Raw genomic sequence first — 53,896 nt, forward strand, 5'->3', positions numbered from 1 at the left:
TCCGGTGTGGGCGCCTGCCTGGTGACGCCCGAGGTGGAGCACGGGCGGGCCGTGGAGTGGGGGCATCTGACGGTGCGGGTGCGCGGGCGCCGCTGCCGCTGCGGTGCGCCGGGCTGCCTGGAGGCCTACGCGGGCGCCGAGTCGCTGCTCGCCCGCTGGCGAGAGGAGGGCGGGCGGCCGCCCGAGGACACCGACGAGGAGACCGCGCTCACGGCGATGCTCGCCGCCGCCTATCCGGCCGAGGGCACCGCACCCGACCCGGTCGCGCTGGCCGTCCTGGAGGAGACCGCGGAGTACCTCGGCGCCGGCCTGTCCGACCTGATCAACCTCTTCCAGCCCGAGCGGATCCTGATCGGCGGCTGGGCCGGCCTCCAGCTCGGCACGCGGTTCCTGCCCGCCGTGCGCCGGCACGCGGCGACGTACGCCCTGCGGCACCCGGCCGACCGGGTGACCATCGAACTCGGCCGGCTCGGCCCCGACGCGGTCACCGTCGGCGCGGCGATCCTCCCGCTGGCCGAGTTCTTCGCCGACGGCGGCCGCCGCCCCGAACGCACCCCCGAGGAACGCCTGCCGGCCTGGCGCACCGCCCTCCAGGACCGCACCCCGCACTGACCCTCCCGGGACACAGACCGGCAACCGACCGGTCGCCCGGTTGGCGCGCCCGGCCCCGGGGCCGCGCCCCGAACTGAAGCGGGCATCACTCGCAGGACACAGTCCGCCAGTCACCCGGTCGCCCGCGGGGCGGGTCAGCCCGAGGGCCACCCGGTCGCCCGCTTGGCGTGCCCGGCCCCCCGGGGCTGTTCCCTCAATGCAGCGCGAAGCGCGCATGCCCCACCACATCCGGCACCCGGTCGCCCGCTCGGCGCCCAGCTCGGGAGCTGGGCGCCGAACCGGAACGGCACACCGGCTGCCCGCCTCCCCGGCACTCGGCAAGCCGTCGGGGACTCAGCCCGAAGGTTCCTGCGGAGCCGGGTGTTCCACCGTGCCCGTGCGGGGGGCGCCGCGTGGGCCGGTGCCGGCCTCGTCCGTGTCCGGGACGGTGTTCTCGTCCGGCTCGTCGTCCTGCGTGCCGCCCGGGGCGACGTCCCAGGGGTCCTCGTCCGACCGTACCTGCTGGTCGGGCATGTCCCGGGGGACCGGCCGCTGCTCGGCGCCGGGCCGGGGCTGCTGCTCAGCCATATTGTTCTCCGCTCCTCCGTCAGCTCGGGTGGGCAAGGTCAGCCGACCTTCCGCCCCCGCATCGGCTCGGTCTCCATCCCGCCGCCCTTCTGCAAGCCGTCCAGGAACTCCTGGAGCACCTCGGTCGCGGTGTGCCAGGGCTCCCATTCCAGCTCGGCGCGCGCCCGGGCGCAGTCCATCAGCGGCAGCCGCAGCACGGCGTCGAACAGGTGCGGGGACGCCGGCAGCAGACGCAGCCCCCAGGCCGCGGCGATCGCCGACCGGGCCGCCGTGCGCGGCAGCCGTACCGGCCGGGACCCGAGCAGCTCGGCGAGCACACCGGCGTCCAGCGGCGGATCGGCGGCCAGGTTGAAGGCGCCCCGGGCGCTGTCCGACCGCACCGCGAGCCGGTAGGCCTCGGCGGCGTCGTCCGTGTGCAGCGCCTGCACCCGCAGCCCCGGGATGTCCGGCAGGAACGGCAGCAGTTCCGGCCGGGCCAGCGGACCGGGCAGGAACCGCCCGCCGAAGATCCGCCGCTGCTCGCTCGCCGACTCCCACTTGAACAGGAACGCCGGGCGCATCCGGACCACCCGCACCTCGGGATGGTCGCGCTCGAACACGTCCAGCGTGCGCTCCAGATAGGCCTTCTCCCGGCAGTACGCGGCGTCCGGCCAGCCGTGCGTGGGCCAGGACTCGTCCACCGGGCGGTCCTTCGGCCCCGGTGAGTAGGCCCCGACGGAGGAGGCGTGCACCAGCACCGGCACCCGGGCCGCGGCGACCGCCTCGAACACCCGGATGGAACCGAGCACATTGGTCCGCCAGGTGGCGACCGGATCGTGCGTCGGCTGGAACGCCCAGGCCAGATGGATCACGGCGTCGGCGCCCTCGAACCGCTCGGCGAGGTTCGCCTCGTCCGAGCCCAGGTCGACGGCGGACCACTCGGTCTTCGGCGGCGACCAGTCGGGCGTCCGCCGGGCCAGCCCCCGCACCGACTTGATACCCGGATCCTCCGAGAGCAGACGCACCACACTCGTCCCGACATTGCCGGTGGCGCCTGTCACGACGACTCTGCTGCCCACTGAGCTGCTCACCTTCGGCTCCTCTCGTCGGCACGGCGGAGGCTGCGACGAGCGGCCGGGTACCCGGGCGCCGGGCCCGCACACGCGGCGCCGCGGCGGCGGTGGCAAGGGAAAGCCCCGGCCGTGACGGGGGAATCACGACCGGGGCGGTCGGGTGTGGGCGCGGATGGCGGTCGCCTCTCGGCGAAAGGCTCCACAGGGCTTCAGCCGAACGATCGTCCCTGTGGGCGAAAGGTGAGGCCCGGGGACACTGTCCCATCCACACCCACGGCTTGTTCAACGGGCAACCACTCTCGGGTGTTCCATCCCTGTCCGTGACCTGCGTCACCGCCGGCACCGCTCAGCCCAGCGGGCTCCCGGCCAGGCGCGCCAGCAGATCGGCGGGGTCGGCGTACACCGCCTGCGCGCCCGCCTCCTCCAGGTCGGCCCGCGCAATCCCGCCGCACAGCAGCCCCACGCAGCGCACCCCGGCCTTGCTGCCCGCCTGCATGTCCCACACGGTGTCCCCGACGAACACCGCCCGCGAGGCCGGCACCCCGGCCAGCTCCAGCGCGTGTTCCACGGGTTCCGGGGCCGGCTTGCCCTGCTGGACGTCCTCCGCGCTCGCCATGCCGGTGATGGCGTCGTCCGCGTCGATCGCCCGGCGCAGCGCGCCCAGCTCGGCACCGCTCGCCGAGGTGGCGAGGACCACCGTCCAGCCGTCCCCGTGCAGTCGGCGCAGCAGCTCCCCGGCCCCCGGCAGGGCGGGGAGCCGGTCGAAGTACTGGCCGTACAGTGCCGTGTGCGCCGCGCTCAGCCCGGCGTCCTGGTCGGGGTCCCGGTCGTCGCCGAGCAGATGGGCGATCAGATCCGTGGAGCCGAGGCCCACCGCCCGGTGCACGGCGTGCATGGGCACGTCGTGACCGGCCTGCCGGAACGCCTCCCACCAGGTGACGACATGCAGGTGATTGGTGTCGACGAGCGTCCCGTCGACGTCGAACACGGCGGCACGGTCCATCCGGGGGTCCTTTCTCTCAGCTCCCGGACCGGGTACCACGCCCGGACCCGGCCACGCGTGCCGGCAGCCGGCCCTCACGGGTCCAGCCCAGCAGCTCCTCGGCCGACCAGGTGGTCACCACCCGTTCGGGCGGCACCCCGCACTCCTCGGCCCGGGCGCAGCCGAGGATCTGCCAGTCCAGCTGGCCGGGCGCGTGCGCATCGGTGTCGACCGAGAACAGCACCCCCGCCTCGACCGCCCGGCGCAGCAGCCGCCGGGGCGGGTCCAGCCGTTCCGGGCGGCTGTTGATCTCCACGGCGGTGCCCGACTCGGCGCACGCGGCGAACACCTCGTCCGCGTCGAACTGCGACTCCGGCCGCCCCCGGCCCGTGACCAGGCGCCCGGTGCAGTGCCCGAGGACGTCGGCGTGCGGGCTGCGCACGGCGGCCACCATCCGGCGGGTCATGGACCGCGCGTCCATCCGCAGCTTGGAGTGCACCGACACCACGACCACGTCCAGCTGTTCCAGCAGCTCTTCCTCCTGGTCCAGCGAGCCGTCCTCGAGGATGTCGCACTCGATGCCGGTGAGCAGCCGGAACGGCCCCCAGCGGGCGTTCAGCTCCGCCACCACCGCCAGCTGCTCGCGCAGCCGCTCGGGCGACAGCCCGCGGGCCACGGTCAGCCGCGGGGAGTGGTCGGTGAGCACGGTCCACTCGTGCCCCAGCTCGGCCGCCGCCCGCCCCATCTCCTCGATCGGGCTGCCCCCGTCGGACCAGTCCGAGTGCGTGTGGCAGTCCCCGCGGATCAGCGCCCGCAGTCCCGCACCGGCCCCCTCGGCGCCGACCGGCGTCCCGGCCTCCTCCTCCAGCCTGCGCAGATAGCCGGGCACCTCACCGCCCAGCGCCTCCCGCACCACCTGCGCGGTCTTCGGCCCGACCCCCTTCAGCGACTCCAGCGTGCCGTCAGCGGCGCGCGCGGCCACCTCGCCCTCGGGCAGTGCGGCCAGCGTCCGCGAGGCGGTACGAAAGGCCCGTACCCGATAGGTGGGCGCGAGCGCCCGCTCCAGCAGAAAGGCGATCCGGTCGAGGGCGGCGACGGGGTCCATGAGAACCAAGGGTGCACCAGCCGCCCGAAAGGGGCGCGGGGAGCTGCGGGGGCAGCCGACCACGAGCCGCGGCCCGCGACGGCCGGTGACCCCTCTCGGCGAATCCCGTTTGCCCCCACCGCCCCCGGGTACTGCGGTGACTCGTCCGGACACCCACCGTGAGGAGGCGAGCCATGCCCGCACCAGCCGCGCAGCGAACGGCACTGATCACGGGCGCGGATTCCGGCATCGGCCGGGCCACCGCCGTACGCCTGGCCGAGGCCGGCCTGGACGTCGGCATCACCTGGCACACGGACGAGAAGGGCGCCGAGGAGACGGCGCGGGAGGTCCGCGCGCACGGCCGCCGGGCGGCCGTCGCCCGGTTGGACCTCACCCGGCTGCCCGAGGCCGCCGACGCCGTGGACGAGCTGTGCGAGGAGCTGGGCCGCGTCGACGTACTCGTCAACAACGCCGGTACGGGCACCATGACCCCCTTCCTCGACCTGACCCTGACCGATGTGCGCCGGGTCCTGGACGTCGACCTCGTCGGCCCGTTCCTGCTCGGTCAGCGGGCCGCGCGGCGCATGATCCGGCAGGGCGACGGCGGCCGGATCGTCAACGTCACCTCGGTGCACGAGCACCAGCCCCGGGTCGGCGCGGCCCCGTACTGCGCGGCCAAGGGCGGCCTCGGCCTGCTCACCCAGGTGATGGCCCTGGAGCTGGCCGAACACGGCATCACCGTGAACGCGGTCGCGCCGGGCGAGATCGCCACCCCGATGACCGGCCAGGAGGACACCGACGTGCACACCGAGCGCCGCCCCGGAGTGCCGCTCGGCCGGCCCGGCGACGCTCGCGAGGTCGCCGCGGTGATCGCGTTCCTCGCGAGCCCGGACGCCTCCTACGTCACCGGCGCCTCCTGGAGCGTCGACGGCGGCATGCTGCGCATGGGCCCGCAGGCCGGCTCCCATCTGACGAGCGACGACTGGCGCCGTCCGTGAGCCGCCGCTGACAGGCCAGGGAGGTCGAGGGTGCGGCTGCGCACCAGCTCGTGCGACGGCCCCGGCTACCGACCGCCAGTACCTGTACCACGGGCAGACCGCGCCGAGCAGGACAAGGCGCCCGCACCAGCGAGACGTACGGCGCGCCCTCGTCGACGAGCAGGTCCACGCGGTCGCCCAGGCCCTGCTGCGCCACCCGCGCGGCGGCGACCGCTTCCTCGCCTACCGGGACGGCGGCGCCTGGCACGGCCTGCACGGCGACGACCTCAACGAGGCCCTGCGCCGGCTGTCCGGCACCGATGTCACCGCCAAGGACTTCCGCACGGCACGCCACCGTGCCGGCCGCCGTGGCGGTCTCCGTGGCCGCAGGCGACGCCCGGGCGACCGAGGCCGCCCGGCGCCGGCAGATCGCCCGGGCCGTCCGCGAGGTCGGCCACTACCTGGGCAACACGCCCGAAGGTCTTCGAGCTGTTCGAGCAGGGCGTGACCTACTCGATCTTCTGGACGGCTCCGCCGGATGACCCGTCGGCGCGGGTTGCGTTCTACCCTCGATTGCATGACCGAACAAGCAGCTCCCCACATCTCCCGTCCGCGGATCCTGGTCCTCGGTGTGTGCCCGGGCAGGCACGGCGAGCCGCCCTTCCGGATCATGGAGATCGACGGTCAGGTGGTCGGTGAGGCCAGGACCATCACGGACGTGCTGGAGACGGCCGCCTCCTACGGCATCCCCATCCACGACCTGGACGACCCGGACGCGGTCCGCTGGGTCGGCGGTGACAAGTACACCTGGAGGCTGCACTGACCGGTCGGCGCGGTGGGCTCAGCCGACCGTCCACTTCTGGTTGGCGCCGCCCGTGCAGGTCCAGATCTGCAGCCGGGTCCCGTTGGCCGCGTTGTTGCCGGTGACGTCCAGGCACTTGTTCGCCTGCGGGTTGACGATGTCGTGCGCCCCGGTGACGGTCCACTTCTGGTTGGGGCCGCCGGTGCAGTCCCACAGCTGGACGGTCGAGCCGTCCGCGGTGCCGTTGCCCGTGACGTCCAGGCACTTGCCGAGCGCCCGGAGCGTGCCGTCCGAGCCGACGGTCCACGCCTGCGCGCCCGTGCCGTTGCAGTCGTAGAGCTGGACCGGGGTGCCGTTCGCGGGGTTCGCGCCGGCCACGTCCACGCACTTGCCCGCCAGGCCCCGGATCGGCACGCCTGCGGCGCTGTCGCTCGTCGTCACCGACACCGAGTCCACCACCAGCGCTTGCGGGAACTGCGTCGAGCCGTCCGGGTCGCCGGGCCAGTAGCCGCCGACCGCGAGGTTCAGGATCAGGAAGAACGGCTTGTTGAACACCCAGGTCTTCCCGCCCAGGTCGGCCGGTGTGCGGCGCTGGTAGACGTTCCCGTCCACCGACCAGGTGATCGAGTCGGGCGCCCAGTCGACGGCGAAGGTGTGGAAGGCGTCCGCGAAGGCCTGCCCGTTCGGCAGGGTGTAGCCCGCGCCGATGCCGCCCGAGCCGGAGTAGCCGGGGCCGTGGATGGTGCCGTGCACGGTGGAGGGTTCGAAGCCGACGTTCTCCATCACGTCGATCTCACCCGAGTCCGGCCAGTTGACCGGCGTGCCGAGCATCCAGAACGCGGGCCACATGCCCTGCCCGCGCGGGATCTTCATCCGGGCCTCGACATGGCCGTACTGGGCGTTGAACTTCCCGGCCGTGTTCAGCCGGGCCGAGGTGTACTGGCAGCTGCCGTACCAGCACTGGTAGCCGGCCGGGTTCTCCTTGCGGGCCGTGATCACCAGATGGCCCTGGCCGTCCAGGGCCGCGTTCTTCGTGCCCGAGGTGTAGTACTGCCGCTCGTGGTTGTTGACGTTGTCACCGGTCTCCAGGGTCCACTTCGAGGAGTCGGCCGCGGCGCCCGCGGGCCCGTCGAAGGTGTCGGAGAAGGTGGTGACGGCCGCGGCCGCCGGGGCGGCGGTCCGGGCGTGCGCCGGGCCGACGGCGACGGAGCCGACCAGCGCGGCGGACAGGGCGGCGAGGAGACATCTGCGGAGCAGGCGTGGGGAGGCCATGGCTCTCCGTTCGGTGGGGGGCGGGAGCGGTGCGCCTCTTGATTTAAGGAGTGAGATAAGGGGCCGTCAATAGTCTGGTACAGACCTCCTTCTGACGATCACTCGGCCGCCGGCCCGGGCACCCGCCGGTGCACACCCCGTCCGAGCCGCCGCCCCAGCAGCAGCCAACCCAGCAGCGCCCCGGCCGTGTTGAGGATCACGTCGTCGATGTCGAAGGCCCGCCCGGTGACCAGCGCCCCCTGGACCAGTTCCACCATCAGCATCACCAGGGCCGTCAGCGCCGTCACCCGCGCCGCTCCCCGGGCCCGTGGCGCGAGGACCGGCACCAGCACCCCGAACGGCACGCCGAGCAGCACGTTTCCGCCGACCTGCTTCAGCGCGTCCCGCAGCGGCGCCTGCTCCAGATAGGCCCTCAGCGAGCGGCCCGGGTGCAGGTTGCTGTGCGTCAGCGGCACCGAGGCGGGCGACGGCTGGAGCGTGATCCGGGCCAGGACGACGGCGAACGCCACCATCAACGCGAACGCCACCAGGACGGCGAGGAGCCGCAGGGGCAGCGGCAGCGCGTGCCGCGGGGGGCCCGGGGGCGGCGACGGCTGGTCCTTATCGGCGGGGCGTCGGTTCCTGGCGGCGCGCAGCACCTCCGGCAGCCGCGGGACGGTTCGGGCCATGCGGTCCTCCAGTCGTCAACGTCCTTGTTCGGAACGTCGGTTACCCGTACCGCGGCCCGGGATGCCACCGCTCGGCTCGGACCCGTGGTTTTCGTTCACGCCTCCGGGGCACTCCGGGTGCGGACCCGCGCGCCGCCGCTCCCGCCCGGGTCCGGCGGTGCTTGGATGCCCCCAGCGGCAGTCCGGACACATCGCCGCGTACCCGAGCACAGCGGACCGAGGAGGCGCTGCATGACCCGCGGTACGGCCCCCCGTGCGCTCCTGGTCGCCGCCGGCGAACTCCTCGCCTGGTGGGCGGCGCTGGCGCTGCTGTGGCTGGTGCTCATCACGACCGTCGACACGCTCGAACGGATCGTCGGCGCGAGCTGCGCCGCCGTGGGCGCGCTGCTGGCCCGGGCCGGCCGGCGGGCGGTGACCTGGCGGTGAACGGCTGGATCCTCGCGGCGACCGTCGACCTGGGCGGGGGAGGCGCGGCCGCCCTGTGGGGGGTGGCCACCGGGCCGCCGGCCCGCCGGATGATCGCCCAGAACCTGACCACCGCCGTCGTCTGCCCGGCCCTGCTGCTCCTCGCCCAGGGCTACGGCCGCCCGGCCTACGTCGACCTTGCCCTGCTGCTCGCCCTGCTCGGCCCGGTCGGCACCCTCGTCTTCGCCCGCCTGCTCTCCGACGAACTGGCCCGCCGCCCGAGCGCCTGGGGCCTGACTTGGGCCGCCGCCGGACTGGGTGCGGCCGTCGTCGTCGCGCTGTGCGTGGCCGGCGGACCGGGCCGGTCCATGGTGAAGCTGCTGCTGACCGGCACCCTGCTGATCGGCGGTAACCTCATCGCCTCACGAGCCCTGGCGGGCGGCTTCCGGGGAGTTCGGGGTGGCTGACGGCATGCCGGACCGTGGTGCGGCGGGCGGGCCGCGGGGAGAGGCCGAGGCGGCGGGGGCAGGTGGCGCGTGTCCGATGCGGTGATCGTCGTCGTCCTGCTGCTCGTGGCCGCCTCCGCCACCGCGGCCGTGGCCCAGCGTGACCCCGCCCGCCAGGCGCTGGTGCTGTCCGTCCTCGGGATGGTGCTGGCCGCGCTGTTCACCGTGCTCCAGGCCCCGGACGTCGGCCTTTCCCAGCTGGCCGTCGGCTCCGCCCTCACCCCGCTGCTGATCATGCTGTCGGTACGCAAGGTCAGACGCCGGGGCCGGACGAAGGAGGAGCCGAAGTGAAGCGGCTGCGGCTGTACCTGCTGGCCTTCGGCGGCGCCGGTCTCGCCGCCCTGCTCCTCGTCGCCTGCTTCCGCCTGCCGGACTTCGGCGGCCGCCGGCACCCGTACGGCGACCGCGCCGTTCACGCCTCCCTCGCCCGGCACACCGCGAACACCATCGCCTCCGTCAACTTCGACCAGCGCGCCTACGACACCCTCGGCGAGATGAGCATCCTGTTCGCCGCCGTGCTCGGCTGCGTGGTGCTGCTGCGCGAGACCCGCGACGAGCGCCGGGCGCGGCCGGAACCCGCCGAGGTGGTCCGCCCGGTCCGCCGCTACGCCCTGCTCGTGCTGCCCGTCGTCCTGGTCACCGGCCTGTACGTGATCGCCCACGGCCAGCTCAGCCCCGGCGGCGGCTTCCAGGGCGGGGTCGTCGCCGCGACCGCCCTGCACCTGCTCTACCTCGGCGCCGACTACGGCGCGCTGGAACGCGTCCGCCCGCTCGGCGTCTTCGAGACCACCGACTCCCTCGCGGTCTCCGCCTACCTCGTGCTGGGCACCGCCGGAGTCCTGGCCGGCACCGCGTTCCTGGCCAACACCCTGTTTCCGTACGGCACTTTCAACACGCTGTCCTCCGGCGGCACGGTCCCGCTGCTGAACGCGGCCATCGGCATGGAGGTGGCCAGTGCGGTCGTCGTCCTGCTCGCCCACTTCCTCGACCAGGCCGTCGAGATCGAGGAAGAGACCGGGAGGTGAACACCCCGATGCACGTCCTGCCGTACCTGGTCGCCGGCTACATCTTCCTGACGGGCTGCTACGGCCTCGCCACCAGCCGGAACCTGATCCATGCCGTCGGCTGTCTCGCGGTCTGCCAGTCCGCCACCTACGTCCTGCTGCTGGCGGTCGGCTACCGCGACGGCGCCACCGCGCCCGTCTTCTCCGACCTGAAGCCCGGCTCCCGGCCGGTCGTCGATCCGGTCGTGCAGGCCCTCACGCTCACCGACATCGTGGTCGGCGCCACCGTCACCGCGCTGCTGCTCGCCCTCGTGCTGCAGATCGCCAAACGGCACGGCACGATCGACCCCGACGAACTGCGGGAGCTGCGCGGCTGATGCACCACCTGATCCCGCTCCTGGTCGCGATCCCGCTGTTCGGCGCCGCCCTGCTGGTGGCCACGGGCCGTCATCTGCCCCGCATCGCGGCCGAGATCGTCGGGTTCGTCGTCTCCGGCGCCACGGCCGCCCTCGCGCTCGTGCTGCTGCTGAACTCGGCGCCGCCCATGGTCGAGTGGGTCGGCGGCTGGCTGCCCGTCGACGGCGAGAGCGTCGGCATCCTCGTCGTGGGGGACGGGCCGGCGCTCGGGATGGCCGCGCTGGCCTCGCTGCTGACCCTGGCCGCCCTCGCCTACTCCTGGCGCTACTTCGACGAACCGCCACGGGACCGCACCGGCTCCTTCACCGCGCTGATGCTGGTCTTCCAGGGCGCCATGTGCGGATTCGCCGTGGCCGGCGACCTGTTCAACGCGTTCGTGTTCTTCGAGCTGATGAGCGTGGTGGCGTACGCCCTGACCGGCTACCGCATCGACGAGGCGAAGGCCGTCCAGGGCGCCCTGACCTTCGGGGTCGTCAACTCCCTCGGCGCATACGCCATGCTGATGGGCATCGCCCTGCTGTACGCCCGTACCGGCGAGCTGGCCATGGCGAAGATCGGCCGCGGGCTCGACGCCGCCGCCGGGCGGGGCGGGCCCGACGCGCTGGTCCTCGCCTCCTTCGTGCTGGTGCTGACCGGACTGCTGGTGAAGGCGGCGGCCGTGCCCTTCCACTTCTGGCTCCCGGACGCGCACGCAGTCGCCCCCACCCCGGTCTGCATGCTCCTGTCCGGCGTCATGGTCGAACTCGGCGCCTACGGCGTGTGGCGGGTGTACGGCACCGTCTTCGCCGGACCCGGCGGCATCCCCGCCGCCGACCTGACCCGGGCCTTGGTGAGCCTCGGCGCCCTCACGGCCGCGACCGGCGCCGTCATGTGTTGGTACCAGCGGCACATCAAACGCCTCCTCGCCTACTCCACCGTCGCCCACACCGGCCTGTTCCTCGTCGGGCTCGGCGTCCTCACCCCCGAGGGCGACGACGGCGTCGCCCTGTACCTCCTGGGCCACGCCGGGGTGAAGGCCGCGCTGTTCGCCTGCGCGGGCGTCCTGCTGGACCGGTTCGGCAGCGTCGACGAGCACGCGCTGCACGGCCGGGCCCGGGGACAACTGCGCGCCACCGCGGTGATGTTCGCCGTCGGCGCCCTGGGCCTGGCCGGCCTGCCGCCGTTCGGTACGGCGCTGGGCAAGGCGGTCGCCGAGGAGGCGGCCGGCGGCCCGCTCACCGTGCTGTACGTGGCCGCCTCCGCGATCACCGCGGGCGCGGTCCTGCGGGTCACCGGCCGCGTCTTCCTGGGCCTCGGGCCGCGCCCGGAGGACGCGGAGTACGAGACCAGCGGCTCCGACGAGGCACCGGAGACGTCCGGCCTGCTGCGCCGGATCCCGGACACCATGACGACCGTGCCCGCCGCGCTGCTCGCCGCCGTCCTCGCCGTCGGGGTGGTTCCCGGCTTCGGCGCCCTGGTGGCCCGCTCCGTCAACGAGGCCGGCTCGGGCGGCGCCCACGCCTCGGTGCGCTGGACCGCGCACGGCGTGCTGCTGGGCATGGCCTCCACCGTGCTGGCCGTGGCGCTGGCCGGCCTCGCCGTCACCCGCCCCCGCTGGGTGGCCGCCCCCGACTGGGCCGTGCCCCTCAGGCGCCTGCAGTCCGGGCACGTCGGCGACTACGTGGCCTGGCTGCTGGTGGGCGCGACCGTACTGGGGGCGCTGGCCCTGCCGGGGGTGCTGGGCGGCTGATCAGGTCCCGTACGTGATGTGCACCTCCTTGAACCCGAGCGAGCGCAGCAGGCCCTGGAGCATGCCGGTGGTGTTGCTCTCCGCCCGGGCGGTCAGCCCGCTGCGCTTCGCCGCGTCGCCGATGTGCCGGACGGCGAGCTTCTGCACGGCCTGCTCGCTGTTGGGGTTGTCCGAGAACAGGTCGCCGAGCCGGTCCAGCAGGCCGCGCTGCTTGGATACGGCGTAGGAATGGTCGGGGTCCAGGGCCGGCCTGCCGAGCCGCGCGTGCGGCAGCCGGATCGTGGCCGACGTACGGTCCTTGTCGACCCGCACGTCCCGCTCGCCGACCCCGCCGAGGTCGACGTAGGCGTCCACGGTGCCCGCGCCGACGTACAGGGTGCGGGTGCCGTGCAGGGCGTCGGGCAGGAACTTGGCGTCCTTCTCGAGGTCCACGACGACCTGGAAGTTGCCCGAGGCCGCGTTGTAACGGCTCATGTCCTGGATGGACTTGAGCAGTGCGGGCCCGGAGCGGTCGTTGGTGTCGGTGCCGAACAGGTCCTTGATGCCCGGCAGTACGGCCAGCCGGATTCCGGCGAACAGTACGGCGAGTACCAGCACGAGTGCCGCCACGGCCTTGGCCCAGCCCGGCAGGCGTCTCACGGAAGTCGTCATCGCGACGGTCCTCCTTCCTGCCGACCGGATGCCCCCGAACTGCCCGCGCAGACAGGCGCGCGGAGCGAATCGCACCCTTGCTGCGTCTGAGCGACCGTCTGAAGAGAACGGCCCGTCGGTGCGACACCGACGGGCCGTCCGTCATCGTCCGGCCGGAGCCGGCCCGCTCACAGGGAGCCGGACGCGGCCTCCGAGCGGGCCAGGGCCTCCTCCAGGCTCGGGTGCGGGGGCAGCAGCCGGGCCAGGCCGGTGACCCGGAACACCCGCAGGGTCAGCGGGTGCGTGCACACCAGGTGCAGTTGCCCGCCGCGCTCCAGCACCCGGACCCGCGCCCGGTACAGCAGGCGCAGCCCCGAGCAGTCGAAGAACTCCACCGGCCGCAGGTCGATGACCAGCCGCACCCCGGGCCGGTCGGTGACCCGGTCGAGGAACGGGCCGATCTCCGCCGCCGAAAGGATGTCGATCTCGCCCCGCAGTTCCAGCACCGTGTGCCCGCGGTCCTCGTACACGCCCAGTTGCCGGGTGAGAGGTACGGGTTCGTGTCGCACCTCGGCACCACCTCCCACCCGCGCCCCGACGTCGCTTCCCGATCGCCAAGTTACCCTCGATGGAAGGAATTTGAGCATGTTCGATTGACATATGTCTTCGAGTTTGTCGCGTGTCGCGGGCGGGAGGCGAGCGCGGGTCGCTCAGTCGGCCAGCAGCACCAGCTTGCCGGTCGTCCGGCCGGTGTCGCCCAGCGCGTGCGCCTTCGCCGCCTCGGCCAGCGGGAACGTCCCGGCGATCGTCGCCTTCAGCCGCCCGGACTCCGCCAGTTCCGCGACCGCCCGCATCCCCGCCCGGTCGGCGTCGACCAGCATGCGCACCGCCCGCACGCCCAGCCGCTCGGCCTCCTCGTAGAAGTCCTCGGAGCCCACCGGCAGGATCGACACCACCACACCGCCCGGCCGGAGCATCCGCAGGGACCGCACGGAGGTCTCGCCGCCGAGCGTGTCCAGGACCACGTCGACGTCCCGCACCGCCTCCGTGACGTCCGTGGCCCGGTAGTCGACCGGCTCGTCCACGCCGATCTCCCGCAGGAAGTCGTGCTTGCCCGCGCTCGCCGTACCGATGACGTACGCCCCGCGCGCCTTGGCGATCTGCACCGCCACATGGCCCACCCCGCCGGCCGCCGCGTGGACCAGCACCCGCTGCCCCGGCTGGACGTCGGCGTGCTCGGTCAGCGCCTGCCAGGCGGTCAGGGACACCAGCGGCAGCGCACCCGCCTGCGCATGGTCGAGGGAGGCCGGCTTGTGTACCAGGGCCCGGGCCGGGACGGTGACGTACTCGGCGTGCGAGCCGTGGCCGAACGGGTACGGAAGCATCCCGAAGACCTCGTCGCCGGGCTGGAACGCGGCCACCCCGATCCCGGTCTCCGCGACCTCGCCGGAGACGTCCCAGCCGAGGACGAACGGGGGCTCGCCCAGGAATCCGCCGGTGGCCCGGTGCTTCCAGTCGGTGGGGTTCACTCCGGCGGCCCGCACCCGGACCAGCACCTCGTTCGGTCGCGGCTGCGGCCGCTCGACCTGTACTTCCTTCAATACCTCGGGACCGCCGAGGACGTCCTGGCTGATGGCTCGCATCGTGTTCACATCGCTCATGGTGCCCCAGCCTGCCCGAGCCCGCCCGGCCCGGGAAATGGCACGATTGCCAACCTTCGATAGAATCGTGCCATGTCTGATCTGGAGCTGCGCCCCCGGCGCCCGGAACGGGTGGTCGTCCTGGCCCTCGACGGCGTCTACCCCTTCGAGCTGGGCATCCCCAGCCGCATCTTCGGCGCGGCCGACGGCCACTACGAGGTGCTCACCTGCTCGGTCGACGGCCGGCCGGTTCGCACCAACGCCGACTTCACCATCGGTGTCGCCCACGGCCCGGAGATCCTTCAGACGGCCGACACGGTCGTCGTCACCTCCATGGCGCCCGCCCACATCCCCGCGGAACTGTCCGCCGACGTCACCGCTGCCCTCGCCCGGATCCGCCCGGACGCCCGGATCGTCTCGATCTGCACGGCCGCCTTCGTGCTCGCCGAGGCCGGCCTCCTCGACGGTCGCCGGGCCACCACCCACTGGCAGGTGGCCGACCTGTTCCGCCGGCGCTACCCACAGGTGGATCTCGACCCGGACGTCCTCTTCGTGGCCGACGGCCGCATCCTCACCTCGGCCGGCGCGGCCTCCGGCGTCGACATCTGCCTGCACATCGTCCGCACCGACCACGGCAGCGAACTGGCGAACGCCGTCGCCCGCCGCTGTGTCGTGCCCCCGTTCCGGGACGGCGGCCAGGCCCAGTACATCGAGCAGCCGGTCCCCGAGAGCGGGGCCGCCGGCACGGCCGCCACCCGCGCCTGGGCGCTGGAGCGCCTGCACGAGCCGCTCACCCTGGCGGACCTCGCCGGGCACGCCCGGATGAGCCTGCGCACCTTCGCCCGCCGCTTCGGCGACGAGGTCGGCCTCAGCCCCGGCCGCTGGCTCATCCAGCAGCGGGTGGCCCGCGCCCGGCATCTGCTGGAGGCCAGCGACCTGCCGGTGGACCGGATCGCCGCCGAGGTCGGCTTCGCCACCGGCGCGTCGCTGCGCCAGCACCTGCACGCGGCCATCGGGGTGTCCCCGCAGGCCTACCGGAGGACCTTCCAGCAGGCCCGCTGAACGTTCCGGCCCGCTCCGGCGTCGGAGGACCGCACGGACCGGACAGGCGCGCAGGAGAAAAGGGGCGGGGATGCGAAGAGGTCTCGCGGCGGTGGCGGTACTGACAGCGGTGGCGGTGGCGGGGTGCGACGACGGCCCCCGGCCGGACCTGGTGCTGAAGGGCACCCCGCCGGCGACCCCCTACAGCGGTCCGCTGTACGTCCCCACCAAGGAACTCGACGAGCAGAGCCCCCGGGCGATGCGCCTGGCCTCCGGGGCGGCCGGCCGGGCGCTGGAGTGCGACGGGGAGATCTTCGACGGCTCCGGACCCGACGGGTGGAGCAGGTCCGACGGCGGCGCCACGCCGGAGGAGGGCCTGGCCTTGTACTTCGACATGGTCCAGCCGGAGCTGCCCGACCACGGCTACCGGGTGGAGCGCGAGGAGCCGGACCGGGTGCTGTACTCCTACGACGTGGGCGGCCGTACGAAGGTGGCGGTCGTGGTGGCCAAGGACCAGAAGGACCGGCCCGGCTGGGGCCCGGAGACCGACGCCTCCTGCGATCCGGCCGAACTCCCCGAGAGCTTCACGGCCACCACGGGCTGGCAGATCTGGACCGATCGCGCGGGCCGGAGGGTGCCGGTGACCCGGCTGCACAGCGCACCGGGCCCGGAACACTGCGGCTGGCAGTCCGCCGGCTTCCTCACCCTGGACGACCGGACCTACGCCCGTGACCCCGACGGCGTGCTGGGCCGGGACGGGCTGCTCCGGGCGCCCTACCGCAAGGACGTCCGCATGCCCGCCGACGCCCGGGACACCGGATACCACCACCGCGGCCGCCGGCTGTGGCTGACGGCCGACAAGGCGACGGCGTACGTCCGCACGGACCACGGGGTGGAGGCGTGGCCGCAGGTCAAGGACGGCGTCGGCTGCGCTTGACCGGTGCCCGGGACCTACTCCGCGGCGTACACGCACTCGCCCCCGACGTAGGTGAGCGCCACGGCCGTCTCCGCGATCGCCTCCGGCGGCCCGGCGAACGGGTCGCGGTCCAGCACCACCAGGTCGGCGAGCGCACCTGCGGCCACCCGTCCGGTCTCGTCCAGGTGGTTCACGTACGCCGAGCCGGCCGTGTACGCCGACAAGGCGTCGGCGAGGCCCAGCCGTTCGTCCGGCAGGAACACCGGCCCGGTGCCGCCCGGCTCGACCCGGTTGACCGCGACATGGATGCCCTGGAGCGGATCGGGGCTGCTCACCGGCCAGTCGCTGCCCGCCGCGAGCCGCGCCCCGGAGCGCAGCAGCGCCCCGAACGGGTACTGCCGGGCGGCCCGTTCGGGCCCGAGGAACGGGATCGTCAGCTCGTCCATCTGCGGCTCGTGCGCGGCCCACAGCGGCTGGATGTTCGCGGTGGCGCCGAGCCGGGCGAACCGCGGCACGTCGTCCGGGTGGACGACCTGGAGATGCGCGAGATGCGGCCGGGTGTCGTTCGGCCCGTTCGCGGTGCGGGCCGCCTCCACCGCGTCCAGCGCGTCGCGCACGGCCCGGTCGCCCAGCGCGTGGAAGTGGCACTGGAAGCCGAGCGCATCCAGCTCCGTGACGTACCGGGGCAGTTCACCGGGATCGATGAAGCTCTTGCCGCGGTTGGCGGTCCGGCATCCGCACCGGTCCAGATAGGGGTCGAGCAGCGCCGCCGTGCCGTTCTCGGCGACGCCGTCCAGCATCAGCTTCACCGCGCCCGCCCGGAACCGCCCCCGGCTCGACGCGGCGCGCTTCTCGACGAGTTCGGGGATCTGCTCGGCCCCGCGCTCCCGGTCCCACCACAGCGCACCCACGACCCGGGCGGTCAGGGAACCGTCCTGCGCGGCGGTGAGATACGCCTGGGCCGGGTCGTCCATGCCGAGGAAGTCACCGACCAGCGCGTCCTGCCAGGCGGTGATGCCGAGCGCGTGCAGGTGCCGCTGGGCGCGCAGCAGCGCGGCCAGCCGGTCGGCGGGGGTGGCGGGCGGGGCCAGCCGGCCGACCAGCTGCATCGCGCCCTCCTGGAGGGTGCCGCTGGGCTCTCCGGAGGCGTCCCGCTCGATCCGCCCGTCGGCCGGGTCGGGCGTGTCCCGGCCGACACCGGCCAGCTCCAGCGCCCGGCTGTTCACCCAGGCGCCGTGGTGGTCGCGGTTGGGCAGGTACACCGGCCGGTCCGGGACGACCGCGTCCAGCAGCTCCTTCGTCGGCGTACCGCCCGCGAACGCCTCCATCGACCAGCCGCCGCCCAGGATCCACTCCCGCTCCGGGTGGGCGTCGGCGTAGGCGCGTACGGCGGCCACGGTCTCCTCGGCCGTCGTCGCCCTCGTCAGATCGCACTGGGACAGTTCGAGCCCGGCCGGCACCGGGTGGACGTGCGCGTCCTGGAAACCGGGCAGCAGCAGCCGCCCGGCCAGGTCCACCACCTCCGTGCGCGGTCCGGCGAGCGCACGCACCTCCGCGTGCCCGACGGCGGTGATGCGGTCGCCGGTGACGGCCACGGCGGTGGCGGTACGGCCCTCGGGGGTGAGGACGGGGCCGCCGGTGAAGAGCAGGTCAGCGTGCATGGTGCCTTTCCAGGTGGATCGGTCGGAGCGGGCGGGCGGTGTCGGTGAACCGGCATCGTCCCAGTCCAGGCCGTGGAGAGCATCCTCGGCGCGGAAGGGGGCTGGGGGAGACCGCCGCCCGGACACGCCCTGGGCGACTCCGTGCGCGGACCGGGGATCCACGGTCACACTGATCGTCACGATCACCCAGAGGAGGCCGTACGCCATGACCCCGCCCCCCGCCCGCAGTGCCGAGCAGCGCAAGAAGGACACCCTCCACCGGCTGGAGAACGATGTCGACGCGTGGGTCGCCACCGCCGGTCCCGACGGCGCCGCCCCGTATCTCGTGCCGCTGTCGTTCGTGTGGGACGGCACCTCACTGCTGTTCGCCACGCCGGCCGAGAGCCCCACCGGCCGCAACCTCGTGGCCACCGGCCGGGCCCGTCTCGGCATCGGTCCCACGCGGGACGTCGTCCTGATCGACGGCACCGTGCGGGCGGTGACGCCCGAGGACCTGCCCGAGGAGGACGCCGAGGTCTTCGCCGGCAAGACCGGCTTCGACCCGCGTCAACTGGTCGCGCGGTACCTGTACTTCAGGGTCCTCCCGCAGCGGATCCAGGCCTGGCGCGAGGAGAACGAGCTGAGCGGGCGGGAGCTGATGCGCGACGGGGAGTGGCTGCCCGCCGACTGAATCCGGGGGCCCGGGATATCCGCAGGGGAGAGGACACATCCCGGGAGGATCCATGGCACTGGTCAAAGCGGGCGTGGTCGTGCTGGACTGCGCGGAACCGGAGAAACTCGCGGAGTTCTACCGCGAGTTGCTGGACGGTGAGCGGACGGCCGCGTCCGCCAACCTGGTGGAGATCCGGGGCGCCGACGGCGTCCGGCTGGCCTTCCGGCGCGACGTCAACGCGACCCCGCCCAGCTGGCCGCGCCCCGAGAACTCGCTCCAGGCCCATCTCGACTTCCTCGTCGAGGACTTGGACGAGGCCGAACGCCGGGTCGTCGGCCTCGGCGGCCGTCCCGTCGAAACCAGGGGCGCGGCGGGCCCCTACGAGGAACGCGGCTACGCCGACCCCGCCGGCCACTCCTTCACCCTCCGCCTGGTACCGCCGACGGCCCCGAAACAGGGCTGACGCCGGAGACGGTTTCACGGCGCGAAACGCTGGTCGGTGCCGCCGGGGGTGACGGCGCTGGTAGCGACCCGAGGCGGACCGGCCGCCGGTGCTGAAGGCGGCTCGGCGGGTGCCGTCCAGGTGACCCACCCGGTGGCGTCGTAGCAGTTGGCGGCCCTGGTGGCGGCGGGGCTGCCCACCGGAGGGACCCGACACCGCGGAAGGGCCGCGAGGTCCCTTCGCACGAGGCGGCCGGGCTGCGCGGGTCCGCTGCAGGGAGGGCTGTCTGCCCGGTGGCGGAAGGCGGGCTGCCGGCGGCAGCGGACGGGGCTGGCCGGAACCGGCCGACGGTGCCGCGACGGGCTTGGCCCGGGACACCGGAGTCACGCTGACCGGGGCGTCGCACCGAACCCCCGGCGGCGCAGCAGCGGGCCGGCCGGAAGCACTGGGGCGGGATCGCGCCTGGCGCCGGTGCGATGGTGGCTGACGGTGCCGGAGTCGGGCTGGCCGGGGTGTCGTAGCGGAGCCTCCGGTGGCGTCGCAGCGGCCGGCCGGGTGTGCTTGGGCGCGGTCGTGCCTGGCGGCGCCGGGGTTATGTGGGCCGACGGAACCGCGACCGGGCTGCCCGGTGGCGCGGGGAGGGGCTTGCCCGGTGGTGCCCGGACCGGGGTGACCGGTGGTGCCGAGACGGGCCGGTCCGGGGTACCCGGGCCGGCCCGTTCGGTCGGGGGGAGGTGAGGCTGGGCGGGGTCAGTCGCGGCCGCCCTTGTCGGTTGCCGGCCATACGCCTGTCGAGCGGGCGATGGCCTTGGCGCCGGTGCGGTCCACGGCGCTGCGTACGACCGCGAAGATCGCGCCCTGGACCGCCGCGGCAAGCAGGATCTCGCCCCAGCTGCGGTCCGGGTCCAGGGCGTCGGGCGCGTCCTCCTCGTGCCGGATCGCCATCCATGCCTTGCGGAAGGCCATGCCGGCCAGCGCGCCACCCGCCCAGCTGAGCACGAACCCGACCGGCTGGTAGGCGAGAGGGAGCTTCTTCTTCTTGTTCTTGGCCATGTGTGACTACTTCCTCGTCAGCCGCCCCTCATGCGGGCCGTCCTTGCGGGGCCACCCGTTCGCCCGGGAGCACCGGCCCCGGCGGCGTCCCGTCCCCGAACGGCCGGCCGCCCAGCTCCGCTCGGCCGTGCGGGCTCAGCCAGCCGGCGAGATCCGGGCCGAGCGGCACGATGCCGGTGGGGTTGATGCCGGAGTGCACCTGGTAGTAGTGCCGCTTGACGTGGTCGAAGTCGACCGTGTCGCCGAACCCCGGTGTCTGGAACAGATCCCGGGCGTACGCCCACAGCACCGGATGCTCCGCCAGCTTCCAGCGGTTGCACTTGAAGTGGCCGTGGTAGACCGCGTCGAACCGGACCAGCGTGGTGAACAGCCGGATGTCCGCTTCCGTGAGGGTGCCGCCGACCAGATACCGCTGCCCCGACAGCCGCTCACCGAGCAGTTCCAGCCGCCGGAAGACGCCCGCGCACGCCTCCTCGTACTCCTTCTGGTGCGTGGCGAACCCGGCCCGGTACACCCCGTTGTTCACGTCCTCGTAGACCTCGGCCATCACCTGGTCGATCTCCTCGCGCCGCCCGTCCGGGTACAGGTCCGGCGCGCCGGCGCGGTGCAGGGCCGTCCACTCGGTGGCCAGGTCCAGGGTGAGCCGCTGGTAGTCGTTGGTGACCAGCCGCCCGCTGGGCACGTCCACTATCGCGGGCACGCTCACCCCGCCCGGATAACCGGTCTCCCGCTTGTCGTAGGCCTCGCTCAGGAACCGGATGCCGAGCACCGGGTCCCGGCCGCCGGGATCCAGGGTGAACCGCCAGCTGCGGTCGTCCTGGATCGGGTCGGCCACCGCCATCGGCAGCGCCTCCTCCAGCCCCAGCAGCCGGCGCGAGATCACCGCCCGGCTCGCCCACGGGCAGGCGCGGGAGACCACCAGCCGGTACCGGCCCGCCTCCACCGGCCAGCCGTCCCGGCCGTCGGCGGTGATCCGGTCCGTGAAGTGGCTCCTGGACCGGGTGAAGCTGCGGTGTCCGTAGCCGCGGTTGCCGTCGCCGCCCATGTCTCCTCCTCGCCGCCCGGATCCGCCCGGGCTCGCCCGGGCCGTCCGGGTGCTCCTCGCCCCGCGTTCCCCGTTTGGCGCGGACCGCACGGTGTGAGCCGTCCGGTCCCGGGCAGTCGGCGAAGGGTGAGTGGGACATCCTCGGAACGGGAGACGGCCGCACGGACGGCCGAGGACGGCACAACAGGACCGGCGCACGCCGCGGGCCCGGGAACGGCACCGGCGCACGACCCGGACGGCGGAGCCCGACCGGCCCGCGCCCCCGCCGGCGGCGACGCCGACGGCGAGCCCCGGGGCGAGCCCGGCGGCGGGGCGGAAGCCGGGGCCGACCGGCACACCAAGGTCACCGTCCTCGTGGCGCTCGCCGCCAACCTGGTGATCGCCGTCGCCAAGGCGGCCGGCGGTGTCCTCGCGGGCTCGCCCGCCCTGCTGTCGGAAGCCGCGCACTCGGTCGCGGACAGCCTCAACGAGGTCTTCCTGCTGGCCGCGCTGCGCCGCAGCCGCCGCCCCGCCGACACCCGGCACCCCTTCGGCTACGGCAAGGAACGCTTCTTCTGGTCGCTCCTCGCCGCCGTCGGCATCTTCGTCATGGGCGGCTGCTTCTCCTTCTTCCAGGGCGTCGAGGCCCTCCACAGCGGCGCCGAGGAGAAGTTCAGCGGCTATGTCGCGGGTCTGATCGTGCTGGGCGTGGCGCTGCTCGCCGAAGGCCTCTCGCTGCTGCGGGCCCTGCACCAGGTGCGCCGGCAGGGCGGCGGCCTCAGCGCGCTGCGCGATCCCGCGCTGCGCACGGTGGTCGCCGAGGACGGCACCGCGGTGCTCGGTGTGAGCCTCGCGCTGGCCGGTATGGCCCTGCACATGGTGACCGGGCAGGTCGTGTGGGAGGCGTCCGCCTCGCTGGCGATCGGCGCGCTGCTGGTCTACGTCGCCTTCCGGCTCGGCCGCGACGCCCGCGCCCAGCTGATCGGGGAGGCCGCGGATCCGGAGCTGAGCGGCAGGATCCGGGCCCAGCTGCGGGCCCAGCCGGAGATCGACAGTGTGGAGGCGCTGTTCACCATGAAGATGGGCCTCGACTCCATGCTGGTGGCCGCCCGCGTCGACCTGGTGCCGGGTCTGGACAGCGAACGCGTCGAGGAGGTCGCCGTACGCATCAAGCGGTCCCTCGCCCGGACGTTCCCGGACGCCGACCAGATCTTCCTGGATGTCACCGACCGCCCGGCGGGCGAGGCACGAGAGAGCCCCGCCGCGACGGGGGAACGCGGCGGGGCCTGACGCACCAGTGCCCGCCCTCAGGCCGGTTCACACGTCCCCGGAACAGATTTTTCTGAAACGGAGCCGTCTCCGGCCTGAATCAGCTCTCGTCGAGCGGCTCCAGCACGAAGACCGGGATCTCCCGGGAGGTCTTCTCCTGGTAGTCGGCGTACGGCGGGTACGCGGCCACCGCCCGCTCCCACCACGCGGCCTTCTCCGCCCCGGTGACCTCCCGGGCCCGCATGTCCCGCTTCACCGGGCCGTCCTGGAGCTCGACATGCGGGTCGGACTTCACGTTGAAGTACCAGACGGGGTGTTTGGGCGCACCGCCGAGGGAGGCGACCGCCGCGTACCGGCCCTCGTGCTCGACCCGCATCAGCGGCGTCTTGCGGATCTTCCCGCTCTTCGCACCCCGGGTGGTCAGCACGATCACCGGCATCCCGGTGTCGCGCAGCGTCGTCCCCTTCGTCCCGCCGGAACTCTCGTACAGCTCGACCTGCTCGCGCACCCACTGCGTCGGGCTGGGCTCGTACTCGCCCTCAAGAGGCATGGGCTCCGCTTCCTTTCGTCGGTCCACGGTCTGTCCGCCACCGGTGTCGCCACCGATGGCCGCCGAACACATCCGTACCGCGCACGGCACAGTGGTCCGCGTCCCGATCACTGCCCACCCGTGGAGGGAACGACCCATGTCCGCGGACCGCACCGCCGCCCGGTACGCGGACGACGGCGACTGGCGCCTGGACCGGCCGGAGCGGGAGCAGCCGGCGCCGAGCCCGGCAGCCCTGACCGGCCGCCGGCTGCGGGGCGCGGCACGGTGGCCGGTTCCCGCCCCCGGACCCCGCCTACTTCGGACAGATCACGCACGTCACCGAAGTGGCCGAACTTGACGTCGACCCATAGGTGCCTGGGGCATCTAATGAAGATCGGCACGACGCACTTCTTCGTCTGCGAGGTCTTTCCATGACGGAACTGACGGACATCACCGGCCCGGCTGCCCCGGCCGAACCCGTCGCCTTCCCCCAGGACCGCACCTGCCCCTACCACCCGCCCACCGGCTACGACCCGCTGCGCGACGGGCGACCCCTGTCCCGCGTCACCCTCTACGACGGCCGCGAGGTCTGGGTGGTCACCGCGCACGCCACCGCCCGCACCCTGCTCGCCGACCCCCGCCTGTCCACCGAGCGCCGCCGCCCCGGCTTCCCCGTGCCCACCGCCCGGTTCGAGGCCGGCCGCAACCGCAAGGTGGCCCTGCTCGGCCTGGACGACCCCGAGCACCACCAGCAGCGGCGGATGCTGATCCCGTCGTTCACCGTCAAACGCGCGGCGGCCCTGCGCCCGTGGATCCAGCGGATCGTGGACGACCTCCTGGACACGATGATCGCGCAGGGGCCGCCCGCCGAACTCGTCTCCGCCTTCGCGCTGCCCGTGCCGTCGATGGTGATCTGCGGGCTGCTCGGGGTGCCGTACGCCGACCACGAGTTCTTCGAGGAACAGTCCCGCCGGCTGCTGCGCGGCCCGACCGGCGCCGACACCGTGGACGCCCGCGAACGGCTGGAGGAGTACCTCGGCGGGCTCATCGACGCCAAGGCCGAGGAGACCGAGCCCGGCGACGGCATCCTCGACGAGCTGGTCCACCAGCGGCTGCGCACCGGCGAGCTGGACCGCGCCGACGCCGTGTCGCTCGCCATCATCCTGCTGGTCGCCGGGCACGAGACCACCGCCAACATGATCTCCCTCGGCACCTACACCCTGCTCCAGCACCCCGACCGGCTGGCCGAGCTGCGCGCCGACCCCGCGCTGCTCCCCGCCGTCGTGGAGGAGCTGATGCGGATGCTGTCCATCGCGGACGGGCTGCAGCGGGTGGCGCTGGAGGACATCGAGATCGAGGGCAGCACGATCCGGGCCGGGGACGGCGTGCTCTTCGCCACCTCGGTGATCAACCGCGACACGACCCTGTACGACGACCCCGACGCCCTGGACTTCCACCGTCCCGACCGCCACCACGTGGCATTCGGCTTCGGCATCCACCAGTGCCTCGGCCAGAACCTGGCCCGGGCGGAGCTGGAGATCGCCCTGGGCAGCCTGTTCACGCGGCTGCCCGGGCTGCGGCTGGCCGCCCCGGCGGAGGAGATTCCGTTCAAACCCGGCGACACGGTCCAGGGGATGCTGGAACTCCCCGTGAGCTGGTAAGAGGCTTTGCTCATGCACATCGACATCGACAAGGACGTCTGTATCGGCGCCGGGCAGTGCGCGCTGGCCGCACCGGGCGTCTTCACCCAGGACGACGACGGCTACAGCTCCCTCCTGCCCGGCAGCGAGGACGGCGCGGGCGACCCGATGGTCCGGGCGGCGGCCCGCGCCTGCCCGGTGAGCGCGATCACCGTACGGGACAGCACCGGCTGACCGTGGTCCGGCGGTACGGCGACCCTGTGCCGCCGTACCGCCGGACGGGCACCAGGGGCAGCGACCGCCCTAGCGCACCCGGCGCACGTACCCGGCGCTGCCCGGGACGGACACGTCCCGGTCGCGGCGGACGATGCCCAGGCGGTCCCCCCAGCGGGCGCGGGCCGCGCGCAGGCCGCCGTCGGTGTACTCGATGTCCACCACCCGGTCGTCGAACGCCTTCGCGTACACCTCGCACTCGTCGTACTGCCCGCACTCCTCCGTCACCGCGAAGTCCAGGCCCGCACGCCTGCGCTGCCCGGCCAGCTCGGCGGTGTTCTTCTGCCCGATCGCCAGGTGCCGGGCGTGCGCGTGCCGGGACAGCAGGCGCATGAACGCGGTGGCGTCGGCCGCCGTGAGCAGCCGGTGGGAGCGGGTGTAGCTGTCGTAGTTGTCCGGCTCGACGGCGTCGTACCCCTTGTCCGCGCAGCCGTCGATCCACCGGTTCACCCGCCGCGCCACCCGTTCCCGCTTGGCCGGGGTCCCGATGTCGAGCAGCGGCTCGTTCCAGTCCTCGTCGATGACGACCCTGCCCCGCGCGTCGCGCAGCAGCAGCCCGGCCGGCCAGGAGGAGCGCTCGGCGGGCTGCGCCTGGAACGCGTTGACGTAGCAGATGTTGTACAGCCCCGGCGCAGGGGAGTCGGACCGGTCGCGGCTGACGATCCGCACGCCCGCGGGCGGGCGGTAGGCGCCGCCGATCTGGTAGTCGAACCCGGCGTGCCGCGGCGGCAGCCGCAGCGGGGCGGCCCTCGGCCCGCCGCCCTCCTCCCGCTCGCCGGAGGTGCAGCCGGCCGACACCACGACGACCAGCGCTGCCGCCAGCGCGCGCAGGGCCGTGCGCGACCCCGCGGCGCGGCGCACACCCGTGGGGGCCACGTCCGCTCCATCCTGCCCGCGCCGGGCGGCGCGGCACGTCCCAGGATCACATCTCCCGCACCGCGGAGGCGTCAAGTCGGTCCCCGGTCCCCGTCGTAGGCTCTGTCCAGACCATCGTCCCGAAGGCAGGAGCGGCAACGATGCAGTACGTGAAGCTCGGTTCGACGGGCCTGGACGTCTCGCGGATCTGTCTGGGCTGCATGACCTACGGCCTGCCCGACCGCGGCGTCCACGAGTGGACCCTCGACGAGGAGGCGTCCCGCCCGCTGATCCGGCAGGCGCTGGAGGCGGGCATCACCTTCTTCGACACCGCGAACGTCTACTCCGACGGCACCAGCGAGGAGATCGTCGGCAAGGCCCTGCGGGACTTCGCGAACCGCGACGAGATCGTGCTGGCCACCAAGGTGAACGGCCGGATGCGGCCGGGGCCCAACGGGGCCGGGCTGTCCCGCAAGGCCATCATGAGCGAGATCGACCACAGCCTGCGCCGCCTCGGCACCGACTACGTCGACCTCTACCAGATCCACCGCTACGACCACGCGACGCCGGTCGAGGAGACGATGGAGGCGCTGCACGACCTGGTCAAGGCGGGCAAGGTCCGCTACATCGGGGCGAGTTCGATGTACGCGTGGGAGTTCTCCAAGGCGCAGTACACCGCCGAGCGGCACGGCTGGACGAAGTTCGTGTCCATGCAGAACCACTACAACCTGCTCTACCGCGAAGAGGAGCGGGAGATGCTGCCGCTGTGCGCGGACCAGGGGGTCGGCGTGCTGCCCTGGAGCCCGCTGGCCCGCGGCCGGCTGACCCGGGACTGGGGCACGGTCACCGAGCGCAGCGCGAACGACGACTTCGGCAGCCGGCTGTACCTGGAGAGCGACCGCGCGATCGTCGAGGCCGTCGGCAGGATCGCGGGCGAGCGCGGCGTGCCCCGCGCGCAGGTGGCCCTCGCCTGGCTCCTGCACCAGGACACCGTGGCGGCCCCGATCGTCGGCGCCGCCAAGCCGCAGCACATCGAGGACGCGGCGGCGGCGGTCGAACTGGAGCTGACCGACAAGGAGATCGAGGAGCTGGAGCAGCCCTACACGCCCCACGACATCAGCGGCCACTGACCGGTCAGTGCGGACCGTGGGCGCACTGCCAGGCCCGGCCGGCCTGGGCGTCCCGGCTCGCCGGATCGAGGCCGCGTTCGGCCGGATGCTCGCCGACTCCCGCGGCGCGGCCGGCGGCGCACCGCACGGACCGGAACCGGTGGCCGTGGCGCACGACAGCCTGGCGCGCGAACTGGCGCTGTGCGCCCTGGAGGAGGTCGTGCTGCGGGTCGCGGCCGCCTCCGGATTCCCCAGCCACTTCAGCCGGGTCTTCCGCGCGCGCTACGGGGTGCCGCCCGGCGCCTACCGGGCGGGCGAACGGCAGTAAAGGGAGGAAAAGGCTGCCGTTGACGAGATGTCAATGAAGAAACCACGGCGGTGAATCCGGGAAATCGGGAGATCTCTTGTTCGGACGTGTTCGGCTGTGTAAAAGTGTGCGCTGTCGGCGCGCAGGCAAATACATTCCCTCTGTATGCGCCAGGCCGCTCCCGTACACCCCCCACGCTTCACAAGAGCCGCCTCAGGTGGACGTCCGAGCTGCCCCCATGCCCTCGCCATACCAATTGGTATGGACTAATTCCGGTAGTGCGTCGGGAGGAATTCGGCCGTGACCGAGGCAGGTCTGTCGGACGAGCAGCTGAGCGCCGAACTGAAGAAGTGGACGGGCGCGTCACCCGCCCTCCATCCCGTCGGCGAACTCCTCGACCGGCACTGGGCGGCGGCCTTCGCCTACGCCCGGCTGTGCACCGACGGGCCGCGCGCCGCGGGCATGCTCACCACGGCCGCGTTCACCCGGCTCTTCGGTGCGTCCCTCCGGCAGACCGGCCCCACCGCCGCCTGGCGGCCCCACGTCCTGGTCGCCGTCCGGCGCATCGCGGGCGAGTGGGACACCGACGGCCGCCAGGAACTCCTCCACCCCGGTCTGCGCTCCGGCGACGGACCCGGCGAGCGCGCCGCGGCCCGGCTGCTGCCCTCGCCCGAGCGGCGGCTGCTGGCACGCGCGTTCCAGCGGATCCCCGAGACCTCCCGCGCCGTGCTGTGGCACAGCGAGGTCGAGGCCGAACCCCTGGCCGTGCCCGCCGCGCTGCTGGGCCTGGACGAGGAGGACACCCGCGTCGAACTGGGCCGCGCCCGCGAGCGGCTGCGCGAGGAATGCCTCCAGGTGCACCGCGAGCTGGCCCCCGAGGCCGAGTGCCGGCGCTATCTGCGCATGCTGGACGTCACGTTCCGGCGCGGCGGCACCGACATCGACCCGGACCTGCGGCAGCACCTGGCCGGCTGCGCCCACTGCGAGCGGACCGCCGGCCAGCTCGCCGAGTTCAACGACGACGGCCTGGGCCTCGGCCTCGCCGAGGCGGTCCTCGGCTGGGGCGCCCACGGCTATGTGGAGTCCCGGGCGGTCCGCGCCGAGGAGCCCGCGGCGCCGGCCCCGGCCGCCGCCACCGTCGTACCCCAGGGCGGCGAAGCCTTCATCCCCGACGCACCCACCGAACCGGGCCCCGGCACCGCCCGCGACCGGGCGGCCGGCTCCCCCGCCCCCGCCCGGGGATCCCAAGGCGCCGAAGGCACGGAAGTCACCGAGGGCACCGAACCCGCCCCCGCCTCCCCCCGCTCCGCGCACCGCGCCGCCCGGCGCGCCCGGCGCCGCACCCTGGCGCTGGCCGTCGTCACCGTCAGCGGTCTCGTCGTCCTGCCCCTGGCGCTGTGGTCGGTGCTCGGCTCCGGCGACGGCCCGGCGCCCGGCGCCACCCGGACGCCCTCGCGCACCCCGGGCAAGGACGCGGCCTCCCCGGGGGCCTCCTGGGCCGGCCGGAACGCCCCGGGCCAGGGCGCCCTGCACGGCAGACTGCGCAACCTCGCCTCCGGCCTGTGCGTCGGCGTCGCCGGCGGGAAGGCGGTCGAGGGCGCCGAGACGGAACTCGCCGACTGCTCCGCCGCCCCGAGCCAGCAGTGGACGTACGAGACCGACGGACTGCTGCGCAACGCCGCCGCCCCCGACCTGTGCCTGGACTCCCACCTCGGCTACTCCGTGCGCCTCGCCCCGTGCACGGCCACCGGCGGGGCCGCCCGCGACATCCGCTACGACTTCACGCTCCAGGGTGCCCTGGTGCCGCACGCCGACCAGGAGCTGGCCCTCACCCCGGCCGCCACCGACGGCTCCGGCGCCCTCGTGCTCAAGATCCGCGCCGCGGGCACCGTCCAGCGCTGGTCCGTCGACACCGCCCACCCGGACCTGCGGATGGAGAACGTCAACTGGGACCGGGACAGCGCCCTGGCGTCCACCCCACCCGCACCGCCCACGACTCCCGAGCCGGTCACCCCCACGCCCTCCCGGACGGCCGAGCCGACGCCCACGCCGTCCGCGACGACCTCCGCCCCGGCACCGGCGCCGACCGCCACCGCCGACCCGTGCGCGAGGTACCCGCAGTACTGCGGCTGGGGTGGCGGCTGGGACGGGGGCGGCTGGGACGGGGGCGGCGGCCGCCACCGCCGCTGACGTCAGGGGTGGTGCGGCGGCGGGGGCGGGATCGTCCCGAGGCCCGGGGCCGGTTCCGGCCACACCAGCAGCACCGGGCACGGCGCGTGGTCGACGGCGAACCGCACGGCCGGGCCGAGGCTCTTCGGGCCGAGCCGCGACCGGTCCCCGTCCCGGGCCAGCACCAGCAGCCCGGCCCCCTCGGCGGCGGCCACCACCTCCCGCTCGGCCCGGCCCGACCGCTCCTCGCGCACACAGGGCCGGCCCAGCCGCTCGGCCGCCGCGGCGAGCAGCGCGGCCGCCGACGGGCCGCCGAGCGCCTCCAGCCGGTCACCCGGGTCCGCCTCCCGGTGCCCGCGCCCGAGCAGGCCGGCGAACGCCCCGTGCGCCACCGCCGGCACATCGGGTCCGCTGACATGGAGCAGTACCACCTCGGCGTCGTCCGGAGCATGGGCGCGCACCGCGTCCACGCAGGCGGGCCAGGTGCCCTCCACGAGCCAGGCGATCACCCGCATCCCTCGGCCTCCCTCGGCTCACGCGAACCCGTCACAGGATCTGCAGCGACCCCCACAGTGCCACCACCGCGACCGCGAGGGAGGACGGCACGGCGAGCAGACCGAGCCGGGTGAACTCCCCGAGGTCCACGTCGTGCTCGTGCTGGTGCACGATCCGCCGCCACAGCAGTGTGGCCAGCGACCCGGCGTAGGTGAGGTTCGGGCCGATGTTCACGCCCAGCAGCACGGCGAGCACCGCACCCGGCCCGGCGGGCGCCGCCAGAGGCAGCAGGACCAGCACCGCGGGCAGGTTGTTGATCAGGTTGGCCAGCAGCGCGGCCAGCGCGGCGATCCCGAGCAGCGCGGGCAGCCCGGTACCGCCCGGCAGCACGTGTCCGAGCACGTCCGCGAGCCCGTTGTCGACCACGGCCCGCACCACGATGCCCAGCGCCAGGACGAACGCGAGGAAGGCCGGGGCCGCCGACCGCACCACGGTCAGCGGGCTCGCCTGCCGCCGCACCAGTGCCCGCCCCGCCAGCACCAGCGCGCCGGCCGCCGCCACCCATGCGGGCTCCACGCCGAACGCCGACGCCACCACGAACCCGGCCAGTGTGCAGCCCACGGTCACCAGGGCGAACAGCGGCAGCGCGGGCGCCTCGCCGGTGTCCCGGCCCGCCGGGGCCGCCGCCGTGAGATCCCGGGCGAAGAACCGCCGGAACACCAGGTACTCGACGCCGATCGCGGCCAGCCACGGTAGCGCCATCAGCGCCGCGAACCGGGTGAAGCTCAGCCCGCTCGCCGCGAACGCCAGCAGGTTCGTCAGGTTGGACACCGGCAGCAGCAGCGACGCCGTGTTCGACAGGTGCGTGCAGGCGTACACATGCGGTTTGGGCCGTACGCCCGTCCGCGTGGCCGTGGCGAAGACCACCGGGGTGAGCAGCACGATCGTCGCGTCCAGGCTGAGCACGGCGGTGATGGCCGAGGCCAGCGCGAACACCGCCGTCAGCAGCCGCACCGGCCGGCCCGCCGCCCACCGGGCCATCCACGCCCCGCACGCCTGGAACAGCCCCTCCACATCGCAGAAATGGGCGAGCACCAGCACCGCGGCCAGGAACCCGACCACCGGGCCGAGCCGTTCGGCCTCGGCCCGGGCGTGGTCGAGGGAGATCGCGCCGGTCGCGACCGCGAGGGCGGCGGCGGGGACGGCCATGACCGCCTCCGGCCGACCGAAGGGCCGTACGACGGCCCAGGCCAGCACGGCGACCAGCAGGACGGCGGACAGTGCCTCGGCGAGCGGGGTGTTCAGGGCGAGTCCTTCCGGAGTCGGGCACGGGTTGCCCGCCCATGAAAACAGACCATGTTGAACGCGCTACGACGACCGGCTGCCCGCCACGCCCAGGAACTCCGCCCAGCCGCCGGCCGGGGCCTGCCCGGGCGGCAGGGCGCGCAGCCGGCGCAGCACCGCCTGGTCCTGCGCCTCCAGCCAGGCGACGAGCTGCTTGAAGGACACGAAGCGCACGTCGTCGTAGGAGGCCATCTTCCCGATGGCCTCCTCCACGGCGTCCATGTAGACGCCGCCGTTCCAGCGTTCGAAGTGGTTGCCGATGAAGAAGGGGGCGCGGTTGGTCTCGTAGGCCCGCCGGAAACCGGCCAGGTAGGTGTCACGGGCCTGGGCCCGCCAGGTGTCGTACTTGCTGCGGTCGCCGAGCGGATTGCCGCCGGACTGGTTGAACATCAGGTTGTAGTCCATCGAGAGCACCTGGAAGGAGTGCCCGGCGAAGGGTATGGACTGCAGCGGGAAGTCCCACAGCTTGCCGCCCTGCACCTTGCCCGGCCAGACCTGCAGTCCGCCGGGGGAGCTGGCGTCGTACTTCCAGCCGAGCGCGGCGGCGGTCGGCAGCAGGCCGGCCTGGCCCTCCAGGCAGGGGGTGCGGCCGCCGGCCAGCTCCTTGCGGTAGTCGAAGGGGAGCGGGTCGAGGTCGGTGAAGCCGGTGTTGGTCTTCCACTTCGTCACGAAGTCCATGGCCTGGTCGATCTCGCTGCGCCACTCGGCCGGGGACCAGTTGCGCACGCCGGTCGCGCCGCAGAAGTGCCCGTTGAAGTGGGTCCCGATCTCGTGGCCCTCCAGCCAGGCCCCGCGCACCTGCTGGAGCGTGGCGTGGATGTGCCGGTCGGCGAGGTAGCCGATGTCGGAGGCGCCGACCGGGTGCTGCGGCGGCCGGTAGAGGTGCTTCTTGGACTCGGGCAACGTGTAGATGCCGCTCAGGAAGAACGTCATCTTGGCACCGTGGTCGGCGGCCACCTTGCGGAACCGGGAGAACAGCTTGTTGCTCAGCTCGCCGGCCCCGTCCCAGGAGAACACCACGAACTGCGGCGGCTGCTGGCCCTCCTTCAGCCGGTCCGGCTTCGGCTGGTGCGGCTGGGCGCCGGTGTCGGCGGTGGAGCCGTCGCCGATCGGCTTCACCGGCCGGGCCTGTGCCGTGCCCCGGCCGCCCGCCGGGCCCGGTCCGCCGGTGCCGGAGGAGCAGGCGGCCAGTGTTCCGAGGGCGCCCGCCGCCGCCCCGGCCGTCAGCACCCGCCTGCGTGAGATCCCGCTCATCGTCTCCCCGATTCCCTGGTCATGGCCCCCGCGGGGCCTGTTCGCCGTGCGGTCGACCGGGTTCGATGACCACAGGCCGGGGAAAGATCGCGGCCGACGGCGCCTGTTGCCGTCCTGTGACAGTTGTGGCGCCGCCATGACGAACGGGGCCCCCGCGGGGCCGGCATGACGAACCCCGCTGCCTCGGGGGCCGGCAGCGGGGTTCGCGCGGAGGGGGCGGAGGAGAGGCGGGGTCAGGGACCGGTGCCCGGGGCGAGCACCGTCAGGCGGACGGACGAGGAGTGTCCGGAGACCGGCACCGGCCCGCCCGACCAGGCCGCCTTCAACGGGGCCCGCTCGTCCGGCGGAGTGACCAGCAGGGCGGCCGGCTTGGCCGTCTTCGCTCCGCTGATCTCCGGGTTGGAGAAGGTCAGCCCGGACCAGGCGCTCCGCCCGGGCTTGAGCGTGACGGTCACCGGGGTGCCCGGCTCACGCTGGGGGTCCGGGCCGAGCCGGCGGCCGGAGGCGTCGACGAAGGCCGCGCCCGGATAGCCGTGCAGGGTGCAGGTCCGGGCGGAGGTGTTGGTGAGCACCACCGGGAAGTTCTCCTGGCCGGCGCCCGGGTCGTTGCGGCCCACGGAGGCGCGCAGTTCGGAGGTGTGGCAGCGGGTGCTCACCGCGGCCGGGGTGGTCGTGGCCGTGGCGCCGCCCGCGGTGCCGGTCGTCTTCGGCGCGGACGCCGAGCCGGTGCGCGCGGGGGAGGAGGCCGTGGCCGTGGGGGACGCCGGGGGTGGTTCCGTGGTGTCGCGCGCGGGGGCGGCCGTACCGGAGACGGTGGCCGGGCCGGCGCTGTGCGCGCCGGAGCCGTCGCCGCACGCGGTCAGGAGGCCCAGCACGGCGACCGTGCCCACGAGCAGGGCACCGTGCCGCGCGGACCGGAGGGTGTACACCATGTCGTTCAACACTCCTGGAGGTCACGGCACGCGACCGGGACGCGTGCCTACGGCGCCGGGTGCGCCGTCCTCTCCGTCCGATGCACGGACCGCCGGAAAAGTTCGGGACGCGCCGGGTTCTGTCCGGTTCTCTTCCCCGCCGGGCCGCTCGGCAGGCGTCGGTCAGGCGACCCGCAGCGAACGGAGCACGCCGTCGGCCGCGTCGTCGCCGTCCCGCTGACGCACCTGCACATACACCTGAGGCCGCGTGGCGCCGCCCGCCGGGACCAGCGCGGACTCGGTGACCGAGCCGCCGTCGGGGCAGCTGTCCCAGGACCGGACCAGCCCGTGCCAGTCGGCGTCCGTGAAGGTGCGGGCGCCCGCGTACCGGCAGCCGGAGTGCGCGAGGGCCTTGACCTTGGCGGTGACGTCCCCGTGCGCGCCGACCCCGACGAACACCCCGTCCACGGGGGCGTTCGGGTCGGACCAGCGGGACAGGTCGCCGGCCACCACGAGACCCGGCTCGTGCCCGGCGGCCAGCCCGAGCGCCCGCGGGTCCCAGCCGGAGTCGCGCAGCTCGCGGCCGAACCCGTCCGGCACCCGCAGGCTCACCCGCCCGGTGGCGTCCGTGACCCGCACCCCGTCGTCCGCGGTGCCGTCCCGGTGGAGCGCCACGGTCACCGTGACCGCGGCGGCGCCGGCGGCGAGGACCGCGGCGAGGACCAGGGTCAGCGGAGTGAGCCGGCCGCGCACCCGGTCCAGGCGCCGCGCGGACCGCACCGGCGGCGCCGCGGCCAGCCGGTCCAGCTCTGCCGCGAACACCAGGGCGCCCGGCCAGCGCCGCGCCCGGTCCGGCTCCAGCGCGCGCAGCAGCGCCCGCTCCACGTCCGCGTCCAGCTCCGGCCGCAGCCGCCGGGGCGGTATCACCTGCCCCGGCGGCCCGGGCACGGTCCCGGTGAGCAGTTCGTAGCCGACCGCGCCGAGGCTGTAGACGTCCGCCCGCTCGTCGATGCCCGCGCCGGGCTCGGCCTGCTCCGGCGGCCGGTAGCCCGCCGAACCCGCCGCCAGGGTCAGCACCGAGGCCTGCGCGAGGCTCTTGGCCAGCCCCAGGTCGGCGAGCAGCACCCGCCGGGTGCCGTCCGGGGCGGTGTGCAGCAGCACGTTGGTCGGCTTGATGTCGCGGTGCACGATGCCCGCCTCGTGCAGCGCGGCGGCACCGCGCGCGGCCTCGGCGGTCAGCGCGAGCGCCTCCCGCACCGGCAGCGGACCGTCGGCCAGCAGATCGGCGAGGGTCCCGCCGCCGGCGTACTCCATCACGAAGTACGGCCTGCCGTCCGGAAGTTCACCGATGTCGTAGACCTGCACCACCCGGCCGGAACCGGCCCGGCGCAGCAGCCGCGCCTCGGACAGGAAGCGCTCCCTGATGTCGAGCCGGTGCGCCCAGTTCTCGGCGAGCACCTTCACCGCCACCGGAGCCTGGAGCTCGGGGTCGTGGGCGAGCCACACCGTGGCGAAGGCGCCGCTGCCCAGCGGCCGTTCGAGGCGGTGGCGGCCGATCCGCTCCAGGGGGTGCATACGACTATCATGCCTGGCCTGAGATCGACTCGGAGGAGGGCCGTCCGTGCAGGACCAGGCGCTGATGGAGGAGTTCGCCCGGCGCGCCGCCGCCGGCGACGGCACGGCCCTGGACCGGCTGCTGACGGAGATGCGGCCCGAGGTCGTGCGCCGCTGCGCGCGCTTCCTGCCCTGCCGGGAGGACGCCGAGGAGGCCGCCCAGGACGTGCTGCTCCAGGTGGCCCGGCACATCTCCGGCTTCGAGGGCCGCAGCCGCTTCGGGACCTGGCTGTACACCGTCGTCGCCAACTGCTGCCGGCAGAAGTACCGCGAGCTGAAGCGGCGGGCGGCCGAACAGCCCGCGGCCATCGAGCCGGGGCACGCCGTCGACCCGCGCACCACCAGCGTCATCGCCGGCTCCCGGGTGGATCTGCTGGAGGCCCTGGAGCGCCTGGAGCGGGAGCATCCGCACCTGGTCGCGCCGCTGGTCTACCGGGACATCTGCCAGCTCGACTACGCCGAGGCCGCCGAGCGCGCCGGCATCCCGCTCGGCACCTTCAAGTCCCGGCTGCACGAGGCCCGCAAGCAGGTACGGCCGTGGCTGACGGCCTCCTGAGAGCCGTGCCGGGGCCTACTCGTCCTCCTCGAACAGCGGCAGCTCCGCCCAGATCGTCTTGCCCTCCGGGTGGTGCCGGCTGCCCCAGCGCTGGGTGAGCTGGGCGACCAGCAGCAGACCCCGGCCACCCTCGTCGAAGGTCTTGGCCCGGCGCAGGTGCGGGGCGGTGGGGCTGGTGTCGGAGACCTCGCAGATCAGCGTGGCCGTGTCGTGGATCAGCCGGAGCCGGATCGGGTGCGCGCCGTACCGGATGGCGTTGGTGACCAGCTCGCTGACCACCAGCTCCGTCGTGAACGACGCCTCGCTGAGCGACCAGGTGTCCAGCTGCTCCGCGACCTGCTTGCGGACCGGTGCGACCAGCGCCGGGTCGGCGGGGATGTCCCAGGTCGCCACCTGCGCGGCGGGCAGGCCCCGGGTGCGGGCCAGGAGCAGCGCCACGTCGTCGGGGGCGCCGCCGGACGGGAGCAGGGTGTGCAGGACGCGGTCGCAGGTCTCGTCCAGGGAGTCCGCGTACGCGCCGAGCGCCTCGTGGAGCAGCTCCCGGCTCGTCTCCGGGTCGCGGTCCCGGGACCACACCAGCCCGTCGGTGTACAGCGCGAGGACGGTGCCCTCGGGCAGTTCCACCTCGGTCGACTCGAAGGGCAGCCCGCCCAGGCCGAGCGGGGGACCGGCGGGCACGTCCAGGGCGTGGGGCGTGCCGCCCGGCCGCAGGACCACGGGCGGCGGATGCCCGGCGCGGGCCAGGGTGCAGCGCCGGGACACCGGGTCGTAGACGGCGTACAGGCAGGTCGCGCCGACCTCGCCGGGGCTGCCGTCCTCGCCGGGGCTGACGTCGCCGCCGGACTCCTCCGACAACCGGACGACCAGGTCGTCGAGGTGGGTGAGCAGCTCGTCCGGGGCCAGGTCGATGTCGGCGAGGGTGCGGACGGCGGTGCGCAGCCGGCCCATGGTGGCCGAGGCCTGGATGCCGTGCCCGACGACGTCCCCGACGACCATCGCGACCCGCATCCCGGACAGCTGGATCACGTCGAACCAGTCCCCGCCCACGCCGGCGCGGGCGGCCGGCAGATAGCGGGAGGAGGCGTCCAGCGCGGCCGTGCGCGGCAGCGACCGGGGCAGCAGGCTGCGCTGGAGCGCGAGCGCGGTCTCCCGCTCGCGCGAGTAGCGGCGGGCGTTGTCGATGCAGACGGCGGCGCGGGCGGTGATCTCCTCGGCGAGCAGCACGTCGTCCGGGGTGAAGCCGTCCGGGCGGCGGTGCCGGGTGAGCACCGCCACGCCGAGGGTCAGCCCGCGCGCCTGGATCGGCACCGACATCGAGGAGTGGATGCCGAACTGCCGCACCCGCCGGCCGCGCTCCGCGTGCCAGGTCAGCCACTGGTCCATGTCGCCGACGGCCACCGAGGTGGTGATCGTGCGGCCCGCGGTCAGCGAGTCGGCCTGCGGGGAGAAGTCCGGGTACTCCTCCGCCGTGCCGGGATCGATCACGGCCTCGGGCACGCCGGGCAGCACCGACCGGTGGGCGGTGCGGCGCAGCCGCACCGGGGCGGTGATGCGGGCGGGCGGCTCGCCGCCGTACTCCTCCGGGTCCAGCAGGTCGATGGTGACGAAGTCGGCGAGCGCGGGCACGCACACGTCCGCCAGCTCCTGCGCGGTCCGGGTGACGTCGAGCGTGGACCCGATGCGCACACTGGCCTCGTTGACCAGCTGCAGCCGCTGCCGGGCCCGCTGGTTGTCGGTGACGTCGTGCGCGGCCAGGCACACGCCCCGCACCCGGCCCGCCGCGTCCCGGACCGGCGCCATGCGGGCGAGCCAGGCGTGGGCCCGGTCCTCGCCGCCGGTGTGCATGAAGGTCTGCACGTCCAGCGGGCGGCCCGTGGTCAGGACCCGGAGCATGCCCTGCTCCAGCTCCTCGCTCTGCGGTCTGCCGCCGATCTCCGCCAGCCGCAGCCCGCGCAGCCGCCGCTCCGGCAGCCCGACCACGTCGGCCATCGGGCCGTTCATCCGGCGCAGCCGCAGCCGGTCGTCGTACACCGCGATCGCGCACGGCGACTGGACCAGGCCCGCCTCGGTGAGCGGGTCGTCACCGGGCGGCGGGTCGTCGCCGGTGAGCGGGGTGACCACGAGCCAGTCGCCCGGGTGCCCGTCGTCCGGCGGGCGGCGGTGGGCGAGCAGCCACACCGAGACGGTACGGCCGTCCTGGTGGCGCAATCCGACCGTGCCCGCCCAACGGGTACCGGCGGGCGGGGCCGGGGGACCGGCGTCGGCGAGCAGCTCGGCGGCGGGGCGGCCCAGGACGGCGGCGGCCGGGTGGCCGAGCAGGCGGCAGGCGCCCTCGTTCCACTCCGTCAGCGTTCCGTCGGCGCCGATGACGGCCCGGGCCGTGGCCGCATCGTCGAACGGATAGACCCGGCTCATCGTCGCCGCTCCCAAGCGCACACTCACAGTGAACGGGTGGCTCCACCCGCTGGTCCAGCGTAGTGCTTCGCGCCGTCCCGTGAACCACGCTTGCGGGGCCACCTGGCCGACCGGTCGAACACGGCCGGACGCACGGTCAAGGGGGAAATCCGGCCGGTCTCGGGCCGCGGGCAGCGGCAGGCGTCCGGGGCCTTGACGATCGAGTGCGTCAGGACGTCAGAATCTGTTTGACGACGATCAGATGTGAGCACTTCTGGGGCCTGATGAGGGAGAGCCGCCCATGACGGTCACGCGCAGATCGGTTCTGGCCGCAGCCACGGCAGCGCCCGCGGGCGGAACGCTCCTGAGCATCCCCGCGGCCCCGGCCGCCCTCGCCGCCGAGGCGTCCGCCGCCGGGGGACGCCACACCGTGCCGCTGCGGGACGGCTGGCGCTTCGCCCTCGTCGACCCCGGCGGCATCGCCGACCCGACCGGCGCCTACGCCCGGGCGGCCGACCCGGACCACGACGACGGGGACTGGCGCCGGGTCGCCGTACCGCACGACTGGAGCATCGAGCAGACCCCCACGACCGAGCACGGCACCACCAGCGGAACCGGCTTTTTCCCGGGCGGTCTCGGGTGGTACCGGCTCGCCTTCACCCTCCCGCGGGCGTACGCCGGCAAGCGGATCTCGGTGGAGTTCGACGGCGTCTACATGGACTCCTCCGTCTACTGCAACGGCACGCAGGCCGGCCGTCACCCGTACGGGTACACCGGCTTCGCCCTCGACCTCACCGACCTCGTCCACACCGACGGCGAAACCCCCAACGTCCTCGCGGTCAAGGTGCAGAACCAGCTGCCGAGCAGCCGCTGGTACTCCGGCAGCGGCATCTACCGCGAGGCCCGCCTGGTGATCACCGAGCCGGTGCACGTCGCCCGCTGGGGCACGTACGTCACCACGCCGGAGGTCTCGGCCGACCGGGCGGTGGTCCGGGTGAGCACCACCGTGCGCAACGAGTCCGGCACGGGCACGGACGTGGAGATCCGCTCCCGGATCACCGACCCCGCCGGCCGGACCGTCGCCCGTGCGGCCGGCACGGTGTCCGTCCCGGACGAGGCCGCCGCGACCCAGGAACTGACCGTCCCGAAGCCCCTGCTGTGGGACTTCGCGACCCCGGAGCACCGCTACACCCTGCACACGGAGCTGCGCGTCGGGGGCCGTACCACCGACACCCGGCGCACGCCCTTCGGTATCCGCACCTTCCGCTTCGACCCCGACGAGGGCTTCTTCCTCAACGGCTCCTACGCCAAGGTCAAGGGCGTCGACCTCCACCACGACCAGGGCGCCCTCGGCGCGGCGATCAGCATCGACGCCGTGCGCCGGCAGATGCAGATCATGAAGTCGATGGGCGTCAACGCCTTCCGCACCTCCCACAACCCGCCCTCGCCGGAGATGATCCAGGTCTGCGAGGAGCTGGGCATCGTGATGATGGTGGAGGCCTTCGACTGCTGGCGCACCGGCAAGACCAGGTACGACTACGGGCGGTTCTTCGACGAGTGGTGCGAGAAGGACGCCACCGAGATGGTGCTGGCCGCCCGCAATTCGCCCGCGGTGGTGCTGTGGTCGATCGGCAACGAGATCCCCGACTCCACCACCACCGCCGGGCTCGCCATGGCGGACCGGATCATCGGCGCCATCAAGGCCGCCGACGACACCCGGCCGGTCGTCATCGGCTCGAACAAGTACCACGGCGTGCCCGCCACCGGCTCCGCCGCCGACCGCATGCTCGCCAAGCTGGACGGCCTCGGCCTGAACTACAACACCGCCAGGTCGGTGGACGCCCTGCACGCCAAGTACCCGCACCTCTTCCTCTTTGAGTCCGAGTCCTCCTCCGAGACCTCGACCCGGGGCACCTACCAGGAGCCGGAGCACCTCAACACCGGCGAGAACCACACCCCCGGCAAGCGGGAGACCTCCTCCTACGACAACAACCTCGCCTCCTGGACGATGAGCGGCGAGTACGGCCACAAGAAGGACCGGGACCGTAAGTGGTTCGCGGGGCAGTTCCTGTGGTCGGGCATCGACTACATCGGCGAGCCGACGCCGTACGACGTCTTCCCGGTCAAGGCGTCCTTCTTCGGCGCGGTCGACACGGCCGGCTTCCCGAAGGACATGTACCACCTCTTCCGGAGCCAGTGGACGACCGAGCCGATGGTCCATCTGCTGCCGATGACCTGGAACCACCAGGAGGGCGACACCGTCGAGGTCTGGGCGTACGCCAACGTGCCCTCCGTCGAGCTGTTCCTCAACGGAAGGTCCCTCGGGGTACGCGAGTTCGACGTCAAGAAGACCACCGACGGCCGCACCTACCTGGAGACCACCGAACCCACCGGCGACGACAGGACCTTCACCGACGGCCCCTACCCGGGCAGCTACACCAGCCCCAACGGCAGCGCGGGCAAACTGCACCTGACCTGGAAAGTGCCTCACCAGCGGGGCGAGTTGAAGGCGGTGGCGCGCAGGGGTGGCAAGGTCGTCGCCACCGACGTGCTGCGCACCGCCGGCGCCCCGCACGCCGTTCGCCTCACCGCCGACCGCACGTCCCTCGCCGCCGACGGCCGTTCGCTCGCCTTCGTCACCGCCGAGATCGTCGACGCGCACGGCGTGGTCGTGCCCGACGCCGGCCACCTCATCGCGTTCGACGTCACCGGCGGCTCCCTGGCCGGCGTCGACAACGGACGCGAGGAGAGCGCCGAGCGCTACCAGGCCAGCACCCGCACCGCCTTCCACGGCAAAGCCCTCGCCATCGTCCGGTCCGGCACGGGACCCGGCGTCCTGAAGGTCACCGCCCGGGTGGAGGGGCTGCGCGCGGACACCGTCCGCCTGACCGCCGCCCCGGCCCGTTCGGTCGCCACCACCCAACCCGCCGAGTTCGGCCCCGACTATCCGCCGCCGCCCGACCACCCCTGCGCGGACGCCAGTTACTCCGGCCGCCCGGACACCCTGCCCGCCGCGATGCTGGACGGCGACCCGGCCACCGGCTGGTCCAACGCCTTCGTCAAGTCGGCGACCGCGCTGCTGCCCGCGTTCAGCGGGGCCCGGGCCGAGGACTGGGTGTCGGTCGACTTCGGGCGCACCCGGACCTTCGACCGAGTGGCGGCCTCCTTCACGGTCGACGCCGGCCACACCCTGCCCGCCCGGGCCGAGGTGGCGGTGTGGGACGGGCACGCCTACGCCCCGGTGACCGGGGCGAAGGTGGAGTGGGCCACCGCCTCCGACAGCCCCACCCTCATCACCTTCGACGCGGTGCGCGGCTCCCGGCTGCGGCTGACGCTCACCAGCGCCTACCCGGGCGAGCCGAAGGGGGCGGTGCGCATCAGCCGGCTGGACGTGTGACGGTGCGGGCGCGGCCCGGGGGCGGTCAGGCGGCGTCGTGGAAGACCAGGCCCAGCGTCCGCCGCCGCCCGGACCGCACGGTGCTCACCCCGTGCCGCATCGCCCCGGCCGACCAGCCGCGGCGCGTGCGCACGGGCCGGTCCCGGGTGGTGAACACCAGGCCGTGCCCCTGCCGCAGGACGCTCGCCGTCCCCCGGGACTGGGCGCGCGGGCGCTGTTCCACCATGAGGAACTCCCCGCCGGTGTAGTCGGTGCCGTACGCGTCCAGCGCCACCACCACCTGGAGCGGGAAGACCAGCTCGCCGAAGACGTCCCGGTGCAGGGCGTTCCAGTCGCCCGGCCCGTACCGCAGCAGGATCTGCGCCGACCGGTCCTGGCCGGCCGCGTGGCAGCGCGCCAGCCACGCGTCGAGCGAGTCGGGCCAGGGGGCCGGGCGGCCCAGCCGGGCCGCCCAGTCCCGGGCGACGGGCAGCAGCCGGGGATAGAGCGCGGCCCGCAGCGCGGCGACCGGGGCGGGCAGGTCGTGGGTGAAGTAGCGGTACTCGCCGGAGCCGAACCGGTGCCGGCCCAGGTCGACCGTGGTGCGGAACAGCTCCGGCTCGTCGTACAGGGAGGCCACGTCCGCGCACTCGGCCGGCGTCAGCAGCTGGCCGGTGGGCGCGCTGCCCTGCTCGTCCAGCTCGGCGGCGAGCGCGGCCCAGTCGGTGCGGGCTGTCCGGCGGCGGGCCTCGGCCCGGGTCAGCGTCATGGGTCCTCCTGTTCCGTCCCCCTCCGGCTCGTTGCGTCGCTGTCGAGTCTGCCGCGCGGCGCGGTGCGCGACCGGCGGAAACCGGACACCGCCCTCGGAACCTGCCGGTACCGCACTGATCCCGTACTGACCTGGGGATATTTACGCTTGAGTACCCGCGCGGTACCGTGTGGGGCATGCCTGCTCTCAACGTGGAGTTCAGCGAACGGGAACTCGAGGACCTGCGGCAGATCGCCAAGGAGCGCGGTACGTCGATGAAGGCCCTCGTCCGTGAGGCCGCCGCCGCCGACATAGCCCGGCACCGGGCCCTGCAGGAAGGCGCCGAGGCCTTCCGCCGCTTCTTCGCCGGCCACGCCGAGGAGTTCGCGGCGGCCTTCCCCGACGACGAGCGTCCCGCCAAGGGCGAGGCCGCCTGAGCGATGCCCTCCGTCATCCATATCGACGTCCCGTGGCTCCTCCAGCGGCATGAGGAGGTCCTGCCCGACCAGCCCGCCGTGGACGACTTCTCCGCGCTGGTCGCCGCCGTCGCCCGGCACCGGGTGGACCCGCCCCGGCTCGGCGTGGACTCCGACGCGGCCTGGCGCGCCGCCGCGCTGCTGCACACCCTCGCCGTGCTCAAGCCGCTGCCCGCGGCCAACGCCCGCTTCGCCTGCTCCACCGCAGTGGCCTACATGTTCGTCAGCGGCGTCGGCATCGACCCGCCCTACGGCGCCCTCGTCGACCTGGCCCGCGACCTGATCTCCGGCAAGGCCGACGTGTACGGCGCCGCCGACAGGCTCCGCTCCTGGCAGATCTGACCCCGCGCGCCGGCCGGGCCCGCCCCGGCCGGCGGGGGGAAGCCACCGGGACCGCCGGCCGGGGAACGGGCCGTCCGAGGAGGACCGGCTCCCAGTCCACCACCGGCCCGCCGGCTCCGGGAGCGTGCGCGCCCGACCGGTGCGTGCGCACGCTTCACACGGGGCGCATGGGAAATCCGGCCGCTTTTCCGCCAAGCCCTGGCCGGCGGTCCGTTTCTGACTTTCTTTCAAACCGGCTCATGTCGTACGTGCGCCTTGTTGCCCGTGTGGAAGTTGTGCAAGGGTTCAAACGCGGTGAATTTCCGCTCGCACCACGCGCCAGAAGGAATCCGCTCCGTGCTCACCCCCCACCCCCCTCGTCCTTCCTGGCCCCCGGCCGGCGCCGAACCCGGGGAGTCCGACGAGTTCCTCGCCGGCCCGCTGCGGGCCGGCTCCGACGCGGAGGCCTCCCGGTCGGCCGCCCTCCTGATGGCCCGGCACTGGCAGCCGGCCCACGAGTACGCCGTCATCTGCCTGGCCACCCCCGGCCCCCTCGCCCATATGGTCACCGCCACCGCCTTCCACCAGGTCCTCGGCCGGCTGGCGCTCGGCGAACCCGCCGACGCGCTGCGGCCCCGCCTGCTGGTGGCGGTCCGGGACACGGTCCTGAACTGGTCCGCCACGGACCGGATCACCGCCGTACTGCCCGGGCTCGGAAAACCCGCCGGGGGCCGCGGGATGCGCACCGCGCCGACCCTGATACCGGAGAACCGCGTCCTTTCCGACCGCTCGTTCCACGCCCTTTCCCGGCTGGAACAGGCATTGCTGTGGCACACCGAGGTCGAGGCGGAACCGCCCGCCGTGCCCGCCGGACTGCTCGGCGTGGACATCCAGAGCGCGACGGCCGCGCTCGAACAGGCCCGGGAGAAATTCCGCGAGGGCCTGGTGCGCGCCCACCGGGACCTCGCGCCCGGCAAGGAGTGCCGTTACTACAACCGGCTGCTCGACGTGCCGATCCGCCGGGGCGGCACGCTGCTGCCCGACGTCCAGGAGCACCTGACCGGCTGCGCGTACTGCCGGCACGCGGCCGAGCAACTGGGTCACGTCGACGCCGCCTTGGGCGTGCTGCTCGCCGAGGCCGTCCTCGGCTGGGGCGCCCGCCGCTACCTCGACTCCCGCCCCGGCCGCCGCCAGGGCTCAGCCCGCGGCGGCTCCCGGCGGTCCGGCGGACGCCGGCGCGGCGGCGGGCGGCGCCGCGCCGGCGACGGCGGACCCGGGTTGCCGGCCCGGCTTCGCACCGCCCTGGCCGCTCGCCGCTCGCCGGGCGCCTGGTCGTCCCGGACGCTGCTGACGGGCGTCGGCGTGGCCTCGGCCGGGCTGCTCGCGACGGTCCTCGCGGTCAGTGTGTGGCCGGACGGCGGCGACGGCACCGAGCCGGTCGCCACCAGCGCCGTTCCCGGCGCGTCGGCTTCGCCGGGCACCACGGGCCTGCCCGCCGCCGGCCGGCCGGGTCCGCTGCGCAACGCCGCCGGACGGTGCCTGGACGTCAAGGGCACGCCGCAGGCCGGGGCGAGCGCCGTGCTCGCCGCGTGCTCCGGCTCGGCCACGCAGCGGTGGACGTACGAGACGGACGGGCTGCTGCGCAGCGCCGCCGGCACCGGTCTGTGCCTGGACTCGCACGCCGACGCCGGTGTGGTGCTCCTCGGCCGCTGCGCCGACCCCGGCTCGCAACGGGCCGACGACGTGCGCTACGACCTCACTGCCGAGGGCGAGTTGCTGCCGCGGTGGGACCGGACGCTCGCACTCGCCGCCGGCGGTGACCGGGCGGGGGCCGAGCTCGTCGTCAAGGTCCGGGACGGGTCCGCCGGTCAGCGGTGGGCGGCGGCGTGATGCCTGCGGCGCCGTGCCTTCAGGGAGTTGCGCCGCCGGCCTCCACGTCCGACCGCGTCACCGTGCCCGGCCGGGCATGGCCCGACAGGGCCAGCGTGAGGTCGAACTCCGCCAGCAGGCAGCGGATGACGTGCTCGACGCCGGCCCGGCCGTCCAGGCCGAGGCCGTAGACGTACGGGCGGCCCAGCAGGACCGCCCGGGCGCCCAGGGCGAGGGCCTTGAAGACGTCGGCGCCGGAGCGCACGCCGCTGTCGAACAGGACCGTCAGCCGGTCGCCGACCGCGTCCGCGACGCGGGGCAGCGCGTCGGCCGCCGCGACCGATCCGGCCACCTGGCGGCCGCCGTGGTTGGAGACCACCACGCCGTCCATGCCGGCGTCCGCGGCCAGCCGGGCGTCGTCCGGGTGCAGCACGCCCTTGAGGACGATCGGCCCGTCCCAGTGCGCGCGCAGGAAGGCCAGGTCGGGCCAGGTGTGACCGGCGTCCCCGAACAGGCCGAGGAAGTGCAGCACCGCCGCGTTCGGGTCCTCGTGCACCGGCTTGGCGAGGCCGGCCTGGAACGCGGGGTCGGTGAAGTAGTTGGCGGTCCCCACGCCGTGCAGGAACGGCAGGTACGCCTGGTCCAGATCGCGGGGCCGCCAGGCCAGCAGCGGGGTGTCCAGCGTGACGAGCAGCACCGAGAAGCCGGCCGCCCGGGCCCGGGCGAGGAAACTGCGGGTCACCTCCCGGTCCTTGCCCCAGTACAGCTGGAACCACCGCTCGGCGTCCCCCATCGCCTCCGCCACCTGCTCCAGCGGGGTGCTCGACGCCGACGACAGGACGAACGGCACGCCCTGTGCGGCGGCGGCCCGGGCGGCGGCGGTCTCGGCGTCCGGATGCATGATGGACAGCACGCCGACGGGCGCCAGCGCGAGCGGCGCCGGCAGCCTCCGCCCCAGCACCTCGGTCGTGAGGTCCCGCTCGTGCACGTCCCGCAGCATGCGCGGCACGATGCGGCGCCGGTCGAGGGCCTCCCGGTTGGCGCGGGCCGTGCCGCCGTCGCCCGCGCTGCCGGCCACATAGCCCACCGGGCCCGGGCCGAGCCGGTGCTCGGCCAGCTCCTCCAGCCGGGTCAGGTCGGTGGGGAGCCGGGGCACCGCCCCGGTCATCCCGTTCAGATAGATCTCGTACTGGAAGTCCGCCCAGTGCCGTGCCATCCGTCAACTCCCGCCCGTCGTCGGCCGCGCGCACCCGACGATACGTGATCACTTCATGAACACAAGGAGTCATGAAGGGACTTGTGGCGGGCGCAGCCGGAATGTTTCAGGACGATTAACGAACAGCTGATTTTCGGCCATCTGGCCGCTTCGGCGACGGGGGAACGGCTCTGTTCCGGGGTCACGGCGTTCGAATTCCGTGACTTCACGCCACTGATTCAACACGAAAGGTTACTGAAACCAATGGGTTCGATGTGAGTTTCGCCGGTGGAGTCGGCAGAGTGGCGCTCGCCGCTCCGGCACCCGACCGGACCGGAGCCGGCATCTCGTCTGTTCGAGCGGAAGGATGCACACAATGCGGAACACCGCGCGCTGGGCAGCGGCCCTCGGCCTCACGGCCGCCGCCGTTTGCGGACCCCTGATCGGGGCCGCCGTCGCTGCACCGGGCGCCGCCCCGTCGTCGCTCTACGCGCCCTCGGCGCTGGTGCTCACCACCGGCCACGGCAACGACGCGGCCACGGCCACACCTGAGCGCGCCGTCACCCTGAACTGCGCGCCCGCGGCCTCGGGCACCCACCCGGCCGCCGCCCAGGCCTGCGCCGAACTGCGCGGAGTCGGCGGCGACCTCGACGCCCTGAAGCCGGCCGACGGCGTGATGTGCACCAAGGTGTACGACCCCGTCGTCGTCACCGTCCAGGGCGTCTGGCAGGGCAAGCGCGTCGCCTACGAGCGCACCTTCGGCAACGCGTGCATGAGGGATGCCGTCGGCGGCAGCCTCTTCGCGTTCTAGGACCGGGATCGCAGGGGTGCCCCGTGGACACCGGATCAGGCTCGCAACTGGGGAGTGCGGCCCCTGGAGCGGGGAACCTGCGATCTCGCACCGGGGCCGGCGGGCGGAGTGGGGCCGCCCGCCGGGCCCGGGCACACAGCCGCTCCCCGGGCAGTCCGTGGGGGACCGTCCGGGGAGCGGCGAAAAACAAACTGTTTCAACGGAGTGCTCAGGCCTTGCGCCGGTGACTCGTGTCGCACCAGGGGTAGCGGCGACTGCGCCGGCAGGTACACAGAGCGACACGGAACCGGTCCGAGAAGACCGTGCTCCCATCCTCGAGTTCGATCTCCACGGGCCCTTCCACCAGGAGGGGCCCGCGCCGTTGCACGGTGATCCGGCGGGCCCGGCCGGCGGCGGCGTCGGGCGCCGGGCCGGCGGAGTCGTGCGCCGCGCTGTCAGAGGGGTCGTTCGGCACGGATGACCACCAGTTCCTCCCTGTCGTCGGCCGGTGCGAGCAGCCCGCGCCGGCGCAGCCAGTCCTCCCGGGAGCGCAGCACCGGCCCGAAGGCCACCCAGCGGCGCCGCACCACCGCGGCCTTCAGGCCGGCATCCCGCAGCAGCTCCAGGGTGCGGTCCGGACCGCTCAGCGCCGACTGCACGATGAGCAGCATGCCCCCGGGGCTCAGCAGCGCCGGCGCGTCCCGGCAGATCCGGTCCAGCAGCAGCCGCCCGTCGCGCCCCGCGTCCCAGGCGACGGCCCGGCCGCGCGGTCCGCGCCCGGTGTCGGGCGCCGGCACGTAGGGCGGGTTCGCCAGGATGAGGTCGTACGTGCGGCCGCGCACCGGCGCGAACAGGTTGCCGCGCCGGATGCGCACCGGCAGCCGGGACAGCCACGCGTTCAGCCGGGCCGTCCACACCGCCCGGCGGGACACGTCCACCGCGGTCACCTCGGCGCCCCGCCGGGCCGCCGCCAGGGCCAGCGCACCGCTTCCGGTGCCCACGTCCAGCACCCGGGTGCCGGGCGGCGGGGCCACCTCGTCGAGGGCCTCGGCCAGCAGCTCGGTGTCGTCCTGCGGGGCGTACACGCCCGGAAGCATCACAGCGATCACACCGTCCGAATACCCGGGGACTCAGGATGTATGGGACATCTGCTGTTCCAGGGGTGTCTGCGGGGATGATGCCCGGGGCGCCAGGGGTGTCCGCAGGCAGGTCCGTCCCGCGCGCCAGCAGGCGAGCAGCCGCCGGCCCAGCCGGTCCTCCAGGTACTCGGTCGCGTCGATGCCGAAGGCGATGTCCGGCGCCAGCTCCGGCTCCTCGTCGAGCAGTCCGCCGATCACGTCGTGCCGGACGACCTGCTCGTGCACCGCGTCCGCCGTCACGTGCTCGTCGTAGAAGAACTCCGCCGCCGGGCCCGCGCCGGTGCGGCGCATCGCCTCGGCCAGCCGGCGGGAACCGGGCGAGGAGGTGATCTCCACCTCCGCGAAGTGGCCCACCAGCGCGCCGCGCAGCTGGCGGTGCAGGCCGAACAGGGACATCAGGTTCACCACGGCGAGCATCTCGGCCGGGGCCGCGTCCAGGTACCGGCCGTACGCCGTGTCCAGGTCCAGGTCCCGCATCAGGTCGGCGAACAGGCGTGCGTGCACCCGTTCGGCCCGGCCGCCGCCGAACTCGTCGTACTCCACCGCGGCCATCGCCGCCTTGGCCCGGCCCCACAGCCGCGGCAGCACCCAGGCGTGCGGGTCGGCCTCCTTCAGGTGGTACAGCGAGCGCACCGCGGCGTACTCCCGCAGCTGCCACAGCTCGCCCTCGGCGGACAGGAAGTGGGAGACGCCCGTGCCCTCGGCCGGCTCCACCAGGAGGGCGGCGAGCGCCTCGTCCAGGCTGTCGTGGACCGGGGTGTCGGCGCGCAGCGCGGACCGGAAGCGCTCCTCCAGCGCGGCCCGCACGCGCAGCAGCTCCGGGTCCCACTCGGCCTGGGGCGGGACCCCGGCGAAGCCGCGGTAGTGCAGCTCGTAGCACAGGTAGAGGGCGAGCTGGAGGTCGTCGCCGTACGGGTCGGCGGCCGCGGCGTCCCCGGGGCGGGGGAGCGGGCCCGTGCCGCGCAGGTAGGCCGTGACCGCGGCGGAGAGCGGGCCGCGGGACGGGGGCAGCAGGGGGTCTCGCAGATGGTCGTTCATGCGGCTCGGGTACCCGGCTCCGAGGGAAGCACGGGTGCGACCGGGGCGCCGGCGACGAGGGCGGCGCCCACCAGCGGGCTCCATGGCGCCCTCCGGCACCCGGCCCGCCCCGATGGGCGCGCGCCGCCCGGCTCAGTCGCCGTTCGCCTGCTGCTGCGCCCCGGTGTTCGGGGTGATGGCGTCCCCGGCCTCGCCCGAGGCGGCCTGGTCCTCGTCGCGCTTCTCGGCCTCCTCGACCTCCCGGAGCACCTCCTCCAGGGCCGTCTCCGGCCGGTCCTCGTGGTCGTTACGGTCGTTGCCGCCAGGCATGACGTCTCCTTCCGTCGGCGAGGTGATCTCCCCTGCGAGTTACCCGACGGGGCCTTCCCAAGCGTCCCCCGGACAGGACGGGGGCCGCCGTCTCCCTGCGGACGGCGGCCCCCCGGGCCCGGACGGGCGGCTGTCACATGTGGACGACGGGTGCGGCGCCCGCGTCCTGCTGCGGCACCCCGCGCCGGTAAAGGAGGAACGCGATCACCGCGCCCGCGCCGAAGAGGACCGCCGACCACCCGAAGGCGGTGGTGTAGCTCTCGATCGTGGCCTGCGCCCGCACCAGCTTGCTGGTGGCGTCCCGGCCGGACAGGTAGTCGGTCGCGGCGCCGGCCGCGAGGGTGTTCAGCAGGGCCGTGCCGATCGAGCCGCCCACCTGCTGCATGGCGTTGACGGTCGCGGAGGCCACGCCCGCGTCCTCGGCCGCGACCCCGCCGGTGGCCAGCTGCATGGCCGGCGGCATGACCAGGCCGAGGCCGACACCGATCACGATCAGCTGCGGCAGCACCGCGCCGAGGTAGTGGGAGCCGAGGCCGATGCCGGTCAGCCAGGCCATGCCGGCCGTGGCGATGGCGAAGCCCAGCGGGATGACGGCCTTCGGGCCGAGCCGCGGGAGCAGCATCGTGGTGCCGGCCTGTGCGGTCACCATCAGCGCGCCGACCATCGGCAGGAACGCCACACCGGTCTTCGTGGGGCTGAAGCCGAGGTTCAGCTGGAGGTAATAGGTCAGGAAGAGGAACACGCCGAACATGCCCGCGCCGGTGATCAGCACCGCGAGGAAGGAGGCCGCGCGGTCCCGGTCGAGCAGGATCCGCAGCGGCAGCAGCGGGTGCGCGGCCTTGGTCTGCCACCAGGCGAAGGCTGCCAGCAGCAGGCCGCCCGCGGTCAGGAAGCCCCAGGTCAGCGGCGAGTCCCAGTCGTGCGTCTCGGCGTTGGAGAAGCCGTAGACCAGGCCGAACAGACCGGCGGCGACCAGGATCGTGCCCGGCACGTCGAGCCTGGCGTTCGCCGCGTCCCGGTGGTTGCCCAGCAGCAGCCAGCCGCCCGCGAAGGCGACGACCGCGATGGCCACGTTCACGTACAGCGTCCAGCGCCAGTCCAGGGCGTCGGTCAGCACACCGCCGAGCAGGAGGCCGACCGCGCCACCGGCGCCGGCGATCGCGCCGTACACGCTGAACGCGCGCGCCCGCTCCCGGGCGTCGGTGAACGTGGTGTTCAGCAGCGACAGCGCGGCGGGCGCGAGGAGCGCGCCGAAGGCGCCCTGCAGGGCGCGGGCGACGACCAGCATGGTGAAGCCGTTCGCGGCGCCGCCGAGCGCCGAGGCCGCGGCGAAGCCGACGACGCCGACGAGGAAGGCGGGCTTGCGGCCGAACAGGTCGGCGATCCGGCCGCCGAGCAGCAGCAGGGAGGCGAAGGCCAGTGCGTAGGCGGTGACGATCCACTGCCGGTTGCCGTCGGAGAAGCCCAGGTCGGTCTGGGCGGACGGCAGGGCGATGTTCACGATCGTGGCGTCGAGGACCACCATCAGCTGGGCTATGGCGACGACCGCGAGGATCCACCACCGCTTGGGCGAGGCCTCGGCGTGCTCTGTGGCCGCCGCTCCCGCGCGGGAGCTGTCGGCCAGGGTCTTCTCGGGCATGCGGAACCACTCCAGGGAAGTCGTTCGGGTACGGGTCGGACGGCACGGCGGGTACCGGAAGGCACGGCAGGTACCGCGAGGCGAACAGCTCGTAAACGAAACTGTTTCGTACGCTTAGACCTTATGTCACTTCGAGCGAAACGGCAACGTTTCTTTTGGGACGGGCGGGAGCCCGGCCGGCGCTTCGCCGTGCGGGGTGTTTCAGGGTGTGGCGCCCTGGATACACCGCGAAGGTTCGGCCCCGGAGCTCGCGAACTCGTGCACGCCGTCGCAGTGAGGTCGTCACCATGTCCCACGCCCCGTCCCCCGCAGGACCGTCGAACGACACCCGGCCGGTCCCGGCCCCGGCCGGGCAGGCGGCCACCGCCCCGGATCCCGCCCGGGGCGGTACCGCCCTGGTGACGGGTGCCTCCTCGGGCATCGGTGCCGCCGTGGCCCGCCGGCTGGCCGCCGAGGGCGGCTGGCGGCTGGTGCTGAACGGACGCGACGTCACCCGACTGGAGCAGGTGGCCGCGCAGTCCGGAGCGCTCGCGCTGCCCGCGGACCTGACCCGGCCCGGCGCCGAACGCCGGCTCACCGGCCTCGCCCTGGACCACCTCGGTGGCAGGTTGGACCTGCTGGTGGCGGGCGCCGGCGTCGGCTGGGCCGGGGAGTTCACCGGCATGCCCGCCGCACGCATCGACGAGATCGTCGGGCTCGACCTGCTGGCCACCGTGCACCTGGTACGGAGCGTGCTGCCGCACATGATGGCGGCCGGATCCGGACGGATCGTGCTCATCGGGTCCCTCGCCGGCAGCGTCGGCGTGCGCGGCGAGGCCGTCTACTCCGCGGCGAAGGCAGCCCTGGCCACGTTCGCCGACTGCCTGCGCTACGAGCTGCGCGGCACCGGAGTGGGCGTCAGCCATGTCATCCCCGGCGTGGTCGACACCCCCTTCTTCGACCGGCGGGGCACCCCGTACGCACGCTCCTGGCCGCGGCCGGTCCCCGTCGAGCGCGTGGCGGACGCGGTCTGCGCCGCCGTGCTGCACGGCCGGGACGAGGTGTACGTGCCCGGGTGGCTGCGCCTGCCCGCCCGGGTGCGCGGTGCCGCGCCCGGACTCTACCGACGGCTCGCCGCCCGCTTCGGGTGACCGCCATGACCGCCGTCACGGTGCTGCTCGCCCTCCTCGCGGCCCTGTCCAACGCGTCCGCCTCGGTGCTCCAGCGCCGCGCCGCCGTGCAGGAGCCGGACCACGGGGACGGGGCCGGGTCCGTCGTGCGCCGGTTCACCCACCTGCTGCGGCGCCCCTACTGGCTGGCGGGCGCGGGGCTGCTGGCGCTGTCCAGCCTGCTGCAGGCCGGGGCGCTGGCCGTGGGCAGCCTGTCGCTGGTCCAGCCGCTGCTCGCCGCCGAGCTGCTGTTCACCCTCGCCGTGGGCAGCGTCGTCTTCCGGCGCCGCCCGGACGGCCGGACCTGGCTGGCGTTCGTCGCCCTCGCCGGCGGGCTGGCCCTGTTCCTCCTCGCGGCCGCGCCCTCCGCCGGCCGGTCCACCGCGCGGCCGGCGGACTGGCTGCTGGGCGGCGGCGGGGTGCTCGGCGTGGTCGTGCTGCTCGTTGCGGCCGCGCGCCCGGTGCGGGGTGCCTCCCGGGCCGCACTGCTCGGGCTCGCCTCCGCCGTGACCTTCGCCGCCACCGCGGCGCTGCTCAAGGAGGCCGTGGGGCGCCTCGAACAGGGGCCCGCGGCGATGTTCGGGCACTGGTCGCTGTACGCCACGGGGGTCGCCGGGCTCGTCGCCTTCCTGCTGCTGCAGGGCGCGCTCGGCGCCGGTTCGCTGACCGCCTCCCAGCCGGCCCTCACCCTCGGCGACGCGCTGACCAGCGTCGTGCTCGGCTGGGTGCTGTTCGCCGAGTCGATCCACCTGGGCCTGAGCCTGCTGCCGGAGGCCATCGGTGTCGCGCTGATCGGCGCCGGCAGCATCGGCCTGGCCCACGCCGCGTCCGTCGGCGGGGAGTGGGACGCCACGGACCCCGAGGCGTCCCCCGGATCCACCGCCGCTCTGCCGCGCACCCCGAGGAGGTAGGTCACCGATGTCGCCCGTGTCCGGCCGCGCCTGGCGGACGGCCGCCGTCCTGCTGCCGGCCGGTGCCGCCGCGGCCCACGTCGGCCCGGCGGCCACCTGGCTGCCGGGCGTACGGCTGCTGCTCTTCCCCGGGCTCGCCGGCACCGGCCACCGCCGGCACATCGCGCTCACCTTCGACGACGGACCGGACCCGGTGTCCACCCCGCGCTTCCTCGACACCCTGGACGGGCTGGGGGTGCGGGCCACCTTCTTCGTGGTCGGCGAGCACGCGGTCCGCCATCCCGAGCTGCTCCGGGAGACGGTACGGCGCGGACACGAGCTGGGCGTGCACGGCTGGACCCACGACCGGCCCTGGCGGCCCGCCTTCGCCCGCGACGCCGCGGAGGTCGCCCGGACCGTCCGCGCGGTGCACGACCTCTCCGGCCGGCGGCCGCGGTGGTACCGCCCGCCGTACGGCGTCCTCACCACGAGCCGCTGGCGGGCCGCCCGGCGGGCCGGGCTGCGCACGGTGCTGTGGTCGGCGTGGGGCAGGGACTGGACGGCCGACGCCACGCCGGCGTCCGTACGGGCCCGGATCGCCGCGGACCTGCGCGGCGGCGGCACCGTCCTGCTCCACGACTCCGACCACCACTCGGCCCCCGGCTGCTGGCAGGCCACCCTGGCCGCCCTCCCGGCCATCGTCCAGGACTGCCGGGAGGCAGGCCTCACGGTCGGCCCCCTCCACGACCACGTACCGGACGGCTCCCGGGACCGGGTGCCTGCCGTGCAGGGCGGCCGGTCCGGGCGAGTCGGTGGGTGACGGCTGCCGGGCGCGGTGTGGTGCCCTGGCCTGCGGTCGCGGAGGCGTCCAGGTGGGTTCGCGGGTTGGTGGCTGCTGTTCGGGGCGGGCGTGGCGCGGTGCCCCGGCTCGCGGTTGGCCCACCCGCCCCGACCGGCCCGCCTCCGCCAGCAGGGGCCGCGGCACGGCCCCGGGTCGTTCACAGGTCCGTCACGCTGTCCAGGGCGTCCCCCCGGAACAGTGCGTGGCCGCGGGTCACCCGGGTCGTGCGGGTGGGGGAGTCTTCGCGGAGGCGGGTCAGGGC

56 protein-coding genes (2 of these 56 cut by a window edge) are annotated in these 53,896 nt (G+C 74.2%); 28 read left to right on the forward strand and 28 right to left on the reverse strand.

Annotation, left to right across the window (positions count from 1 at the left end; genetic code table 11):
* On the forward strand, positions 1-612 hold the final stretch of the coding sequence (locus ACIP4Y_RS20660; RefSeq protein WP_401395352.1) for an ROK family protein. Its footprint begins 678 nt before the window's first position; the window shows 612 of its 1,290 coding nt (coding positions 679-1,290); the start codon falls outside the window, past its left edge; the stop codon is at positions 610-612.
* Positions 613-945: 333 nt separating this feature from the next.
* Here the strand turns inward: ACIP4Y_RS20660 and ACIP4Y_RS20665 are convergent, their stop codons facing one another.
* The 4 genes from ACIP4Y_RS20665 to ACIP4Y_RS20680 form a co-directional block, all read right to left on the reverse strand.
* Positions 946-1,179, reverse strand: coding sequence for a hypothetical protein (locus ACIP4Y_RS20665; RefSeq protein WP_401395355.1), 234 nt, complete (start codon positions 1,177-1,179; stop codon positions 946-948).
* 38 nt (positions 1,180-1,217) lie between these two features.
* Positions 1,218-2,249, reverse strand: coding sequence for an SDR family oxidoreductase (locus ACIP4Y_RS20670; RefSeq protein WP_401395358.1), 1,032 nt, complete (start codon positions 2,247-2,249; stop codon positions 1,218-1,220).
* Between the two features lie 328 nt (positions 2,250-2,577).
* On the reverse strand, positions 2,578-3,234 hold the full coding sequence (locus ACIP4Y_RS20675) for an HAD family hydrolase (protein WP_401395361.1): 657 nt from the start codon (positions 3,232-3,234) through the stop codon (positions 2,578-2,580).
* Positions 3,235-3,250: 16 nt separating this feature from the next.
* Entirely contained in the window at positions 3,251-4,318 is a 1,068-nt protein-coding gene (locus tag ACIP4Y_RS20680; RefSeq protein WP_401395364.1) for a PHP domain-containing protein, read from the reverse strand.
* Between the two features lie 173 nt (positions 4,319-4,491).
* On the opposite strand from ACIP4Y_RS20680, the gene ACIP4Y_RS20685 reads away from it, so the two are divergent.
* Together ACIP4Y_RS20685 and ACIP4Y_RS20690 are read left to right on the forward strand one after the other, a co-directional pair.
* Complete coding sequence (locus ACIP4Y_RS20685; protein WP_401395367.1) at positions 4,492-5,295, forward strand: SDR family oxidoreductase; 804 nt, start codon at positions 4,492-4,494, stop codon at positions 5,293-5,295.
* A gap of 556 nt (positions 5,296-5,851) precedes the next feature.
* Entirely contained in the window at positions 5,852-6,097 is a 246-nt protein-coding gene (locus ACIP4Y_RS20690; RefSeq protein ID WP_361473599.1) for a hypothetical protein, read from the forward strand.
* Positions 6,098-6,115: 18 nt separating this feature from the next.
* On the opposite strand, the gene ACIP4Y_RS20695 is transcribed toward ACIP4Y_RS20690, so the two are convergent.
* Positions 6,116-7,348, reverse strand: coding sequence for a lectin (locus ACIP4Y_RS20695; RefSeq protein WP_401395371.1), 1,233 nt, complete (start codon positions 7,346-7,348; stop codon positions 6,116-6,118).
* Between the two features lie 98 nt (positions 7,349-7,446).
* A complete protein-coding gene (locus ACIP4Y_RS20700) occupies positions 7,447-8,016 on the reverse strand; it encodes a VanZ family protein (RefSeq protein ID WP_401395374.1) in 570 nt (189 codons plus the stop codon).
* Between the two features lie 231 nt (positions 8,017-8,247).
* Between ACIP4Y_RS20700 and ACIP4Y_RS20705 the strand changes: the two genes are divergently transcribed.
* From ACIP4Y_RS20705 to ACIP4Y_RS20730, 6 genes are all read left to right on the forward strand, one after another.
* Positions 8,248-8,442: a hypothetical protein gene (locus tag ACIP4Y_RS20705; RefSeq protein WP_401395377.1), complete on the forward strand. Its 195-nt coding sequence runs from the start codon at positions 8,248-8,250 to the stop codon at positions 8,440-8,442.
* Complete coding sequence (locus tag ACIP4Y_RS20710) at positions 8,439-8,888, forward strand: MrpF/PhaF family protein (protein WP_401395380.1); 450 nt, start codon at positions 8,439-8,441, stop codon at positions 8,886-8,888. The genes ACIP4Y_RS20705 and ACIP4Y_RS20710 overlap by 4 nt, the downstream gene beginning before the upstream one ends.
* A 69-nt stretch (positions 8,889-8,957) precedes the next feature.
* Positions 8,958-9,218, forward strand: coding sequence for a Na(+)/H(+) antiporter subunit B (locus ACIP4Y_RS20715; protein ID WP_401395383.1), 261 nt, complete (start codon positions 8,958-8,960; stop codon positions 9,216-9,218).
* A complete protein-coding gene (locus ACIP4Y_RS20720) occupies positions 9,215-9,952 on the forward strand; it encodes an MnhB domain-containing protein (RefSeq protein WP_401395386.1) in 738 nt (245 codons plus the stop codon). Before ACIP4Y_RS20715 ends, ACIP4Y_RS20720 begins: the two co-directional genes overlap by 4 nt.
* An 8-nt stretch (positions 9,953-9,960) precedes the next feature.
* On the forward strand, positions 9,961-10,308 hold the full coding sequence (locus tag ACIP4Y_RS20725) for a sodium:proton antiporter (protein ID WP_358641477.1): 348 nt from the start codon (positions 9,961-9,963) through the stop codon (positions 10,306-10,308).
* Positions 10,308-12,077, forward strand: a complete 1,770-nt coding sequence (locus ACIP4Y_RS20730) for a complex I subunit 5 family protein (RefSeq protein ID WP_401395389.1) — start codon at positions 10,308-10,310, stop codon at positions 12,075-12,077. The genes ACIP4Y_RS20725 and ACIP4Y_RS20730 overlap by 1 nt, the downstream gene beginning before the upstream one ends.
* Here ACIP4Y_RS20730 and ACIP4Y_RS20735 read toward each other — a convergent pair whose 3' ends face one another.
* The 3 genes from ACIP4Y_RS20735 to ACIP4Y_RS20745 all read right to left on the reverse strand — a co-directional run bounded on the left by ACIP4Y_RS20735 (position 12,078) and on the right by ACIP4Y_RS20745 (position 14,368).
* The gene (locus ACIP4Y_RS20735; RefSeq protein ID WP_401395392.1) at positions 12,078-12,728 is read right to left on the reverse strand and encodes a DUF4230 domain-containing protein; all 651 of its coding nucleotides are present in this window, start codon (positions 12,726-12,728) and stop codon (positions 12,078-12,080) included.
* A 167-nt stretch (positions 12,729-12,895) separates the two neighbouring features.
* Positions 12,896-13,276: an anti-sigma factor antagonist gene (locus ACIP4Y_RS20740; protein ID WP_401395395.1), complete on the reverse strand. Its 381-nt coding sequence runs from the start codon at positions 13,274-13,276 to the stop codon at positions 12,896-12,898.
* 141 nt (positions 13,277-13,417) lie between these two features.
* Positions 13,418-14,368: an NADP-dependent oxidoreductase gene (locus ACIP4Y_RS20745; RefSeq protein WP_401395398.1), complete on the reverse strand. Its 951-nt coding sequence runs from the start codon at positions 14,366-14,368 to the stop codon at positions 13,418-13,420.
* A gap of 72 nt (positions 14,369-14,440) precedes the next feature.
* Between ACIP4Y_RS20745 and ACIP4Y_RS20750 the strand changes: the two genes are divergently transcribed.
* The gene (locus ACIP4Y_RS20750; protein ID WP_401395401.1) at positions 14,441-15,409 is read left to right on the forward strand and encodes a GlxA family transcriptional regulator; all 969 of its coding nucleotides are present in this window, start codon (positions 14,441-14,443) and stop codon (positions 15,407-15,409) included.
* 70 nt (positions 15,410-15,479) lie between these two features.
* Positions 15,480-16,325, forward strand: coding sequence for a hypothetical protein (locus ACIP4Y_RS20755; RefSeq protein ID WP_401395404.1), 846 nt, complete (start codon positions 15,480-15,482; stop codon positions 16,323-16,325).
* Positions 16,326-16,339: 14 nt separating this feature from the next.
* Here the strand turns inward: ACIP4Y_RS20755 and ACIP4Y_RS20760 are convergent, their stop codons facing one another.
* Complete coding sequence (locus ACIP4Y_RS20760; RefSeq protein ID WP_401395407.1) at positions 16,340-17,965, reverse strand: amidohydrolase; 1,626 nt, start codon at positions 17,963-17,965, stop codon at positions 16,340-16,342.
* A gap of 205 nt (positions 17,966-18,170) precedes the next feature.
* Between ACIP4Y_RS20760 and ACIP4Y_RS20765 the strand changes: the two genes are divergently transcribed.
* Both ACIP4Y_RS20765 and ACIP4Y_RS20770 read left to right on the forward strand, forming a co-directional pair.
* On the forward strand, positions 18,171-18,635 hold the full coding sequence (locus ACIP4Y_RS20765) for a pyridoxamine 5'-phosphate oxidase family protein (RefSeq protein ID WP_401395410.1): 465 nt from the start codon (positions 18,171-18,173) through the stop codon (positions 18,633-18,635).
* Positions 18,636-18,687: 52 nt separating this feature from the next.
* Positions 18,688-19,080 (forward strand): VOC family protein, encoded by a 393-nt coding sequence (locus tag ACIP4Y_RS20770; RefSeq protein WP_358641330.1) that lies wholly within the window; start codon positions 18,688-18,690, stop codon positions 19,078-19,080.
* Positions 19,081-19,809: 729 nt separating this feature from the next.
* Here ACIP4Y_RS20770 and ACIP4Y_RS20775 read toward each other — a convergent pair.
* Both ACIP4Y_RS20775 and ACIP4Y_RS20780 read right to left on the reverse strand, forming a co-directional pair.
* Positions 19,810-20,112, reverse strand: coding sequence for a DUF4235 domain-containing protein (locus ACIP4Y_RS20775; protein ID WP_358641328.1), 303 nt, complete (start codon positions 20,110-20,112; stop codon positions 19,810-19,812).
* A 28-nt stretch (positions 20,113-20,140) separates the two neighbouring features.
* Positions 20,141-21,157: a glutathione S-transferase family protein gene (locus ACIP4Y_RS20780; RefSeq protein ID WP_401395414.1), complete on the reverse strand. Its 1,017-nt coding sequence runs from the start codon at positions 21,155-21,157 to the stop codon at positions 20,141-20,143.
* Between the two features lie 354 nt (positions 21,158-21,511).
* On the opposite strand from ACIP4Y_RS20780, the gene ACIP4Y_RS20785 reads away from it, so the two are divergent.
* Complete coding sequence (locus ACIP4Y_RS20785; RefSeq protein WP_401396121.1) at positions 21,512-22,426, forward strand: cation diffusion facilitator family transporter; 915 nt, start codon at positions 21,512-21,514, stop codon at positions 22,424-22,426.
* 79 nt (positions 22,427-22,505) lie between these two features.
* Here the strand turns inward: ACIP4Y_RS20785 and ACIP4Y_RS20790 are convergent, their stop codons facing one another.
* Positions 22,506-22,955, reverse strand: coding sequence for a nitroreductase family deazaflavin-dependent oxidoreductase (locus ACIP4Y_RS20790; protein ID WP_358641322.1), 450 nt, complete (start codon positions 22,953-22,955; stop codon positions 22,506-22,508).
* 410 nt (positions 22,956-23,365) lie between these two features.
* On the opposite strand from ACIP4Y_RS20790, the gene ACIP4Y_RS20795 reads away from it, so the two are divergent.
* Together ACIP4Y_RS20795 and ACIP4Y_RS20800 are read left to right on the forward strand one after the other, a co-directional pair.
* On the forward strand, positions 23,366-24,595 hold the full coding sequence (locus tag ACIP4Y_RS20795; protein WP_401395417.1) for a cytochrome P450: 1,230 nt from the start codon (positions 23,366-23,368) through the stop codon (positions 24,593-24,595).
* 12 nt (positions 24,596-24,607) lie between these two features.
* Complete coding sequence (locus ACIP4Y_RS20800) at positions 24,608-24,808, forward strand: ferredoxin (protein ID WP_030344622.1); 201 nt, start codon at positions 24,608-24,610, stop codon at positions 24,806-24,808.
* Positions 24,809-24,877: 69 nt separating this feature from the next.
* Here the strand turns inward: ACIP4Y_RS20800 and ACIP4Y_RS20805 are convergent, their stop codons facing one another.
* Positions 24,878-25,723, reverse strand: coding sequence for an endo alpha-1,4 polygalactosaminidase (locus ACIP4Y_RS20805; protein WP_401395421.1), 846 nt, complete (start codon positions 25,721-25,723; stop codon positions 24,878-24,880).
* A gap of 140 nt (positions 25,724-25,863) precedes the next feature.
* Here ACIP4Y_RS20805 and ACIP4Y_RS20810 point away from each other — a divergent pair, with 140 nt between their 5' ends.
* The 3 genes from ACIP4Y_RS20810 to ACIP4Y_RS20820 all read left to right on the forward strand — a co-directional run bounded on the left by ACIP4Y_RS20810 (position 25,864) and on the right by ACIP4Y_RS20820 (position 29,308).
* A complete protein-coding gene (locus ACIP4Y_RS20810; RefSeq protein ID WP_401395424.1) occupies positions 25,864-26,832 on the forward strand; it encodes an aldo/keto reductase in 969 nt (322 codons plus the stop codon).
* Between the two features lie 16 nt (positions 26,833-26,848).
* A complete protein-coding gene (locus ACIP4Y_RS20815; protein WP_401395427.1) occupies positions 26,849-27,139 on the forward strand; it encodes a hypothetical protein in 291 nt (96 codons plus the stop codon).
* A 279-nt stretch (positions 27,140-27,418) separates the two neighbouring features.
* Positions 27,419-29,308: a ricin-type beta-trefoil lectin domain protein gene (locus ACIP4Y_RS20820; RefSeq protein ID WP_401395430.1), complete on the forward strand. Its 1,890-nt coding sequence runs from the start codon at positions 27,419-27,421 to the stop codon at positions 29,306-29,308.
* A 2-nt stretch (positions 29,309-29,310) separates the two neighbouring features.
* Here the strand turns inward: ACIP4Y_RS20820 and ACIP4Y_RS20825 are convergent, their stop codons facing one another.
* The 5 genes from ACIP4Y_RS20825 to ACIP4Y_RS20845 form a co-directional block, all read right to left on the reverse strand.
* Positions 29,311-29,802 (reverse strand): universal stress protein, encoded by a 492-nt coding sequence (locus ACIP4Y_RS20825; RefSeq protein ID WP_401395433.1) that lies wholly within the window; start codon positions 29,800-29,802, stop codon positions 29,311-29,313.
* Positions 29,803-29,833: 31 nt separating this feature from the next.
* Positions 29,834-31,087, reverse strand: coding sequence for an SLC13 family permease (locus tag ACIP4Y_RS20830; RefSeq protein ID WP_358641473.1), 1,254 nt, complete (start codon positions 31,085-31,087; stop codon positions 29,834-29,836).
* A 63-nt stretch (positions 31,088-31,150) separates the two neighbouring features.
* A complete protein-coding gene (locus tag ACIP4Y_RS20835) occupies positions 31,151-32,380 on the reverse strand; it encodes a hypothetical protein (protein ID WP_401395435.1) in 1,230 nt (409 codons plus the stop codon).
* 233 nt (positions 32,381-32,613) lie between these two features.
* On the reverse strand, positions 32,614-33,312 hold the full coding sequence (locus ACIP4Y_RS20840) for a DUF4232 domain-containing protein (RefSeq protein ID WP_401395438.1): 699 nt from the start codon (positions 33,310-33,312) through the stop codon (positions 32,614-32,616).
* A gap of 162 nt (positions 33,313-33,474) precedes the next feature.
* A complete protein-coding gene (locus tag ACIP4Y_RS20845; protein WP_401395441.1) occupies positions 33,475-34,866 on the reverse strand; it encodes a serine/threonine-protein kinase in 1,392 nt (463 codons plus the stop codon).
* A gap of 64 nt (positions 34,867-34,930) precedes the next feature.
* On the opposite strand from ACIP4Y_RS20845, the gene ACIP4Y_RS20850 reads away from it, so the two are divergent.
* Complete coding sequence (locus tag ACIP4Y_RS20850; protein ID WP_358641471.1) at positions 34,931-35,461, forward strand: RNA polymerase sigma factor; 531 nt, start codon at positions 34,931-34,933, stop codon at positions 35,459-35,461.
* 15 nt (positions 35,462-35,476) lie between these two features.
* Here ACIP4Y_RS20850 and ACIP4Y_RS20855 read toward each other — a convergent pair whose 3' ends face one another.
* Positions 35,477-37,876: a SpoIIE family protein phosphatase gene (locus ACIP4Y_RS20855; RefSeq protein WP_401395444.1), complete on the reverse strand. Its 2,400-nt coding sequence runs from the start codon at positions 37,874-37,876 to the stop codon at positions 35,477-35,479.
* 280 nt (positions 37,877-38,156) lie between these two features.
* Here ACIP4Y_RS20855 and ACIP4Y_RS20860 point away from each other — a divergent pair, with 280 nt between their 5' ends.
* Positions 38,157-41,252, forward strand: coding sequence for a glycoside hydrolase family 2 TIM barrel-domain containing protein (locus tag ACIP4Y_RS20860; protein ID WP_401395447.1), 3,096 nt, complete (start codon positions 38,157-38,159; stop codon positions 41,250-41,252).
* 25 nt (positions 41,253-41,277) lie between these two features.
* Here ACIP4Y_RS20860 and ACIP4Y_RS20865 read toward each other — a convergent pair whose 3' ends face one another.
* Positions 41,278-42,000, reverse strand: coding sequence for a 2OG-Fe(II) oxygenase (locus ACIP4Y_RS20865; RefSeq protein WP_401395450.1), 723 nt, complete (start codon positions 41,998-42,000; stop codon positions 41,278-41,280).
* 176 nt (positions 42,001-42,176) lie between these two features.
* Here ACIP4Y_RS20865 and ACIP4Y_RS20870 point away from each other — a divergent pair, with 176 nt between their 5' ends.
* The 3 genes from ACIP4Y_RS20870 to ACIP4Y_RS20880 all read left to right on the forward strand — a co-directional run bounded on the left by ACIP4Y_RS20870 (position 42,177) and on the right by ACIP4Y_RS20880 (position 44,666).
* On the forward strand, positions 42,177-42,416 hold the full coding sequence (locus tag ACIP4Y_RS20870; protein ID WP_030344647.1) for a hypothetical protein: 240 nt from the start codon (positions 42,177-42,179) through the stop codon (positions 42,414-42,416).
* A gap of 3 nt (positions 42,417-42,419) precedes the next feature.
* Complete coding sequence (locus ACIP4Y_RS20875; RefSeq protein ID WP_401395453.1) at positions 42,420-42,797, forward strand: toxin Doc; 378 nt, start codon at positions 42,420-42,422, stop codon at positions 42,795-42,797.
* Positions 42,798-43,133: 336 nt separating this feature from the next.
* Positions 43,134-44,666, forward strand: a complete 1,533-nt coding sequence (locus tag ACIP4Y_RS20880; RefSeq protein WP_401395456.1) for an RICIN domain-containing protein — start codon at positions 43,134-43,136, stop codon at positions 44,664-44,666.
* A gap of 19 nt (positions 44,667-44,685) precedes the next feature.
* Here ACIP4Y_RS20880 and ACIP4Y_RS20885 read toward each other — a convergent pair whose 3' ends face one another.
* Positions 44,686-45,861: a lactate 2-monooxygenase gene (locus tag ACIP4Y_RS20885; protein WP_401395459.1), complete on the reverse strand. Its 1,176-nt coding sequence runs from the start codon at positions 45,859-45,861 to the stop codon at positions 44,686-44,688.
* A gap of 355 nt (positions 45,862-46,216) precedes the next feature.
* Between ACIP4Y_RS20885 and ACIP4Y_RS20890 the strand changes: the two genes are divergently transcribed.
* On the forward strand, positions 46,217-46,651 hold the full coding sequence (locus ACIP4Y_RS20890) for a protease inhibitor (RefSeq protein ID WP_401395462.1): 435 nt from the start codon (positions 46,217-46,219) through the stop codon (positions 46,649-46,651).
* A 208-nt stretch (positions 46,652-46,859) separates the two neighbouring features.
* Here the strand turns inward: ACIP4Y_RS20890 and ACIP4Y_RS20895 are convergent, their stop codons facing one another.
* The 5 genes from ACIP4Y_RS20895 to ACIP4Y_RS20915 form a co-directional block, all read right to left on the reverse strand.
* On the reverse strand, positions 46,860-47,105 hold the full coding sequence (locus ACIP4Y_RS20895) for a CDGSH iron-sulfur domain-containing protein (protein ID WP_401395465.1): 246 nt from the start codon (positions 47,103-47,105) through the stop codon (positions 46,860-46,862).
* Complete coding sequence (locus tag ACIP4Y_RS20900; RefSeq protein ID WP_401396125.1) at positions 47,086-47,727, reverse strand: HemK2/MTQ2 family protein methyltransferase; 642 nt, start codon at positions 47,725-47,727, stop codon at positions 47,086-47,088. Before ACIP4Y_RS20900 ends, ACIP4Y_RS20895 begins: the two co-directional genes overlap by 20 nt.
* A gap of 33 nt (positions 47,728-47,760) precedes the next feature.
* The gene (locus ACIP4Y_RS20905) at positions 47,761-48,807 is read right to left on the reverse strand and encodes an iron-containing redox enzyme family protein (RefSeq protein WP_401395468.1); all 1,047 of its coding nucleotides are present in this window, start codon (positions 48,805-48,807) and stop codon (positions 47,761-47,763) included.
* A gap of 132 nt (positions 48,808-48,939) precedes the next feature.
* Positions 48,940-49,116: a hypothetical protein gene (locus tag ACIP4Y_RS20910; protein ID WP_358641292.1), complete on the reverse strand. Its 177-nt coding sequence runs from the start codon at positions 49,114-49,116 to the stop codon at positions 48,940-48,942.
* A 133-nt stretch (positions 49,117-49,249) separates the two neighbouring features.
* Positions 49,250-50,755, reverse strand: coding sequence for an MFS transporter (locus ACIP4Y_RS20915; protein ID WP_401395472.1), 1,506 nt, complete (start codon positions 50,753-50,755; stop codon positions 49,250-49,252).
* Between the two features lie 287 nt (positions 50,756-51,042).
* On the opposite strand from ACIP4Y_RS20915, the gene ACIP4Y_RS20920 reads away from it, so the two are divergent.
* From ACIP4Y_RS20920 to ACIP4Y_RS20930, 3 genes are read left to right on the forward strand one after another with little or no spacing between them, the layout of a single operon-like run.
* On the forward strand, positions 51,043-51,885 hold the full coding sequence (locus ACIP4Y_RS20920) for an SDR family NAD(P)-dependent oxidoreductase (protein ID WP_401395475.1): 843 nt from the start codon (positions 51,043-51,045) through the stop codon (positions 51,883-51,885).
* A 5-nt stretch (positions 51,886-51,890) separates the two neighbouring features.
* Positions 51,891-52,814, forward strand: a complete 924-nt coding sequence (locus tag ACIP4Y_RS20925) for a DMT family transporter (protein WP_401395478.1) — start codon at positions 51,891-51,893, stop codon at positions 52,812-52,814.
* 7 nt (positions 52,815-52,821) lie between these two features.
* Positions 52,822-53,613 carry a polysaccharide deacetylase family protein gene (locus ACIP4Y_RS20930; protein WP_401395481.1) on the forward strand — a complete coding sequence of 264 codons (792 nt, stop codon included), beginning with the start codon at positions 52,822-52,824 and terminating at the stop codon, positions 53,611-53,613.
* 178 nt (positions 53,614-53,791) lie between these two features.
* On the opposite strand, the gene ACIP4Y_RS20935 is transcribed toward ACIP4Y_RS20930, so the two are convergent.
* On the reverse strand, positions 53,792-53,896 hold the final stretch of the coding sequence (locus ACIP4Y_RS20935; RefSeq protein WP_401395484.1) for a galactosyldiacylglycerol synthase. Its footprint extends 1,005 nt past the window's final position; the window shows 105 of its 1,110 coding nt (coding positions 1,006-1,110); its start codon lies off the right edge, out of view; the stop codon is at positions 53,792-53,794.

Origin of the sequence: Streptomyces sp. NPDC088810 (assembly GCF_044750305.1) — a bacterium.
Lineage (GTDB): Bacteria > Actinomycetota > Actinomycetes > Streptomycetales > Streptomycetaceae > Streptomyces.

What these genes read in the sequence shown, in the direction of transcription:
- ACIP4Y_RS20665 (WP_401395355.1), bottom strand. Translation starts at nt 1,179, where the DNA reads ATGGCTGAGCAGCAGCCCCGGCCCGGCGCCGAGCAGCGGCCGGTCCCC.
- ACIP4Y_RS20675 (WP_401395361.1), bottom strand. Translation starts at nt 3,234, where the DNA reads ATGGACCGTGCCGCCGTGTTCGACGTCGACGGGACGCTCGTCGACACC.
- ACIP4Y_RS20680 (WP_401395364.1), bottom strand. Translation starts at nt 4,318, where the DNA reads ATGGACCCCGTCGCCGCCCTCGACCGGATCGCCTTTCTGCTGGAGCGG.
- ACIP4Y_RS20685 (WP_401395367.1), top strand. Translation starts at nt 4,492, where the DNA reads ATGCCCGCACCAGCCGCGCAGCGAACGGCACTGATCACGGGCGCGGAT.
- ACIP4Y_RS20690 (WP_361473599.1), top strand. Translation starts at nt 5,852, where the DNA reads ATGACCGAACAAGCAGCTCCCCACATCTCCCGTCCGCGGATCCTGGTC.
- ACIP4Y_RS20695 (WP_401395371.1), bottom strand. Translation starts at nt 7,348, where the DNA reads ATGGCCTCCCCACGCCTGCTCCGCAGATGTCTCCTCGCCGCCCTGTCC.
- ACIP4Y_RS20700 (WP_401395374.1), bottom strand. Translation starts at nt 8,016, where the DNA reads ATGGCCCGAACCGTCCCGCGGCTGCCGGAGGTGCTGCGCGCCGCCAGG.
- ACIP4Y_RS20705 (WP_401395377.1), top strand. Translation starts at nt 8,248, where the DNA reads ATGACCCGCGGTACGGCCCCCCGTGCGCTCCTGGTCGCCGCCGGCGAA.
- ACIP4Y_RS20725 (WP_358641477.1), top strand. Translation starts at nt 9,961, where the DNA reads ATGCACGTCCTGCCGTACCTGGTCGCCGGCTACATCTTCCTGACGGGC.
- ACIP4Y_RS20730 (WP_401395389.1), top strand. Translation starts at nt 10,308, where the DNA reads ATGCACCACCTGATCCCGCTCCTGGTCGCGATCCCGCTGTTCGGCGCC.
- ACIP4Y_RS20735 (WP_401395392.1), bottom strand. Translation starts at nt 12,728, where the DNA reads ATGACGACTTCCGTGAGACGCCTGCCGGGCTGGGCCAAGGCCGTGGCG.
- ACIP4Y_RS20745 (WP_401395398.1), bottom strand. Translation starts at nt 14,368, where the DNA reads ATGAGCGATGTGAACACGATGCGAGCCATCAGCCAGGACGTCCTCGGC.
- ACIP4Y_RS20750 (WP_401395401.1), top strand. Translation starts at nt 14,441, where the DNA reads ATGTCTGATCTGGAGCTGCGCCCCCGGCGCCCGGAACGGGTGGTCGTC.
- ACIP4Y_RS20755 (WP_401395404.1), top strand. Translation starts at nt 15,480, where the DNA reads ATGCGAAGAGGTCTCGCGGCGGTGGCGGTACTGACAGCGGTGGCGGTG.
- ACIP4Y_RS20760 (WP_401395407.1), bottom strand. Translation starts at nt 17,965, where the DNA reads ATGCACGCTGACCTGCTCTTCACCGGCGGCCCCGTCCTCACCCCCGAG.
- ACIP4Y_RS20765 (WP_401395410.1), top strand. Translation starts at nt 18,171, where the DNA reads ATGACCCCGCCCCCCGCCCGCAGTGCCGAGCAGCGCAAGAAGGACACC.
- ACIP4Y_RS20770 (WP_358641330.1), top strand. Translation starts at nt 18,688, where the DNA reads ATGGCACTGGTCAAAGCGGGCGTGGTCGTGCTGGACTGCGCGGAACCG.
- ACIP4Y_RS20775 (WP_358641328.1), bottom strand. Translation starts at nt 20,112, where the DNA reads ATGGCCAAGAACAAGAAGAAGAAGCTCCCTCTCGCCTACCAGCCGGTC.
- ACIP4Y_RS20780 (WP_401395414.1), bottom strand. Translation starts at nt 21,157, where the DNA reads ATGGGCGGCGACGGCAACCGCGGCTACGGACACCGCAGCTTCACCCGG.
- ACIP4Y_RS20790 (WP_358641322.1), bottom strand. Translation starts at nt 22,955, where the DNA reads ATGCCTCTTGAGGGCGAGTACGAGCCCAGCCCGACGCAGTGGGTGCGC.
- ACIP4Y_RS20795 (WP_401395417.1), top strand. Translation starts at nt 23,366, where the DNA reads ATGACGGAACTGACGGACATCACCGGCCCGGCTGCCCCGGCCGAACCC.
- ACIP4Y_RS20800 (WP_030344622.1), top strand. Translation starts at nt 24,608, where the DNA reads ATGCACATCGACATCGACAAGGACGTCTGTATCGGCGCCGGGCAGTGC.
- ACIP4Y_RS20810 (WP_401395424.1), top strand. Translation starts at nt 25,864, where the DNA reads ATGCAGTACGTGAAGCTCGGTTCGACGGGCCTGGACGTCTCGCGGATC.
- ACIP4Y_RS20825 (WP_401395433.1), bottom strand. Translation starts at nt 29,802, where the DNA reads ATGCGGGTGATCGCCTGGCTCGTGGAGGGCACCTGGCCCGCCTGCGTG.
- ACIP4Y_RS20835 (WP_401395435.1), bottom strand. Translation starts at nt 32,380, where the DNA reads ATGAGCGGGATCTCACGCAGGCGGGTGCTGACGGCCGGGGCGGCGGCG.
- ACIP4Y_RS20840 (WP_401395438.1), bottom strand. Translation starts at nt 33,312, where the DNA reads ATGGTGTACACCCTCCGGTCCGCGCGGCACGGTGCCCTGCTCGTGGGC.
- ACIP4Y_RS20845 (WP_401395441.1), bottom strand. Translation starts at nt 34,866, where the DNA reads ATGCACCCCCTGGAGCGGATCGGCCGCCACCGCCTCGAACGGCCGCTG.
- ACIP4Y_RS20850 (WP_358641471.1), top strand. Translation starts at nt 34,931, where the DNA reads ATGGAGGAGTTCGCCCGGCGCGCCGCCGCCGGCGACGGCACGGCCCTG.
- ACIP4Y_RS20855 (WP_401395444.1), bottom strand. Translation starts at nt 37,876, where the DNA reads ATGAGCCGGGTCTATCCGTTCGACGATGCGGCCACGGCCCGGGCCGTC.
- ACIP4Y_RS20860 (WP_401395447.1), top strand. Translation starts at nt 38,157, where the DNA reads ATGACGGTCACGCGCAGATCGGTTCTGGCCGCAGCCACGGCAGCGCCC.
- ACIP4Y_RS20865 (WP_401395450.1), bottom strand. Translation starts at nt 42,000, where the DNA reads ATGACGCTGACCCGGGCCGAGGCCCGCCGCCGGACAGCCCGCACCGAC.
- ACIP4Y_RS20870 (WP_030344647.1), top strand. Translation starts at nt 42,177, where the DNA reads ATGCCTGCTCTCAACGTGGAGTTCAGCGAACGGGAACTCGAGGACCTG.
- ACIP4Y_RS20875 (WP_401395453.1), top strand. Translation starts at nt 42,420, where the DNA reads ATGCCCTCCGTCATCCATATCGACGTCCCGTGGCTCCTCCAGCGGCAT.
- ACIP4Y_RS20885 (WP_401395459.1), bottom strand. Translation starts at nt 45,861, where the DNA reads ATGGCACGGCACTGGGCGGACTTCCAGTACGAGATCTATCTGAACGGG.
- ACIP4Y_RS20890 (WP_401395462.1), top strand. Translation starts at nt 46,217, where the DNA reads ATGCGGAACACCGCGCGCTGGGCAGCGGCCCTCGGCCTCACGGCCGCC.
- ACIP4Y_RS20900 (WP_401396125.1), bottom strand. Translation starts at nt 47,727, where the DNA reads ATGCTTCCGGGCGTGTACGCCCCGCAGGACGACACCGAGCTGCTGGCC.
- ACIP4Y_RS20905 (WP_401395468.1), bottom strand. Translation starts at nt 48,807, where the DNA reads ATGAACGACCATCTGCGAGACCCCCTGCTGCCCCCGTCCCGCGGCCCG.
- ACIP4Y_RS20910 (WP_358641292.1), bottom strand. Translation starts at nt 49,116, where the DNA reads ATGCCTGGCGGCAACGACCGTAACGACCACGAGGACCGGCCGGAGACG.
- ACIP4Y_RS20915 (WP_401395472.1), bottom strand. Translation starts at nt 50,755, where the DNA reads ATGCCCGAGAAGACCCTGGCCGACAGCTCCCGCGCGGGAGCGGCGGCC.
- ACIP4Y_RS20920 (WP_401395475.1), top strand. Translation starts at nt 51,043, where the DNA reads ATGTCCCACGCCCCGTCCCCCGCAGGACCGTCGAACGACACCCGGCCG.
- ACIP4Y_RS20925 (WP_401395478.1), top strand. Translation starts at nt 51,891, where the DNA reads ATGACCGCCGTCACGGTGCTGCTCGCCCTCCTCGCGGCCCTGTCCAAC.
- ACIP4Y_RS20930 (WP_401395481.1), top strand. Translation starts at nt 52,822, where the DNA reads ATGTCGCCCGTGTCCGGCCGCGCCTGGCGGACGGCCGCCGTCCTGCTG.